Annotated in this window: 72 protein-coding genes and 1 tRNA gene (1 of these 73 running past the window's edge); 52 read left to right on the top strand and 21 right to left on the bottom strand. The window is 38.5% G+C overall.

All coding sequences use genetic code 11. The annotated features are described in order from the left end of the window. The 4 genes from ACZ5QH_RS15905 to ACZ5QH_RS15890 all read right to left on the bottom strand — a co-directional run. Window positions 1-283: the 5' portion of a tetratricopeptide repeat protein gene (locus ACZ5QH_RS15905; protein WP_303576247.1), read on the bottom strand. It extends 242 nt beyond the left edge of the window; 283 of the gene's 525 nt are visible here — the first part of the coding sequence; the start codon lies at window positions 281-283; the stop codon falls past the left edge of the window. 89 nt (window positions 284-372) lie between these two features. Beyond that, window positions 373-711: a DUF3325 domain-containing protein gene (locus ACZ5QH_RS15900; RefSeq protein ID WP_151802740.1), complete on the bottom strand. Its 339-nt coding sequence runs from the start codon at window positions 709-711 to the stop codon at window positions 373-375. Further along, window positions 708-2,426 carry a PepSY-associated TM helix domain-containing protein gene (locus ACZ5QH_RS15895; RefSeq protein WP_303576246.1) on the bottom strand — a complete coding sequence of 573 codons (1,719 nt, stop codon included), beginning with the start codon at window positions 2,424-2,426 and terminating at the stop codon, window positions 708-710. The genes ACZ5QH_RS15900 and ACZ5QH_RS15895 overlap by 4 nt, the downstream gene beginning before the upstream one ends. 1 nt (window position 2,427) lies before the next feature. Next, complete coding sequence (locus tag ACZ5QH_RS15890) at window positions 2,428-2,781, bottom strand: hypothetical protein (RefSeq protein WP_303576245.1); 354 nt, start codon at window positions 2,779-2,781, stop codon at window positions 2,428-2,430. A 304-nt stretch (window positions 2,782-3,085) separates the two neighbouring features. Between ACZ5QH_RS15890 and ACZ5QH_RS15885 the strand changes: the two genes are divergently transcribed. Beyond that, window positions 3,086-3,340 carry a hypothetical protein gene (locus ACZ5QH_RS15885; protein WP_303576244.1) on the top strand — a complete coding sequence of 85 codons (255 nt, stop codon included), beginning with the start codon at window positions 3,086-3,088 and terminating at the stop codon, window positions 3,338-3,340. 64 nt (window positions 3,341-3,404) lie between these two features. Here ACZ5QH_RS15885 and ACZ5QH_RS15880 read toward each other — a convergent pair whose 3' ends face one another. Continuing rightward, window positions 3,405-3,791 carry a carboxymuconolactone decarboxylase family protein gene (locus ACZ5QH_RS15880; protein ID WP_303576243.1) on the bottom strand — a complete coding sequence of 129 codons (387 nt, stop codon included), beginning with the start codon at window positions 3,789-3,791 and terminating at the stop codon, window positions 3,405-3,407. 157 nt (window positions 3,792-3,948) lie between these two features. Next, window positions 3,949-6,405, bottom strand: a complete 2,457-nt coding sequence (locus tag ACZ5QH_RS15875; RefSeq protein ID WP_303576242.1) for an acyl-CoA dehydrogenase — start codon at window positions 6,403-6,405, stop codon at window positions 3,949-3,951. Window positions 6,406-7,090: 685 nt separating this feature from the next. Between ACZ5QH_RS15875 and ACZ5QH_RS15870 the strand changes: the two genes are divergently transcribed. Then, a complete protein-coding gene (locus ACZ5QH_RS15870) occupies window positions 7,091-9,322 on the top strand; it encodes an NADP-dependent isocitrate dehydrogenase (protein WP_303576241.1) in 2,232 nt (743 codons plus the stop codon). A 259-nt stretch (window positions 9,323-9,581) separates the two neighbouring features. Here the strand turns inward: ACZ5QH_RS15870 and ACZ5QH_RS15865 are convergent, their stop codons facing one another. Together ACZ5QH_RS15865 and ACZ5QH_RS15860 are read right to left on the bottom strand one after the other, a co-directional pair. After that, the gene (locus ACZ5QH_RS15865; protein WP_004823066.1) at window positions 9,582-10,370 is read right to left on the bottom strand and encodes a pseudouridine synthase; all 789 of its coding nucleotides are present in this window, start codon (window positions 10,368-10,370) and stop codon (window positions 9,582-9,584) included. A 372-nt stretch (window positions 10,371-10,742) separates the two neighbouring features. Then, window positions 10,743-12,035, bottom strand: a complete 1,293-nt coding sequence (locus ACZ5QH_RS15860) for an MFS transporter (protein ID WP_004823065.1) — start codon at window positions 12,033-12,035, stop codon at window positions 10,743-10,745. A gap of 804 nt (window positions 12,036-12,839) precedes the next feature. Here ACZ5QH_RS15860 and icd point away from each other — a divergent pair. Continuing rightward, window positions 12,840-14,096, top strand: coding sequence for an NADP-dependent isocitrate dehydrogenase (gene icd / locus ACZ5QH_RS15855; RefSeq protein ID WP_034616235.1), 1,257 nt, complete (start codon window positions 12,840-12,842; stop codon window positions 14,094-14,096). A gap of 181 nt (window positions 14,097-14,277) precedes the next feature. After that, the gene (locus ACZ5QH_RS15850; protein WP_464016753.1) at window positions 14,278-15,501 is read left to right on the top strand and encodes a tyrosine-type recombinase/integrase; all 1,224 of its coding nucleotides are present in this window, start codon (window positions 14,278-14,280) and stop codon (window positions 15,499-15,501) included. Here the strand turns inward: ACZ5QH_RS15850 and ACZ5QH_RS15845 are convergent. The 13 genes from ACZ5QH_RS15845 to ACZ5QH_RS15785 all read right to left on the bottom strand — a co-directional run bounded on the left by ACZ5QH_RS15845 (window position 15,461) and on the right by ACZ5QH_RS15785 (window position 21,395). Beyond that, window positions 15,461-15,676: a helix-turn-helix transcriptional regulator gene (locus ACZ5QH_RS15845; protein WP_004716994.1), complete on the bottom strand. Its 216-nt coding sequence runs from the start codon at window positions 15,674-15,676 to the stop codon at window positions 15,461-15,463. The two genes, ACZ5QH_RS15850 and ACZ5QH_RS15845, sit on opposite strands and share 41 nt — an antisense overlap. After that, the gene (locus tag ACZ5QH_RS15840) at window positions 15,677-15,922 is read right to left on the bottom strand and encodes a hypothetical protein (protein ID WP_464016752.1); all 246 of its coding nucleotides are present in this window, start codon (window positions 15,920-15,922) and stop codon (window positions 15,677-15,679) included. It abuts the gene before it with no gap. Continuing rightward, window positions 15,922-16,092, bottom strand: coding sequence for a hypothetical protein (locus ACZ5QH_RS15835; RefSeq protein WP_464016751.1), 171 nt, complete (start codon window positions 16,090-16,092; stop codon window positions 15,922-15,924). Before ACZ5QH_RS15835 ends, ACZ5QH_RS15840 begins: the two co-directional genes overlap by 1 nt. A 5-nt stretch (window positions 16,093-16,097) precedes the next feature. Next, the gene (locus ACZ5QH_RS15830) at window positions 16,098-16,391 is read right to left on the bottom strand and encodes a hypothetical protein (RefSeq protein ID WP_464016750.1); all 294 of its coding nucleotides are present in this window, start codon (window positions 16,389-16,391) and stop codon (window positions 16,098-16,100) included. Next, complete coding sequence (locus tag ACZ5QH_RS15825; RefSeq protein ID WP_464016749.1) at window positions 16,384-16,944, bottom strand: hypothetical protein; 561 nt, start codon at window positions 16,942-16,944, stop codon at window positions 16,384-16,386. Before ACZ5QH_RS15825 ends, ACZ5QH_RS15830 begins: the two co-directional genes overlap by 8 nt. Then, window positions 16,944-17,285, bottom strand: coding sequence for a hypothetical protein (locus tag ACZ5QH_RS15820; protein ID WP_464016748.1), 342 nt, complete (start codon window positions 17,283-17,285; stop codon window positions 16,944-16,946). Before ACZ5QH_RS15820 ends, ACZ5QH_RS15825 begins: the two co-directional genes overlap by 1 nt. A 4-nt stretch (window positions 17,286-17,289) precedes the next feature. Further along, window positions 17,290-17,655: a hypothetical protein gene (locus ACZ5QH_RS15815; protein WP_464016747.1), complete on the bottom strand. Its 366-nt coding sequence runs from the start codon at window positions 17,653-17,655 to the stop codon at window positions 17,290-17,292. Further along, the gene (locus ACZ5QH_RS15810) at window positions 17,655-18,101 is read right to left on the bottom strand and encodes a hypothetical protein (protein WP_303577122.1); all 447 of its coding nucleotides are present in this window, start codon (window positions 18,099-18,101) and stop codon (window positions 17,655-17,657) included. Before ACZ5QH_RS15810 ends, ACZ5QH_RS15815 begins: the two co-directional genes overlap by 1 nt. Window positions 18,102-18,150: 49 nt before the next feature. Beyond that, entirely contained in the window at window positions 18,151-18,810 is a 660-nt protein-coding gene (locus ACZ5QH_RS15805) for a hypothetical protein (protein ID WP_303577123.1), read from the bottom strand. Next, the gene (locus ACZ5QH_RS15800) at window positions 18,807-19,736 is read right to left on the bottom strand and encodes a hypothetical protein (RefSeq protein ID WP_464016746.1); all 930 of its coding nucleotides are present in this window, start codon (window positions 19,734-19,736) and stop codon (window positions 18,807-18,809) included. Before ACZ5QH_RS15800 ends, ACZ5QH_RS15805 begins: the two co-directional genes overlap by 4 nt. 161 nt (window positions 19,737-19,897) lie before the next feature. After that, complete coding sequence (locus ACZ5QH_RS15795; RefSeq protein WP_303577125.1) at window positions 19,898-20,278, bottom strand: hypothetical protein; 381 nt, start codon at window positions 20,276-20,278, stop codon at window positions 19,898-19,900. A gap of 64 nt (window positions 20,279-20,342) precedes the next feature. Continuing rightward, complete coding sequence (locus tag ACZ5QH_RS15790; RefSeq protein ID WP_275059627.1) at window positions 20,343-20,555, bottom strand: hypothetical protein; 213 nt, start codon at window positions 20,553-20,555, stop codon at window positions 20,343-20,345. Between the two features lie 165 nt (window positions 20,556-20,720). Further along, entirely contained in the window at window positions 20,721-21,395 is a 675-nt protein-coding gene (locus tag ACZ5QH_RS15785; RefSeq protein WP_464016745.1) for a S24 family peptidase, read from the bottom strand. A 107-nt stretch (window positions 21,396-21,502) separates the two neighbouring features. On the opposite strand from ACZ5QH_RS15785, the gene ACZ5QH_RS15780 reads away from it, so the two are divergent. The 48 genes from ACZ5QH_RS15780 to ACZ5QH_RS15545 all read left to right on the top strand — a co-directional run bounded on the left by ACZ5QH_RS15780 (window position 21,503) and on the right by ACZ5QH_RS15545 (window position 54,702). Beyond that, window positions 21,503-21,703: a helix-turn-helix domain containing protein gene (locus ACZ5QH_RS15780; protein WP_262780462.1), complete on the top strand. Its 201-nt coding sequence runs from the start codon at window positions 21,503-21,505 to the stop codon at window positions 21,701-21,703. Between the two features lie 9 nt (window positions 21,704-21,712). Continuing rightward, window positions 21,713-21,988: a hypothetical protein gene (locus ACZ5QH_RS15775; RefSeq protein WP_244013274.1), complete on the top strand. Its 276-nt coding sequence runs from the start codon at window positions 21,713-21,715 to the stop codon at window positions 21,986-21,988. Window positions 21,989-22,034: 46 nt separating this feature from the next. After that, window positions 22,035-22,223 carry a hypothetical protein gene (locus tag ACZ5QH_RS15770; protein WP_010117462.1) on the top strand — a complete coding sequence of 63 codons (189 nt, stop codon included), beginning with the start codon at window positions 22,035-22,037 and terminating at the stop codon, window positions 22,221-22,223. Continuing rightward, window positions 22,220-23,080: a DNA-binding protein gene (locus tag ACZ5QH_RS15765; RefSeq protein ID WP_287839018.1), complete on the top strand. Its 861-nt coding sequence runs from the start codon at window positions 22,220-22,222 to the stop codon at window positions 23,078-23,080. Before ACZ5QH_RS15770 ends, ACZ5QH_RS15765 begins: the two co-directional genes overlap by 4 nt. After that, complete coding sequence (locus tag ACZ5QH_RS15760) at window positions 23,077-24,441, top strand: replicative DNA helicase (protein WP_464016744.1); 1,365 nt, start codon at window positions 23,077-23,079, stop codon at window positions 24,439-24,441. The genes ACZ5QH_RS15765 and ACZ5QH_RS15760 overlap by 4 nt, the downstream gene beginning before the upstream one ends. Then, window positions 24,438-24,755, top strand: a complete 318-nt coding sequence (locus ACZ5QH_RS15755; protein WP_303577130.1) for a hypothetical protein — start codon at window positions 24,438-24,440, stop codon at window positions 24,753-24,755. Before ACZ5QH_RS15760 ends, ACZ5QH_RS15755 begins: the two co-directional genes overlap by 4 nt. Beyond that, window positions 24,752-25,426 (top strand): hypothetical protein, encoded by a 675-nt coding sequence (locus ACZ5QH_RS15750; protein ID WP_464016743.1) that lies wholly within the window; start codon window positions 24,752-24,754, stop codon window positions 25,424-25,426. The genes ACZ5QH_RS15755 and ACZ5QH_RS15750 overlap by 4 nt, the downstream gene beginning before the upstream one ends. Beyond that, entirely contained in the window at window positions 25,423-25,863 is a 441-nt protein-coding gene (locus tag ACZ5QH_RS15745; RefSeq protein WP_464016742.1) for a hypothetical protein, read from the top strand. Before ACZ5QH_RS15750 ends, ACZ5QH_RS15745 begins: the two co-directional genes overlap by 4 nt. Next, complete coding sequence (locus ACZ5QH_RS15740) at window positions 25,860-26,330, top strand: hypothetical protein (protein WP_464016741.1); 471 nt, start codon at window positions 25,860-25,862, stop codon at window positions 26,328-26,330. Before ACZ5QH_RS15745 ends, ACZ5QH_RS15740 begins: the two co-directional genes overlap by 4 nt. Before the next feature lie 58 nt (window positions 26,331-26,388). Continuing rightward, window positions 26,389-26,697 (top strand): hypothetical protein, encoded by a 309-nt coding sequence (locus tag ACZ5QH_RS15735; protein WP_464016740.1) that lies wholly within the window; start codon window positions 26,389-26,391, stop codon window positions 26,695-26,697. A 2-nt stretch (window positions 26,698-26,699) separates the two neighbouring features. Next, window positions 26,700-27,092, top strand: coding sequence for a DUF1064 domain-containing protein (locus tag ACZ5QH_RS15730; RefSeq protein ID WP_464016802.1), 393 nt, complete (start codon window positions 26,700-26,702; stop codon window positions 27,090-27,092). A gap of 9 nt (window positions 27,093-27,101) precedes the next feature. Then, window positions 27,102-27,656, top strand: coding sequence for a hypothetical protein (locus ACZ5QH_RS15725; RefSeq protein WP_464016739.1), 555 nt, complete (start codon window positions 27,102-27,104; stop codon window positions 27,654-27,656). 207 nt (window positions 27,657-27,863) lie between these two features. Then, window positions 27,864-28,076 (top strand): hypothetical protein, encoded by a 213-nt coding sequence (locus tag ACZ5QH_RS15720; protein WP_105713174.1) that lies wholly within the window; start codon window positions 27,864-27,866, stop codon window positions 28,074-28,076. A 36-nt stretch (window positions 28,077-28,112) separates the two neighbouring features. Next, window positions 28,113-28,286 (top strand): hypothetical protein, encoded by a 174-nt coding sequence (locus tag ACZ5QH_RS15715; protein WP_464016738.1) that lies wholly within the window; start codon window positions 28,113-28,115, stop codon window positions 28,284-28,286. 30 nt (window positions 28,287-28,316) lie between these two features. Continuing rightward, window positions 28,317-28,393: transfer RNA gene (locus tag ACZ5QH_RS15710), tRNA-Arg, on the top strand. Window positions 28,394-28,624: 231 nt separating this feature from the next. Next, window positions 28,625-28,867, top strand: coding sequence for a hypothetical protein (locus ACZ5QH_RS15705; RefSeq protein ID WP_423854115.1), 243 nt, complete (start codon window positions 28,625-28,627; stop codon window positions 28,865-28,867). A gap of 337 nt (window positions 28,868-29,204) precedes the next feature. Then, window positions 29,205-29,387, top strand: coding sequence for a hypothetical protein (locus ACZ5QH_RS15700; RefSeq protein WP_464016737.1), 183 nt, complete (start codon window positions 29,205-29,207; stop codon window positions 29,385-29,387). 225 nt (window positions 29,388-29,612) lie between these two features. After that, window positions 29,613-29,840, top strand: coding sequence for a hypothetical protein (locus tag ACZ5QH_RS15695; protein ID WP_419820069.1), 228 nt, complete (start codon window positions 29,613-29,615; stop codon window positions 29,838-29,840). A 41-nt stretch (window positions 29,841-29,881) separates the two neighbouring features. After that, complete coding sequence (locus ACZ5QH_RS15690; protein WP_464016736.1) at window positions 29,882-30,370, top strand: terminase small subunit; 489 nt, start codon at window positions 29,882-29,884, stop codon at window positions 30,368-30,370. A 12-nt stretch (window positions 30,371-30,382) separates the two neighbouring features. Then, on the top strand, window positions 30,383-31,630 hold the full coding sequence (locus ACZ5QH_RS15685) for a PBSX family phage terminase large subunit (protein ID WP_464016735.1): 1,248 nt from the start codon (window positions 30,383-30,385) through the stop codon (window positions 31,628-31,630). 7 nt (window positions 31,631-31,637) lie between these two features. After that, the gene (locus ACZ5QH_RS15680) at window positions 31,638-33,086 is read left to right on the top strand and encodes a phage portal protein family protein (protein ID WP_464016734.1); all 1,449 of its coding nucleotides are present in this window, start codon (window positions 31,638-31,640) and stop codon (window positions 33,084-33,086) included. 5 nt (window positions 33,087-33,091) lie between these two features. Then, entirely contained in the window at window positions 33,092-34,336 is a 1,245-nt protein-coding gene (locus tag ACZ5QH_RS15675; RefSeq protein ID WP_464016733.1) for a phage head morphogenesis protein, read from the top strand. Window positions 34,337-34,396: 60 nt separating this feature from the next. Further along, window positions 34,397-34,783, top strand: a complete 387-nt coding sequence (locus tag ACZ5QH_RS15670; protein WP_315077119.1) for a hypothetical protein — start codon at window positions 34,397-34,399, stop codon at window positions 34,781-34,783. A 52-nt stretch (window positions 34,784-34,835) separates the two neighbouring features. Then, the gene (locus ACZ5QH_RS15665) at window positions 34,836-35,750 is read left to right on the top strand and encodes a hypothetical protein (RefSeq protein ID WP_464016732.1); all 915 of its coding nucleotides are present in this window, start codon (window positions 34,836-34,838) and stop codon (window positions 35,748-35,750) included. Window positions 35,751-35,762: 12 nt separating this feature from the next. After that, window positions 35,763-36,119, top strand: a complete 357-nt coding sequence (locus ACZ5QH_RS15660) for a hypothetical protein (RefSeq protein ID WP_464016731.1) — start codon at window positions 35,763-35,765, stop codon at window positions 36,117-36,119. Between the two features lie 9 nt (window positions 36,120-36,128). Continuing rightward, window positions 36,129-37,109: a major capsid protein gene (locus tag ACZ5QH_RS15655; RefSeq protein ID WP_315077111.1), complete on the top strand. Its 981-nt coding sequence runs from the start codon at window positions 36,129-36,131 to the stop codon at window positions 37,107-37,109. 8 nt (window positions 37,110-37,117) lie between these two features. Then, window positions 37,118-37,552: a gp436 family protein gene (locus ACZ5QH_RS15650; RefSeq protein WP_005030325.1), complete on the top strand. Its 435-nt coding sequence runs from the start codon at window positions 37,118-37,120 to the stop codon at window positions 37,550-37,552. 2 nt (window positions 37,553-37,554) lie between these two features. Continuing rightward, window positions 37,555-38,055 carry a phage virion morphogenesis protein gene (locus ACZ5QH_RS15645; protein ID WP_464016730.1) on the top strand — a complete coding sequence of 167 codons (501 nt, stop codon included), beginning with the start codon at window positions 37,555-37,557 and terminating at the stop codon, window positions 38,053-38,055. Then, window positions 38,042-38,497, top strand: coding sequence for a phage tail terminator protein (locus ACZ5QH_RS15640; protein WP_464016729.1), 456 nt, complete (start codon window positions 38,042-38,044; stop codon window positions 38,495-38,497). The genes ACZ5QH_RS15645 and ACZ5QH_RS15640 overlap by 14 nt, the downstream gene beginning before the upstream one ends. 2 nt (window positions 38,498-38,499) lie before the next feature. After that, window positions 38,500-38,664, top strand: coding sequence for a hypothetical protein (locus ACZ5QH_RS15635; RefSeq protein WP_464016803.1), 165 nt, complete (start codon window positions 38,500-38,502; stop codon window positions 38,662-38,664). Beyond that, entirely contained in the window at window positions 38,657-39,391 is a 735-nt protein-coding gene (locus ACZ5QH_RS15630) for a phage tail tube protein (protein ID WP_464016728.1), read from the top strand. Before ACZ5QH_RS15635 ends, ACZ5QH_RS15630 begins: the two co-directional genes overlap by 8 nt. A gap of 63 nt (window positions 39,392-39,454) precedes the next feature. Next, window positions 39,455-40,009, top strand: a complete 555-nt coding sequence (locus ACZ5QH_RS15625) for a hypothetical protein (RefSeq protein ID WP_464016727.1) — start codon at window positions 39,455-39,457, stop codon at window positions 40,007-40,009. 60 nt (window positions 40,010-40,069) lie between these two features. Next, window positions 40,070-40,354: a hypothetical protein gene (locus tag ACZ5QH_RS15620; RefSeq protein WP_314340995.1), complete on the top strand. Its 285-nt coding sequence runs from the start codon at window positions 40,070-40,072 to the stop codon at window positions 40,352-40,354. A gap of 38 nt (window positions 40,355-40,392) precedes the next feature. Further along, a complete protein-coding gene (locus ACZ5QH_RS15615; RefSeq protein WP_419310306.1) occupies window positions 40,393-40,992 on the top strand; it encodes a hypothetical protein in 600 nt (199 codons plus the stop codon). Window positions 40,993-41,270: 278 nt separating this feature from the next. Next, on the top strand, window positions 41,271-41,807 hold the full coding sequence (locus ACZ5QH_RS15610; RefSeq protein WP_314340998.1) for an antA/AntB antirepressor family protein: 537 nt from the start codon (window positions 41,271-41,273) through the stop codon (window positions 41,805-41,807). A 70-nt stretch (window positions 41,808-41,877) separates the two neighbouring features. Continuing rightward, window positions 41,878-44,991: a tape measure protein gene (locus tag ACZ5QH_RS15605; protein ID WP_464016726.1), complete on the top strand. Its 3,114-nt coding sequence runs from the start codon at window positions 41,878-41,880 to the stop codon at window positions 44,989-44,991. 3 nt (window positions 44,992-44,994) lie between these two features. After that, entirely contained in the window at window positions 44,995-45,408 is a 414-nt protein-coding gene (locus tag ACZ5QH_RS15600; RefSeq protein ID WP_464016725.1) for a hypothetical protein, read from the top strand. Beyond that, the gene (locus tag ACZ5QH_RS15595; protein WP_464016724.1) at window positions 45,398-47,356 is read left to right on the top strand and encodes a hypothetical protein; all 1,959 of its coding nucleotides are present in this window, start codon (window positions 45,398-45,400) and stop codon (window positions 47,354-47,356) included. Before ACZ5QH_RS15600 ends, ACZ5QH_RS15595 begins: the two co-directional genes overlap by 11 nt. 2 nt (window positions 47,357-47,358) lie before the next feature. After that, window positions 47,359-48,975: a hypothetical protein gene (locus ACZ5QH_RS15590; RefSeq protein ID WP_464016723.1), complete on the top strand. Its 1,617-nt coding sequence runs from the start codon at window positions 47,359-47,361 to the stop codon at window positions 48,973-48,975. Window positions 48,976-49,025: 50 nt separating this feature from the next. After that, window positions 49,026-50,264, top strand: a complete 1,239-nt coding sequence (locus ACZ5QH_RS15585; protein WP_464016722.1) for a hypothetical protein — start codon at window positions 49,026-49,028, stop codon at window positions 50,262-50,264. Continuing rightward, window positions 50,264-50,524 (top strand): hypothetical protein, encoded by a 261-nt coding sequence (locus ACZ5QH_RS15580; protein ID WP_464016721.1) that lies wholly within the window; start codon window positions 50,264-50,266, stop codon window positions 50,522-50,524. Before ACZ5QH_RS15585 ends, ACZ5QH_RS15580 begins: the two co-directional genes overlap by 1 nt. Beyond that, window positions 50,521-50,922: a hypothetical protein gene (locus tag ACZ5QH_RS15575; protein ID WP_464016720.1), complete on the top strand. Its 402-nt coding sequence runs from the start codon at window positions 50,521-50,523 to the stop codon at window positions 50,920-50,922. Before ACZ5QH_RS15580 ends, ACZ5QH_RS15575 begins: the two co-directional genes overlap by 4 nt. A gap of 228 nt (window positions 50,923-51,150) precedes the next feature. Next, a complete protein-coding gene (locus ACZ5QH_RS15570; RefSeq protein WP_464016719.1) occupies window positions 51,151-52,950 on the top strand; it encodes a hypothetical protein in 1,800 nt (599 codons plus the stop codon). Beyond that, a complete protein-coding gene (locus tag ACZ5QH_RS15565) occupies window positions 52,943-53,173 on the top strand; it encodes a hypothetical protein (protein ID WP_244015816.1) in 231 nt (76 codons plus the stop codon). Before ACZ5QH_RS15570 ends, ACZ5QH_RS15565 begins: the two co-directional genes overlap by 8 nt. A 60-nt stretch (window positions 53,174-53,233) precedes the next feature. Then, window positions 53,234-53,590 carry a hypothetical protein gene (locus ACZ5QH_RS15560; RefSeq protein ID WP_034698412.1) on the top strand — a complete coding sequence of 119 codons (357 nt, stop codon included), beginning with the start codon at window positions 53,234-53,236 and terminating at the stop codon, window positions 53,588-53,590. Further along, a complete protein-coding gene (locus ACZ5QH_RS15555; RefSeq protein ID WP_004724917.1) occupies window positions 53,587-53,805 on the top strand; it encodes a hypothetical protein in 219 nt (72 codons plus the stop codon). Before ACZ5QH_RS15560 ends, ACZ5QH_RS15555 begins: the two co-directional genes overlap by 4 nt. Next, window positions 53,792-54,232, top strand: a complete 441-nt coding sequence (locus ACZ5QH_RS15550; protein ID WP_464016718.1) for a lysozyme — start codon at window positions 53,792-53,794, stop codon at window positions 54,230-54,232. Before ACZ5QH_RS15555 ends, ACZ5QH_RS15550 begins: the two co-directional genes overlap by 14 nt. Beyond that, window positions 54,229-54,702, top strand: a complete 474-nt coding sequence (locus ACZ5QH_RS15545; protein WP_464016717.1) for a hypothetical protein — start codon at window positions 54,229-54,231, stop codon at window positions 54,700-54,702. The genes ACZ5QH_RS15550 and ACZ5QH_RS15545 overlap by 4 nt, the downstream gene beginning before the upstream one ends. The last annotated feature ends 27 nt before the right edge of the window (window positions 54,703-54,729 follow it).

The raw sequence follows: 54,729 nt of genomic DNA, 5'->3' as shown, positions 1-54,729 counted from the left end.
CCGCTTGCTCTAACCAGCGATGGGCATGTTCAAAATAAGCCTTGGCTTCTTTAGGATCTTCTTCAAGGATATCTTTTGCATAATAAGCATAGCCTTCACCTAACCAATACATGGCTTCAACATGGCCTAATTGTGCTGCTTTGAGTGCCCATTCTTCTGCAAGTTGATTGTTATCTTCATCTTCACTTTGCATATATATTTCAGCAAGTTCAAATTGTGCAGCTGGATTGCCCATTGCAGCACGATTGAGTAATTCTGAAGAGATTGAAAGTGGTTTAGACATAAAAATACCAATACAAGGCAATAAATTTGATAGAAAAAAAGCCAATCCGTAGATTGGCTTATGATTATAACTGATTTTTGTGAAACAGTTTAAATGAGTAGCATCACACTTGTGATTAAGCTGATACCCACACAAAAGCTGGCAGCCAATTTCATTTTTAAACTGTAATAGCTTAATAACACCCCAACAAATAATGCTGAAAAGGTCAGTACTCCAACCCAAATGCTGAGCATGCTGCTCAGCTGCCCTGACATGACACAAATGATCAGTGAAATCAGCAGTAAAGCCCAACCTGTAATAGAAGCAAGTTGGGTTTGTTTGGGGCTTAGTTCATGTCCATAGATCTGTTTTTGATGCTTTGACATTGCGCTGGCAAGCGCGATAAAAGCCAAGCTAGACAAAGACCAAACCAGTAAGAAGAAAATCACGCTGAAATCTCCTTATTTGAAGGTACATTTCTGGCTTTTTTGACAGGAAGCCCTTTATGTTTTTTAACTTTATAAAATGAGTAGAAAAACAAAATTGCAAGCGCCCATGTCATTAAATCAAAAGACGCAATCATCCATTGGCCATTGGCAATACTGTTCCAAAGTGCTTGACCACCCGTAATAAAATTGACAATAGGCAATAGGGCAAAAGCAACACCAGAGAACAATAGAAGTTCTAGCCAAGCTTGACGATGCGGGCGAAGCGCTGCATAAATTAACGTAGCTAACCATACAATAAAGAAGGTTCTAATTTCCCAATTTAAACGTGTTTCTATTTCAAATGGAATGAAACGATTGGCGTAGAAGTAGGCGGCACATGCAATAGGTAATCCAATCACAGCAGCAATATTCATCACTTCAACGAAACGATAACCAAATGATTTATAACCTTGTTTTTGTTGTTGCGGTGCACGTTTGACGCACCATAAGATCAGCCCCGTTGCAACCATTAAGGTGCCCATTACACCAGAGAAGAACAATAACCAGCGGAAGGTTAAATCAAGACCACGCGCTTCATGCAATACAGTCACCACATTGTAAATCCCCATTGGGATAGAGGCATTGTTTGCTTGAGCCGTTTCGCTGATGTCTTTACCAGTCACGCCATCGAATTTTAAAATGGGGTAAACACCACGCTGAACCACACTTTTCGCATATAAAGCGCGAAGTTCAATGGTGGCATTGGATGTATTTGGCGCAATCATTTGAATAGAAGCAATCGGATTTTCTTTCCACTGCGCTTGTGCGGTTGTAATAAGCGGGGTTAAGTCGGTGAGTGGTGCAGGATGACCAACATCTTGTTTATGTTTTTTGCCTCTTTCGCCTCGTGAGCGTTGTTCATTTTGGCCTTGAGTTTGATTTGTATTTGCAGATCCAGTACGGTTCTCAGCATTTCTATTGCGAGCATTATTTTGCTGAACTGCACCGCCGCGCATCTCTTGGAAAAACTCTTGTCGGTCTTTATAGACTTGGTTGATTCCCCAAGGCATAAACATAAACATCAGTAATAACAAACCGCTGAAGGTGATCATGATATGAAAGGGAAGGGCAAAAACAGCTGTGGCATTATGTGCATCTAACCAAGAGCGTTGGCCTTTACCTGAACGGAACGTAAAGAAATCTTTAAAAATTTTTTTATGGGTAATAATGCCACTGATAATTGCCACAAACATCAGCATGGTGGCTAAACCGACGATCCAGCGTGCCCAAATACGATCAAATCCATACAGTTCAAAGTGAAAGCGATATAGAAAGCCACCACCACGGGTATCTCGTGCCTCAATAACTTGTCCAGTTGCACTGTCTATGGTGATTCTTTCCCCACCACGACGCGCTTGTAGATCTTCACCTTGTTTACGAATATTTAATTCAGTTGTGGTCTGTCTAGAATTGGGTAATTGAATCGTCCAACTACCAGCATCAGGATAGTTCTTTTGTAGATAATCTAAGGCAACTTGGGTTTGCTGTACTTGAGAATCACTTGGAACGGATTGGTGTATTTCTGGTTTCATCCAAGCCGTTATTTCAGACTGAAAGAAACTCAATGTTCCTGTCAAAAAAATTGCATAGAGTAACCAACCAAGAATCAAGCTTGCCCATGTATGTAACCATGACATGGATTGGCGTGGACCTTCAACTTTTGCATCTACGCGCATCTTAATTCCCCATCATTTTATAAATGGCAAATAAAATGATACTTGGAAGAAGTATGCCTAAGCTGGCTTTTAATGTCTTATTGACCATAAAAACCCAAATGAATGCAGCACCGTGAATACAGAAAGCAAGTAGCGTTGCACTCATCGCAGCCGCGGCACGATAATCAGCAAATGTTTTTGCAATCACTATAGCGGACAAGGACGCAAGCAGATAACCACCAAGAATTGCCAGGGCAAAACGGTAGGTAATCATGACGCGATATTGTATGAGAGAGGGTGCGGATTTAGCTCGTGTTGATACAGTCGGAGTTGAAACTGATGCGTTTAGTACATCGAGTTCAGTCTGGCTATTCATAGGCAATCAAATACAGAAAGGTTAAAAATTAAGTAAATAATAACAATTATCATTTACTTTTTAAATACAAAAGTTAAATTTGATTAAAATAAAGCACTGGATTTATTTCAATTTTTATGTGCAGGCTTGGCTACAAGTTTATCCAAAATAATTGAAAAATTTTTATAATTTTAGATGGTTATACAATCTTATCGTGACTATATTTTCGAGCATGTGCCTTCGAACATAAAGCATACAGCGTATTCCGATATTTATTTATATCTTGTAGTGACATCTTGGAAAACAATAATATGGAAATTAAATAATGTTTATTCATGCTGAAGACGCGAAACGATTGGCAGCCAATTCAAACTTAAATATAGAGCTATATAAAGGTCGTTTGGCTCAAATGATTGAAGAGAATGCCAAGCAGGGAAATACTGCTGTTTTTACAGTTTTGCCTAAACATCTAGCTTTAGAGGATATTCGTGGACTTTCTTCTGAGTTAACCCAATTGGGATATCACATCCGCTTTGAAGTGGATGAGTTTTTTTATAGTTTTAATGTGTTTTGGAATTAACTCGGCAATATAGGCCATAGTTTTGAGCATGGCCTATATTGAAGAATTAGCAGGTATTGCTTGTTTATGATTCTTTTTGATATTCATTGATGACTTCGAGCGCGGCACGAAATGCTTCTTGGGTTGTCGGTGCGCCACAGTAAGGTAGGCTGTGTAATAACACTTCCTGAATTTCTTCAACTGTTGCACCATTATTCAATGCACCACGAATATGACCTTTTAGTTCGGTTGGGCTTTTTTGTGTAACTAAAAATGCAATGGTAATCAAAGAGCGGTATTTACGTGGTAAAACACCCTCACGTTGCCAAGTTGAACCCCATGCATGCTCATTGATCCAGTCTTGCAAAGGTCTTGTAAAAGCAACAGTGTTGTCTTGAGCGCGTTTTACAAAGCTTTCTCCCATCACTTCTGTACGGACTTTTAAGCCATTTTCATAATCTTGTTGAGACATCGTTTTTTCCTCAGCTGTTATATTTTTAACACTATACCGAAATAGGCAAATAACCCATTGGCAATATGTCTATGATAAAAAACAGCGATGGTGAATCGCTGTTTATGGTTAAGGTTTTATATCGCCTTATCTGTTAAATGGCATTTGCCAAATCGATTTAAGTTGAGTGAAGATGAGGATTTTCTAATACCAACACCTGCTCTAATTTTTCATCAAAAATATCTGTGAGCATACTGTCATAACGAAGTGCATTATATTGGGTTAATTTTGTGGCTAAATCATCGCTGATTAAGCCACGAGTGACTGCATCCTGTATGCGCTCTTCAAATCTTAGCCCTTTATATTCACCTTTAGATTCCGCTTTTTTAAAGCTGTTCCAATCGTCTTCAACAGTTGTGAGTAGATTGAAGGTGGCTTCCATTCGTCCAAAAGCATCATTCGGATCAACAGTATAATAAACCTGCGTTTTTAAATAATCTCGGAACGGGTTATCTTGCATGAGCAGTTCCGCAGCTTCACTCTTTTGACGATCGCTCGGTTTCTTGATTGGTCGACCAAATGGGAAACAAACAAATTTAACCAGACTTGATGCAATTTGAATCGGAAAATTATCAAATAAGCCATAAAATGCTTCTTGGGCATCATAAAGCGTTTCGTCCAATGCAAGTTTAGCATGTACCTGTTCTTGCGTGGATCTTTGACCATTTTCATAAAATTTGAGAATGGCTGTCGCAATAAACATTTTGGAGTGAATGTCAGCTAATCGCCCTGAGAGCATTTCTTTACGTTTAATATCACCGGCTAATAGTCCAAGACACATATCTGCGGTTAGGGCGAAGTCAGTACTGAATCGATTGATGATTTTATAATAAGGTTGAGTAAAAGCATCTGATGAGTCAGGTCGTTGACTACTTGCCCCAAACCATCCATAAGTGAATGCACGCGCACCACGGTTTAAGGTGTAACCTAAATGTTGATATAACATGGTGTTAAATGTATTTAAGGCAGAGGCTTTATCTTCGGCCTGTAACAGTTGTAATTCCTCAAATAAATAAGGATGGCAACGCATTGAACCTTGACCAAAGATCATTAACGAACGGCTTAAGATATTTGCCCCTTCAACTGTTATCGAGATCGGAATAGCTTGATACATATTGGCAAGAAAGTTACGCGGACCTTGTTGAATACCACGACCTCCTGTGATGTCCATACCATGATTGACGATTTTTCGCATCGTTTCAGTGGCATAGTATTTTGCCATCGCGGTCATAACAGCGGGTTTGCCACCTTGATTTAAACCACAAGTGACTAAATAGCGGAAAGCTTCCAGCATATAAGTATGGCTGACGATGTCACTGCTAACTTCTTGCACCCCTTCAAATTTACCTACCGATAATTTAAATTGTTGACGAATTTTAGCGAATGCACCTACAGATAAATACGTCATTTCACCTGCGGCTGTAGATAGTGCAGGAAGTGAAATACCACGTCCAACAGCCAGACATTCCATCAGCATACGCCAGCCATTCCCGGCATTTTTTGCGCCACCAATAATCCAGTCAATTGGAATAAAGACGTTCTTACCTTCAACTGTACCATTCATAAAAGGAGAACCACCCGGATGGTGCCTTGGTCCAACCTCTACGCCTGCATGAGAGGCGGGTATAAGTGCACAGGTAATGCCATACTCAGTTTTAGTTTTATCTCCCAATAAGCCATCTGGGTCATACAGTTTGAAAGCGAGACCGACTACTGTTGCAACGGGTGCTAGGGTAATCCAGCGTTTTGAGAAATTCATCTTTAAGCCAAGTACTTGTTGACCTTCGAACTCTCCATAACAAACCACGCCAGTGTCAGGAATCGCCCCAGCATCAGAACCCGCTTCAGGACTGGTGAGTCCAAAACAAGGAATTTCTTCACCCTTGGCCAAGCCAGGTAAATAGCGATTTTTTTGTTCGTCTGTACCATAATTCAGTAAGAGCTCACCCGGTCCTAATGAGTTAGGCACCATACAGGTCACAGCCGTTGTTAAAGAGCGTGAGGCAATTTTGCTCATAATGCGACTTTGTGCAAAAGAGCTAAATTCACGACCACCATAAGTTTTAGGGATGATGAGTCCAAAAAAGCCATTGTCTTTAATAAATTGCCATGTCTCTGCGTTAAGGTCTTTATTTTGATGAATTTCCCATTCATCTAGCAACTGACAGAGTTGTTCAACCTCATGATCTAAAAAAGATTGCTCTTCATTACTAAGCGTCGGGTAGGGATAATTGTTAAATTTTTCCCAATCTGGCGCCCCCATAAATAATTCTTTTTCCCACCAACTGGTACCCGCATCCAATGCTTCACGTTCAGTGGTACTCATGTTTGGCATTGCATTGGCTAATGTTTTATAGGCCGGTTTAGTCAAAACTTGCATTCGCAGTGGTTCAATCAGTAATACTAAACTGATGAGAATAAGCGGAAGACCAAGGATGAGAGACCATGGGCTGATCACTGCACTCAGAATTGCAATGACAATCGTAGTAATACTTCCGACTGTTCGATGAAGTGCAAAAAAGAAAACGGCCCAGAGTGAGATGATTTGAATAAGTATTGCGATGAGTAATAGCATTAACATATTACCTCTACAGTTTTAATATTAATTTTGGGATCGGAAATACATCATTGAAGCTTATTCTTTCATCAAAGATGTGGTGAAAAATTAAACATGTAATTTATTAATAACGATTTTTTCACTTACTATTCAAGGTAAAAGTATTGTTGTTTTGTGAGTATAAGTTAACCAAAGCATATTTATTGTCATATCGTGACTAGAGTATTGGGGGGTAAATAAACTTTCCATTCATTTGCTTATTCATTTTTTAGACAGACTTGAATGATTTAAAATTTAAACAGTATTTAGCTGATTTTTGTTTGTGCTGTTTGGCTTGTTTTATGTCGCTGAAGCGCGTCGATGTGTTTTCAATGGCTTTCAATTTGCTGCTCAGTTTGTAAGAATCAGCAAGATAAAATTTTTAATGATTAAAACAATAAAGCACAAGACGGCATAGATTGTTGTTGCTCTTGGTCGGAATGGCTATTTTTACAAGAAAATGCTTAATTTTTGTGCAAATGTTGATATTAATGCAATATTTGTGATGTACCATTTTTTTACGAAATGTCGTTATCACAGATCTTACGTTGACTGTAATACCAGGAAGGCTGATACTCTTGGGGTTAAATTTAAGCAAGTCGGTTCGTAAGGGCTGGGTCACAAGCTCGGTTCTCAAAACACAATTTAAAGCAAGGGGCTATATATGGCTGGTGGAAAGTCAACAATCATTTACACACTGACTGACGAGGCGCCATTGTTGGCGACTTATTCGCTACTGCCGATCATTGAGACCTTTACTAAGCCAGCTGGCGTAGAGATTGTCAAAACTGATATTTCTGTAGCTGCTCGTGTTCTTGCAGAATTCGCGGAATACTTAAGCGATGAACAGAAAGTATCTGACAACCTTGCGCATTTAGGGCGTCTTACTCAAGATCCAGACACTAACATTATCAAACTCCCAAATATCAGTGCATCTGTTGCTCAGTTGAGCGCATGTATTAAGGAACTTCAGTCAAAGGGTTATGCAATCCCAGACTATCCTGAAAATCCAACAACTGAAGAAGAAAAAGCAATTAAGGTACGTTATAGCAAGTGCCTTGGTTCAGCGGTGAATCCAGTGTTACGTGAAGGTAACTCTGACCGTCGTGCACCTGCAGCAGTGAAAAACTATGCGAAGAAACATCCACATTCAATGAGCGAATGGAAACAGTGGTCACAAACACATGTTTCGCATATGGATGAGGGCGATTTCTACCACGGTGAAAAGTCAATGACACTTGACCGTGCGCGTAACGTAAAAATGGAACTGATCACCAAAAATGGTGAGAGCATTGTGCTTAAGCCAAAAGTTGCATTACTTGATGGCGAAATCATCGATTCAATGTTTATGAGCAAGAAAGCGCTTTGCGATTTCTATGAGAAAGAACTTGATGATTGCCGTGAAGCAGGCATTTTATTTTCGTTGCATGTAAAAGCAACCATGATGAAAGTTTCACACCCGATCGTGTTCGGTCACTGTGTAAAAATTTACTATAAAGAAGCATTTGAAAAGCACGCTAAGTTATTTGATGAGTTAGGTATTAACGTCAATAACGGTATGGCTGGTCTTTACGAGAAGATTGCAACTTTACCAACATCATTACGTGAAGAGATCATTGAAGATCTTCATGCATGCCAAGAACACCGTCCTGCACTTGCAATGGTGGATTCAGCGAAAGGCATTACTAACTTCCATTCACCAAATGATGTGATTGTGGATGCATCTATGCCTGCGATGATTCGTGGCGGCGGTAAAATGTGGGGTGCTGATGGTAAGCAGTATGATTGTAAAGCTGTTATGCCAGAGTCAACATTTGCACGTATTTACCAAGAAATGATTAATTTCTGTAAGTGGAATGGTAACTTTGACCCACGTACTATGGGTACTGTGCCAAACGTTGGTTTGATGGCGCAAAAAGCTGAAGAATACGGCTCACATGACAAAACTTTTGAGATCACTGAAGCGGGTGTTGCAAACATCACAGATCTTGAAACTGGTGAAGTGTTGATGTCACAAAACGTTGAGGAAGGCGATATCTGGCGTATGTGTCAGGTGAAAGACGCACCGATTCGTGACTGGGTAAAACTTGCAGTAACGCGTGCGCGTAACTCAGGTATGCCTGCAATCTTCTGGCTTGACCCATACCGTCCACATGAAAATGAATTGATCAAGAAAGTACAAAAATACTTGAAAGATCATGATACGGCAGGTCTTGATATCCAAATCATGTCACAAGTACGTGCAATGCGTTATACGCTTGAACGTGTTGCTCGTGGTTTAGATACAATTTCAGTGACTGGTAACATTTTACGTGATTACTTAACTGACTTGTTCCCAATCATGGAATTGGGTACTTCTGCGAAAATGTTGTCTATCGTTCCGTTAATGGCGGGCGGTGGTATGTACGAAACAGGTGCGGGTGGTTCAGCGCCTAAACATGTACAACAACTTGTAGAAGAAAACCACTTGCGTTGGGATTCTCTTGGTGAATTCTTGGCCTTGGCTGTTTCTTTAGAAGAGCTAGGTATCAAAGAAGACAATCCACGTGCTAAGTTATTGGCGAAAACATTGGATCAAGCAACTGGTCAATTGTTAGATAACGACAAGTCTCCATCACGCCGTACAGGTGAGCTTGACAACCGTGGTAGCCATTTCTACCTTGCGAAGTTCTGGGCTGAAGCACTTGCTGCACAAAATGACGATGCTGAATTAAAAGCCAAGTTTGCACCACTTGCAAAAGCATTGGATGAGAACGAAGACAAAATCCTTGCTGAGCTTGCTGCTGTTCAAGGTAAGCCAGCGGATATCGGTGGTTACTATGCAGTTGATACAGCTAAGGTTGAAGCTGTAATGCGTCCAAGTGCGACGCTTAACGCTACGCTTGCTACTGTTTAAGTTTTAAAATGCTATAAACCAACGATCTTGTTGGTGAGAAAAGCCGATGCATACGCATCGGCTTTTTTTATTGATGGCATAAATCTTTGTTTAAGTTATGTATTTGCAAGGTTTTGTATGAATCAATTTAAATGATGAGGGCGAGATTGGTTTTAATTGGTCTTGAATTTTTTAGTTATAAAATAAAAATGCCCAATGAAATTCATTGGGCATTTTTGCAATATGCGGCAATCGATTAATGGCTTAGAAGGACTAAATCCTAGCGACCATTACGTCCACGACCACGTGGTGCTTTGGTATTTGGGCGGGTGGTACCATTGGTTTTACGACGTGGTTTTTCACCATCTTCCATTTGCCAGATACGTTTAGTTCCAGATTTCTTTGTTGAACCATCTTTATTCTTACGAACAATTGGTTTTCCACCTGTACCGCCAGGTTTCTTCACATAAGAGCGTGAGCGGTAAGGTTCATCTGCTGGAATATTTTGGAAGTCTGGATAAAGTAATGGTTCAATTTCTTTAGTTTCACCAGGTTGTAAACCCATTTGCACCAAATCAATTGCACCAATCTTGGTACGGATCAAACGTAAAGTCGGGAAACCAACAGCCGAAGTCATACGACGGACTTGACGGTTACGGCCTTCACAAATAGAAATTTCAATCCAAGATGTTGGAATATTGGCACGGAAACGTACTGGTGGATCACGATCCCATAACCATTCAGGTTGTTCAACTTTATTCGCTTGAGCAGGTAAAGTCATACCATCTTTTAGCTCAACACCTTTACGCAACTGTTCTAGGGCTTCTTCAGTCACATCACCATCAACTTGCACCAAATAAGTTTTAAATTTCTTATTGGCAGGATTGGTAATGTATTGATTTAAACCACCATGATCAGTTAAAAAAACTAAACCTTCAGAGTCCATATCGAGACGACCCGCCAAACGCAAAGTCGAGTCATCTACGAAGTCAGACATCGTCATATGTGCTTCGTCTTTACGAAACTGGGAGAGGACGTCATAAGGTTTATTAAGAATGACAATTTTCACTTTAGACCACTAATAAATATCAATAAAATTTTTGAGTTTGATAAAGTTACCCGTTTGAAGAGAGTTGGGTAAAGATAAAGACTACGATATGTGCGCTACTATATCAGATTACGCTTTGTATTCTTCAACTTTATTTATTTACCGAAGCTGAGTTGTAAATACATTTTTCTTAGGCGGGGGATTGGTGGTTTTATCTTGCTAGAATTTACCATTGCGTGAAATGGAGATAGGCAACTTGAAAACAGCATCTATTGAAGCTAAGCCTAATAATAAAAAAGCTGTACCACCTTTAGGTAGTACAGCTTTTTTGAATAGCGTAGATCTCAAGTTTTAATCAGTGATCACAAGCTATTAGTTGGTTGATCATGTTGTTTAGTGGTCATGTTTTAGATATTCAGGTTCTTTCGGTAATTTAAAACTACATAAGAAACAGATCACTAACATGACAATCACATAAAGGAAGAAGGTGCTTTCAATACCCGCTGCTTTGAACTGTAGTGCAACAGATGGCGCAGAACCACCAAAGATTGCATTCCCCACAGCGTAAGAGAAACCAACACCCAATGCGCGAACATGTGGAGGGAACATTTCTGCCTTAACCAATCCGCTGATAGAGGTATAGAAGCTGAGCAACATCATGAGGAAAATAAGTAACAGAGCAACCATCAATGGCGAATAACTGAAATGTGGCATCCAGATCACCATGACTGGATAGATGAAAATCGCCATAGTACCACTGAACGCAAGCATTGCAGCACGACGGCCAATACGGTCAGAAATAGCACCAAACACCGGTTGTGCAAGCATAAAAATAAAGAGTGAAGCTGTCATAATAAATCCGACAGTTTTACTATCTACACCCATATTGGTGAGGTAGGTCTTTGAATATACTGTAATCACATAGAAGGTGAGGGAACCCGCAGAGGTATAACCTACAACCAATAAGAAGGTTTTCCAGTGATTTTTAAACAGTTCACTTAAGCTTCCCGATTCTTCTTTATCACTGTCTTCGCTAGATAATGTTTCTTCCAAGCGGCTACGTGCAAGTAGGGAGATAATTGCAGCAATACCACCAATGACAAAAGGAATACGCCAGCCACCATCAAGCAATTGCTGCTCTGATAGGAATGCCAACATAATAACACCGAGCAAGCTTGCTAATAACTGACCACCTGACAAAGTGACATACTGGAAAGAAGCAAAAAAGCCTCGTTGACCTTTTAAGCCAAGCTCACTCATATAGGTTGCTACAGCACCATATTCACCACCTACAGATAAACCTTGTAGCAGGCGAACAAGTAAAAGTAGGAAAGGTGCTGCCATTCCAACTTGTTCATAGGTTGGGAGTGCGGCAAATAAGAAAGAGCTTACTGCCATAAGACAGATGGAAATGACCATTGATTTTTTACGGCCATGTTTATCGGCAATTCGTCCGAAAACCCAGCTACCAATTGGTCGCATAAAGAAGCTGGCTGCAAAGACACCCCATACATAAATTGCTTGAGTACCGGAGTCCATATCAGGTGCAGTTAATGCTTTAGTAAAATATGCCGCAAACACAGCATAAATATAAAAATCAAACCATTCTACTAAGTTTCCTGAAGCTGCGCCGACGATACCGCGTATACGACCTCGCTTCTCTTCTTTAGTGTAAGTTTTATCCATTATTTACATCCATGAGATAGGTTGAATCACAATAAATTCAAAATTCATTACGATTTAAAAAACAGGAATAATGTTAAAGATTTTAAGACTAAATAATAATTGCAAAGATGGTTAATTTGATTGGAGACGATAGGATAGGCAGAAAGAATTAAAAAATGAATTTTGATTTATTTTTTCATTAAAATTCATGTGAAAACATATAGTAAAAGTGAATTACTTTTGTAATTAATCTTAACTTGATTGTGACCTTGTGAAAATTATTTTTTTAAAATATAAAGCAATGGCAAAAAGCACCAATAATAAAAATAAAATTACCGATTTTTGTTTGTGGTCTATTGTGGTGCATAATTTAATGTAATGAAATATATGAATATATTGTGATTTTAAGGTGGCTGGTTTGGTCATCAATCTATTGTCAAAATGTTATAGATTTTTAAATTAAATGGCGAATATAAAATCAAAAAATTAGAAATCATGTTTATAGTGAAAATGTATAGTAACTCTCACTTTTAAAGATCTGACTCTTGGGAAATTTATGTGTATGGAAAAGCAAGGCTAATATTTTTATTTTGAGCATTAAGAGTGATTGAGCTTGTCGATTTATATAAAAAATGATGGTTTGAGTGATATTAAATAATGAAACATTGTGCTTTATTCAGTAGAGAAATGTTGTTATTCCTCGTATAAATCTCAAAAAATGTACGAATTAGACTAGACTGATATGCGCTAAGAAGGGTTAGAAGTATTGTCTATTTGGCAATTATTTTGGATTTGCCAACTATAATAAAAGGGAGAGCCTGAACAATGGGTTATCAGAAGATCGTAGTACCTGCCGATGGTAGCAAAATTACTGTAAATGCAGACTTGTCACTGAATGTTCCAAATCATCCAATCATTCCTTTTATTGAAGGGGATGGTATTGGTGTTGATATTACTCCAGCCATGAAAGCTGTTGTAGATGCCGCAATTCAAAAAGCATATGCTGGCAAACGTTCGATCGAATGGATGGAAGTTTACTGTGGTGAAAAGGCAGATAAAATCTACGGGACATATATGCCTGAAGAAACTTTTGAGGCACTGCGGGAATTTGTGGTTTCGATTAAGGGTCCATTAACTACGCCTGTGGGTGGTGGTATTCGTTCATTGAATGTCGCTTTACGCCAAGAACTCGACCTTTATGTTTGTGTACGTCCTGTACGTTGGTTTGAAGGGGTGCCGTCACCTGTTCAACACCCTGAACTGACTGACATGGTGATTTTTCGTGAAAATTCCGAAGATATCTATGCGGGTATCGAATGGAAAGCGGATTCTCCTGAAGCGAAAAAAGTCATTAAATTCTTAAAAGAAGAAATGGGTGTAACCAAGATTCGTTTTGAAGATAATTGTGGGATTGGTATTAAACCTGTATCGAAAGAAGGTACTCAGCGTTTAGTGCGTAAGGCGATCCAGTTTGCGATTGATAATGATAAGCCAAGTGTAACTTTAGTGCATAAAGGCAACATTATGAAATATACCGAAGGTGCGTTCAAAGAGTGGGGCTATGAACTGGCAATTGATCGTTTCGGTGGCGAGCTGATTGATGGTGGTCCTTGGGTAAAAATTAAAAATCCAAGAACGGGTAAAGAGATCATTATTAAAGATGTGATTGCAGATGCTTTTCTACAGCAAATCTTAATGCGTCCTTCTGAATACTCTGTGATTGCGACACTTAACTTAAATGGTGACTATATTTCTGATGCCTTGGCAGCTGAAGTAGGTGGTATTGGAATTGCGCCGGGTGCAAATATTGGTGGTGCAATTTCTGTATATGAAGCAACCCACGGTACGGCACCAAAATATGCAGGCCAAGATAAAGTCAATCCAGGCTCTATTATTCTTTCTGCAGAAATGATGCTTCGAGATATGGGGTGGATTGAAGCTGCTGATTTGATTATTCAGGGCGTATCGGGAGCGATTGCTGCGAAAACTGTTACCTACGACTTTGAGCGCTTGATGCCAGGTGCAACTTTGCTTCGTTGTTCTGAATTTGGTCAAGCAATTATTGATAACATGGATAATTAATCTAAAGACAACTTAATCAAAGGTCTGCCAAGTGCAGGCCTTTTTATTTATAAGCCTCTTAATTTAATAATAAAACATGCGACAAGCTAAGACACCTATCTACTAAAAATAGCCACCCTCATTATGTACAAATTTGTGTACATAAATCACAATGTACACAGGAAATTAGGATTATGTACACATGGCTATTACCGAAACATGGCTCAAAGCTAATTACAATAAGGTACGAGATAAAGTAGAAGAGTTTGCTGATAGGGATGCTATGAGTGTAAGAGTGTCTGTTAAAGGTAAAATCACATTCCAGTTAAGATTTAGAACGGAAGGTAAAGCAGCACGAATTGATATTGGTACTTATCCGAATGTCTCGCTTAAAGATGCTCGGGATAAATCACAAGAACTTCGTGCACAAATAGAAAAAGGTTTAGATCCAAGACTTGAAAGAAAAATTCAAAAGCATAAGAGTACAGCACAAAATTTAACCCTTAAAGAATTGTATGAGTCTTGGGCTGAAAAATATCTATTCAAAAATAAGAAGAGTGCTCAAGAAATTACTAGAAGTTTTGTGTTACATGTTTTCCCTAAGATTGGTGACTTGCCAGCAGATAGAATAAGCATGCAACATTGGCTTGATTTGCTCGAACCATTAGCTGAACAAGTTCCTTTTATTGCTGAGAGAATAGTATCGAATGGTAAGCAAATGATGAGTTGGGCGGTAAGGCGTCAAGTTTGCTTAAACAATCCTCTCGCAGATATTAATCCCAAAGTTGATTTGCATATTGAATATGTGCCCAATGATAGAACTTTATCTGATCCTGAACTTGCTAGCATTTGGCGATCTTTGATGAGAAGTAGGATGTTCATTCGCAACAGAATTTTTGTTCAATTATGTTTTGTATATGGGTGTCGATCAGGTGAGCTTCGAGTAGCCGAAAAGTCCCATATTGATAAAGATAAAATGATTTGGACAATTCCAGCTGAAAATCATAAAACAGGTTTAAAAAGTGGTAAGCCTTTACTAAGGCCTTTAACTAAAGAGACTTTGCAATTATTTGAATTAGCTGCCACTTTGAATGATTCAAATTATTTATTTGTTAGTGGTAAAAACAAAAATCAACCTTTAAGTCGTGGTGCGCTAATTAGTCTACCTTATGATTTAACAGAATACTTGGCAAGAGAAGAAGATATAAAGATTGATCACTGGTCACTACATGACATTCGAAGAACAATGCGAACAAACATGTCAAAACTGACTGAACCACATATAGCAGAAATTATGATTGGTCATGCACTGCCTATAATGTTTAGAGTGTATGACCATCATGATTATATTGAAGAACAAAGGGAAGCATTGCAAAAATGGATAGCTAGGCTTCAAGAGATTGTTGCGCCTTATCCTGTTTTTTAAGAGAAATCTCCCATTCTAAAACATCGGATACTGTCCATAAATTTGCACCACCCCGATAGCTGATTGTTGGGGCAGGGAAGTTTCTCTTCTCCTGCCATCTTAATAAAGTGCGCTTAGAAATATTTCCAAACTTTTCGCAAAGTTGAGCTGCACTTAAATATTGCTCGCCTGTCATTCAGTCTACCTCCGTCACTTCAGAACGAATCACATCTTTGCCAAACTTAAAATCGGCAGTTATGTTTTTCTTGCCATCATCAGTCCAATTAAAAAATTCCATCTGCCCATTTTCTAGTCCCATGAGCTCATGGTTTGCTTTTAAGAATTCCAAACCAACAGCAAACTCTTTTAAACAATCTTCAATTCGATCATTTGGGATTTTGAAGAAATCAGATAGGGTTCGGATTTCGTAAGTTTTAGTCATCAACCTTCCTCCTTTTCTTCTATCAACTCACCGCCACAGAAGCAACAAAACTTAAATTCATGTTCAGTTGGTGAAGATCTCTCAGTAAATACAAAACCATTTTCGCAATCAGTCCACCAATTTCCGTCAGGATCTTCTGTCCAGATACATTCTTTAGTTTGAATTGTCATGACTTTTATCCTCTTTTATGGCCAGCGACTGCCAAAGACCAAAGGCGAGCAGTTTCTTTTTTCAGCTCATTTGCTGCGAATTTGCATGATCCTTTTCGCCCACCACAGAAACCACCACAACTACCACATTTACGTTTAGTAGTTTTAGTTTTAACTTTTTTGTTTTCGTTAAGCTCTTCAAACATCCGCTCAACAATTTCAGTGAAAGAAGAACCTTCCATATTTCGATCAGCACCGAACTTGCAAAGCTTATGAATTGTTTTAAATCCTTTAATTTCAATTATTTCAGGGTTAGTCATGACTTTGCTCCCGTGCTTCGATCATTGCATCCAAAACATTTCTCACTGAGCCCAAAGTAAAGAAACAATCATGAGCTTCATATCCACGTTCAATCATTTTTTTAGTCGCCTTTCTCGGCACCAAAACCAAATCACCACTAGCGATTTTCAATAAATCAGCTGGGCTAACAATTGGTTTAATTTCATCTTTTGAGTGTTCATAAAGTCGTTGAGCAGATTCAATAACGGTTTTCCACTTCACACCTTCACGGAAAATTCCACCGCCAACACGAGCAGGGGCATCCAAAACAAACCCTTCAGGGAGGGCTTTGGCATCCTTCAACTGGATATTCAAATCATCAATTACTACTTGCTTTTGTCTAGACTGAATCAACCAAAGTGCAAATGCTGAATTCACTGCTCTTTCTGCAAACTCTTTAATTACATCATCAGCACTTGCCATGCTTGGGATTAATACATACATGTTGTCAATAATGGAGAAGCTTTTAAAATCCCCACCTAATTTAATCCACTCAATTTCAAACGCTTTGCGTTCTTCTTCTATATTAATCATCACGCCACCTTTTCCTTTCCCCAAGTAGCAAATGCGCCATCTTCATTGCAAAATATTGAAACTAAAAACCATTCCCCATCTATAATAGGTTCTTCTGGTTGCCAATCGCTTGCATCAGAACTCTCAACATATTTTTTCCAAGCTTCGTAGTCCTCAAGCTCCAAAGATGTTCTGAATGTTTCTATATTTAAGTCGCGCTTTAGTGCTTCATGCTGTTCAGTTGTGCAATATTCAGCACCTTCACCAATGACTTCATTCCAGTATTTTGTGAATTCAGGATGAGTCCAATATCCATATTTGTCGCGTACTACTTCAACAGGTTTTAATTGATTTATTTCCATCTCATCACCCTAATATCTGAAAATTATGATGTTTCAAGTTGATTGCTGTCATTTTGGTACAGTGTTGGCAGCGAGTTCTTGAGCGTTTCTTTAATTCGGCTTCATCTTCTTTAAGTCTTTCCCGTTGTTCCGCAATATCTTGCTGAATACGAGTGAAATAACTTACTGAATCTTTAATCCATAAAACTGGATTAACTTTTGCGCCACACTTCTTACAAGCTAATTCAAGTGCTTTGGTATCAATTTCAACCATCATGTGTTGGCATTTCTTGGTATTTTTCCTTGGAAATTCCAATACATTGTTTTCAATATCAACAACCAAGTGATCTTGAAGTGGATATCTACTATTTGGCTGGTATGTTTTTTCCATCACGCCACCTTCCATTCGCCATTGCACCAAGCGTCTTCAAATTCATCATCAAGAGTTTTTTTCTTAAGTGTGATTGCATGAATTTTTACATCTTTCCAATTCATATTATTTGCAGCCCAATCACGTATTTCAGAGTAATCATCAAACAATGGCAGAGTGTCCTGAAGAAGACTTTCTGTCACATCATTATTGAATTCATCTTTGTAATTCTCAGCACGGTTACGAGCAATGATTTCAATTGGAATACCGTATGTAAGGCCATCTGGCATATCAATCAGAAGGTGCTTTTTAAACAATTCATGCTCAACCGACTTGAAGCAGTCATGGCAACCATTTTCACCTGGATAATCTTCTTCAAATAATTCAACCGCATGATCTTCATTATTTGCTTCATAAACTATGCTTCTATAACCGCCGATACCGAAAGTAACTTTGTATTTTTCCATCACAACCACCACGCCATTTGCCAAAGTTGAAAGTAAAGTTTTAGGAGGGTCATGCTGTTAATCTCCCTCGTTTGCGTTCTGCATAAAGCTTTTCGTAATAAGCTTGGCAGAAGGGAATTTTGTTTTTGAACTTCTGAATTATTGATTCATCACGCTCAATGACTACAGTTGTTAAGCGTTCACGAATATCAATTTCAGCAACCAAATTTATTAATTGTTCTTGATCTTCATAAGGTTTCAATAATTCTTCAGGGCAAGGTAACAACCAGAAATCAATATCTGCACGCTCACACTCGTAAAGCCACATGTAGGCTTGCATCTGAATGTCATAACCAGCTTTGATTACTTTGTCTTGGGCTTCATCTTGAAAGAATGGGTGAGTACCAATATCCCACGAACATTTTGTGTCTATAATCAATTTATCCTTAATATCAAGCACATCACATTCACCAGTGATCAAGTCATTATCGACTCGACCAACATGTTTTTGATAAGCACGAAACCGCATCTTTCCTGACAACTCAATTGCCATTTCTTCAAGCCAATTGCCTTTTTCCGTGTATTGGTTGCCTGTAAACGATTTAAAAGTGAATAAATCCTCTTTAACAATCGATCGGATTTCAGTTTTAGCTGTATCAGAAAGGTTTTCACCTTTCTTTTTAGGTTCACCGATTAGCTTGTGAAGGCCTGAAGCACGGAATAGTTTCATCCTTGAGCCTCCACAGCGAATTTTTGAGCATCTGTTAAATCAAAACCATCTAAAAGGTATGATTTTTCGATCGCGTTTAAAGCTAACTGCTCTAAAGCATCGTCAAAAGCCTTGTCATCAAGTTTAGGCTTTGCTACTGACTGTTCTGATTTTTCAGCACTTGCATTCTTGAACCAGTCTTTTGGTGAGCTAATACCATCGCGCAAACTTGTGAAAATTTTACGTAAGGAAACAACGTTAGCAGGGGTGATGGCATCAACTCGACGTTGAATAAATCCCTCAATGTCTGCCTTAGTGACATTAAACTGCTCAAAAGCAACAACTAATTTTTGAACACCTTCTGGTGATGTGTCTGCTGAGGCGTGAATGGTTTTTTCGCATTGATCAACTGCTGCATCTACAACATCACCCGGTATCACCCCAAGGATGCAAGCACGTAAACGACGAGCGCCATTGTTTGCAACAAGTTCATAAATATCGCGTGGGTCTTCTAATTTTTTAGATCCATTTCGCGTATAGCGTTTATGAGGCACTTGGAAAACTTTAGTTTGTCGTGTATTTGTCTCAACATCCCAAGCAAAAGCCTCGACTGTTGATTCACCATTTTCAGAAGATAACTCACGAATGCCGTATTGAATATTTCCCCAATTTTGAGCCAACATTTCAGCAAGGCGAATTGAAGGGCCTGAAATTGAAGATCCACCACGGGCATATGAATAAACTGCTGATTGAGCTAAACCCGGTCTTTGACATGCGTTCATTACACGGTCATAAGCTTCAATTGGGTTACGTGGAAATTGTTTAGCAATTACTAATGCTGCTTGAACTTCCGCTACAGAGCGCTGAACATCTGATTGAACCGTTGATACAGAGCTGTTTTGTGGTGCTGTAGGCAGAAACGGATTTGTATTTACTGGTGCATTCATCTTCTTCTCCTAATTCCCAATTTTCTTGAAACAACCGCATGTACAAAGGAAAAACACACCATCATTTAGTAATGAATCTTTCTTCTTACTGACTGATTTTCCGCAGCCTTCACAAATGATGTAATCGACATATAGAACCATGATGCACTCCTAGTGACCGCTTAAAGGCGATCACGTAATTCTGATTCAAGTTGATTGGCTAAGATGCTTACATCCGATTGATCTAAATAATAATTTTCAGTTTGACCATCTTCGTTAAACACAGTGATTTCTTTGATTTGATTTAATTCAGCATCACGACCTGAAATGAATCCGTTGCCATCTTTGAAATAACGTGCATCAAATTCGATTTCTAAAGTGAACTCATGGTTTGCTGTATGAACAACAGCATTTGATTCTGAGATTTCATCAACAACGAAAGGGGCAGTAATGACTTGTTGTTTTGGTTGCGTTGGATCTAAAACAAAAGCTGAGACTAATAAGGCGATAGCCCCTGTGCCTACTAGCATGTTTGACTTGATCTCGTTTAGCTTTGCATTCATACTTATCTCACTCTTTGAGTAAAAGCCCTTTGATGTCGAGTCGTGAGGGCTTTTTTATTTAAAATTAAAAAGCTTTTTGAAATTGATTGATTAAGCAGATAAAGCATCCGCACTTTTCATCCACTGGATCTTCACCAACTTCCGCAGTTTTTACCGCTTCACCCATTTGCTGATTTAAGCCAGTACCTTCCAAAACGTATTTCTCCATTGCTTGAGCGTGTTCAACTTGACCGCCTGAAAGCTGAAGGAGTTGTAAGCGTAAATTTTGAATTTCCATTTTTGTCTCTGGTGAGTGGGTATGATATTTAGTTTAATGTATTAAACATTTTAGTCAATAGAAAAGTTTAAATAATTAAACAATATTTTTATTAATGTTTGATTTATCAAATTTTAAATATTAAAAAACCGCCATAAAGGCGGTAAAAGTTTAATTTAGTTTTATTTAGATTAGAGAGAATCTCTCGGCTGGCTTAAATGAGCCAACATATTTACCAATATAAGTACAATCCTCATCGATCAACATTACATTTGGTTGCCATTCTTTATTTAATGCTTTCAAATATAAGTTATTTTCACTGCGCAATAGAGCTTTAAATGTTGCTTCGTTGCCTCGCCTAACCACAATCATCTCACCAGTTTGCACATCATCAAAACAAACCTCAGGATCAACACAAATTCTCTCATCTTCTAAAAAATAAGGAGCATTACTAATACCTCTTACTTTTAAATAAAAACTCTTTGCGCTTGCACCTGGTACTAAGGGAAGCCTTTCTTCATCTCCCACTAACTCGACATTTTCCATACCTGTCCATACTCCTGCCTGTACCCATGAGATTACAGGAGCATAAATAACTGATGCAACAGGATTTAAGTCTATTGAGTCGTCAAAGCGACTATTAATGTCGCCACCTGTTAAGATCCACTTCTCAGTTGTTTTCAACTGTTCAGCTAACTTAACAAGTCTCTCTCTAGTTGGTTCCGCTCCACCCGAAAGCCACAAAGAAATCGTTCCCTTACTTGCTACACCTTTATTAATCAAATCAACTTGTTTAATGCCAAGTTCATCCATTCTACTTTTTATGCGACTAGCAACTGTCTCAACAACACTCTTATTCATCTCAAATAACCACTATGTATTGTTTAATATTTTAAACATTTTGTTTGACAAGGTCTTAAACTATATTGTTTAATAGATTAAACTTAATTTGGATAAGGTTTAACACTATGAGCCTTTTTAAATTCACCGTTGACCATCTGCTTCATCGGTATAGCTGCAAAAACGACAGTGAATTAGCAGATTTGCTTGGATTCTCAAAAGGAACAGTTTCTCTATGGAGAAAAGATGGTGTTCCAGATGGGTACCAGAAATTTTTAAATGTGGAATCCAATATTCCATCAAGTAAAAAAACAGCCTTAGTGGCATAGGAATAACTCATGACCAGACGCAAACCAAAAAAGGATGCATCTATCACTATCCACATGCCAACAGACCACAAAGAACAATTGTCGTCTTTGGCTGAAATGCTTCGAGCAGGACAGGGTGCTAGTGAATATGTGTACGAAAACTTAATCAAACCTCATCTCCAACAGTTGAAAGCTGAGACCAAGATTAAGCAACGGATCTTTGGATTGACAGAGAACCATAAAAACGATGAACAGTTCACAGATTTATCAGGTCGGAACGATCTGACAGACATTAAAAAAGCCTGACGGGTTAGGTCAGGCTTCATATATTCAAAACGAGATGGAAATGAATATGAAAACAAATTTAGCACAAGAACCACCAGAGCTGCAAGCAACCTATCAAGAAAGAATGATTGAGCAAAAAATCAGACTTCTTGAAAGTGCGCTCAAAGCAAATATGGAAAAGCCTTGTTTAGACAATGCCATGGGTGTTGCCAAAGCACGTTATGACCTTTTTGATTTTCTGCGAGGTGCTGTGTGAACACATCAATCTCAATGATTAAGCTGATTGAGGCTATGAACGATCAACCAATTGCGTTTAACAAACACTATGTTTTTATCGGGTGTGGAATTAATGGCGCACTAATGCTGTCGCAATTGGTGTACTGGACCGCACGTACCAAAAATTCTGATGGTTGGATTTACAAGACCCAACATGACTGGACTATGGAAACTGGTCTAACTCGAAAAGAGCAGGAGAATGCCCGTAAAAGACTGAAAGACCTTGGATTTTTAAAGGAAAATAAACGAGGTGTACCTTGCAAGGTTTACTTCAAAGTTGAGCGTGAAAATCTATACAAAGCATTAATAGAATACTCTGAAAGCCTTGATTTATCACAGTATGCACCAAACGGGCAATCTAGTCTGAACGAAACGGGCGAACTAGTTGGCACGAAACGTACCAACAGTGTTGCACCAAACGGGCAATCTATTACAGAGAATACAACAGAGAATACTACAGATATTTATTTAGGCGCATCCGCACCTAAAGCACAAAAATTCTCTGCTAAAAAATTCTTATCTCAAAATGGAGTTTCAGAAGAAACAGCTCAAGAGTTTATTGATCTGAAAAACAAGAAACGTAAAACCATCACAGAACGCGCTTTGAAAATCATTTTCAATCAGGCAAGCGAAGCACAACTTTCAAATGAGCGTGTGTTCCAGATCATCGTTTTGCGTGGCTGGGAATCTTTCAAGGCAACTTGGGCATGGCATGAAAGCAATGCTGAGCTTGAACAACTTGAAAAACCTAAACTGGTTCAACCTGAACAACCACAGCAAGCACCAAGCACAGAATTCAAAGGCGTACGCAAATCATTCAAGGGGATGGACCAATGATTGAATTATTTTCTATCCCTGTTGAACAAGCGATTTTGTCTACAGTGATCGGTACTGAGCAAGGCATGGACGAATACATCGAGCAAATTGATTCAAGTGATTTCTATGCAGCTCAACACCAAATTATTTGGTCTCATGTGAAATCTCAGTTTGTGAAAGGTGAAGCGTATGACCAGGTGATGCTTTGGGAATTAATTCGTGCTAATGCGGTTGAAGTTAATGCGGTTGATGAAAAATTTATTCTCAATTTGATGGGGTGTTACTGCCCTCATTCGCTTTTACCAACACACCTTAAAAAACTTAAAGATTTTGCAACACGCAGAAAAATTCAGGATGTAAGTAAGCAAATCGGCACTTTGGCGTTGGATATGGTTTCGTACACATCAGAAACCGCCTTAAATCGTGCACAGGCTCTCGTCAGTGGCTTAGAAACAGGTTCGGTGGACAATCGCCTCAAACATGCTCATGAGTTCTCTAAGGACGCAATTAAGGAGTTTTTAGAGCGACATACAGCTTTGCATAACAACACGGCATTTGATGGCGGTATTCGCACTGGATTCTGTGAGTTGGATAACAAGCTGGGTGAAGTTGGCAAAGGTGATTTAGTCATTATCGGTGCACGCCCAAGCATGGGTAAAACCACACTCGCTCAGAACTTTGCAGCTGACATGATGGTCAATCAAGGTTTACCAGTTTTGTTTGTTTCAATCGAGATGTCAGGCAAGCAGATTGCACAGCGGATGATTAGTGGAATTGGTCAGATTGAATTGCGGAAAGTTTTAAGTGGTAAGGCTCAAATTGAGGACTGTGGAAAGATTAATACTGCTGCAATGATCTTAGAAAAAGCACCTTTGATGATTGATGATAATGCTCGTTCAACGACTTCAACGATCCGTAGATCAGCACGAAAAGTACAAGCTGAATATGGGAAAGTTGGTGCGATATTTGTTGATTATATCCAGCGTGTAACTCCACTCACTAAAAATAATTATGGTCGCTCTGACAAAGATATTGGCGAGATTTCAGGGGAATTGAAAAAGATTGCTCGTGATTTTGAATGTCCAGTATTTGCTTTGGCTCAATTAAATCGAAACCTTGAAAACAGACCAAATAAACGTCCCGTAAACGCTGATTTAAAAGAGTCAGGTGATTTAGAGCAGGATGCGGACATCATCATGTTTATCTACCGAGATGAGGTTTACAACAAGGAATCTAAAGAAGTTGGAACAGCTGAAATCATCATTGGTAAAGCACGTAACGGGTCAACTGGAACGGTGAAATTAGCAACTGACTTAGCTCGCTCAACATTTGCAGATTTAAGTCCTGAATATTACGCAATGATGCAAGGGGAGTTGGTATGAATGCGGTTGAGTTTGTGAAAGATCAGGGTTGGGAAAATGCAAAACTCGTGCTTGAGTTGATTCCAACCAGCGTAGTTGAGATTCCTGATAACGAGCTTGGAAAAACTTATAATTTTGAGAAATCAGAACTTATTTTTCTTATTGAAAGCATAAGAATTGTTGAGAGTTGCGGTGGCTTAAAGGCTGCAATAAAAAAATCTAATGATATGTGTGAGGCAATCAATCAAGTTCCATGGCGCAGCTCAATGGAAAAGGAATCAGATAGATTGAAACAAGCCATTCGTGACGTGGAAAGCGTAGGGGGTGGGGTGTGAGAACAGGAACCAACAGCGAGTCACTTTACATCAAAGATCGTTCAGCTTGGGATTTGTCAGACTTCCTAAGCAGTGGTGGTCAGATAGAACATGTGCCTTATGGCTTATCAAGCGAAGTTAAGCAAGAGTTCAATAAATCAAATGCTCAATCGCACATGAAACAAATAATGGGTGCAGCAATTGCAGAGGCTAAGGCTAAGAAAGAATTAAAACCTAAGCGAACTAAAACTGAAGCTGAAATTGAAGCGAAAAGACAGAGTGATAAGGAGCGTAAACGAATCAAAGACGCTCAATCACAGGCTGTAAAAAGAAAGGCTAAAGCTGATTTAAGCGCAGAGCAAATATCAATATTCAAAGAGTTTCATTCCAAGGCATCACATGGCGATATTGCGTTGCTTGCAAGGTTGACAGGTGTTTCAGCAACAACATTGAAGTCAACCATGTATGGCGAAACTGTGATGAAGAAAGATCGATGGGAGGGAGTTAAAAAGCATTTGCTGAGTTTTGACTATTCAATCAATGAAAACGCAATCAAAGGGAGATTGAAGAAAGAAATCAATGAATTGGATCAGAAAGCATATCGAAAAGCTTATAGGGCTGAATGGCAAAAGGTACAAAGAGCAAAGCTTAAACAGATAACAGAAAAGTATTGTGGAGTGGTGGCACTATGACAACTATAAACAACTCTGAAAACTTGATTGAGAAAGTGGGTGGGATTGAGAAGGCGAGGGAAATTGTGAGCGGTGCGCCTGATTGGCCTGTGATTGGATACTGCATTGTTGGAAACAATTATATTTTTAAACAGTGTGAACATGCTCCTTGCAGTTACAGCAATCTAGATAACGCATGGTCGGAGGAATATGCAATCCATTTTGTATCACTTAACGACCTCCGCACCGCTATTGCAGAGCATGACTTAAAGCGGTGCCAACACGGTTATGACATAGCTTGTTTGATCTGTGGGTTTGGCACTGAAAATGGCGTTAGGGTTTGGCGTAATCAAATCGAATCAGATGAAGTCACAGACATTCGCAATCACGTTAGCCCGAGTACATTGGTTTGGGATTTAGCAGGTGGTGAGGATTGGACAGCGGAGGTGAAAGGATGATGGATGCTATTGCTGTTAGTTACACTCTAGCGCTTCTAGCGCCTCTAAAGGGAAATAAGGAAGGAATATCTGAAAATTCTGGGCATAAAACTATTTTAGATTTGGTTGATCTTTTAAAAGCGAAGCAGGCTGAGCTAGACCAACTCTACGAGGTTTTAGATGGGCGCACAAAGGAATGGTTAGAAGCCATTAAGTTGGGTACATATTTTCAAGACGCAGCAAAACCTTTGAAGGATAAGGTTGATCAGCTTCAATCACAGATCAATGAAATGGCGGAAGTGGGCTTGAGTCAAGAAAGTGCGATTAGGGAGAAAGACAAGCGGATTGAAGAGCTTGAGTTGGCCTTAACTCAGATTAAATCATGGGAATCACATCCGAAAAATTATGAAACTAGCTTTGGATCGTGGGGTCTAAGAGATTTTTACAGGGATTTGGCAGAGAAAGCCCTGCGAGGTGAGTATGAGTAGATTAGGGGATTATTTAGAAAGCTGTTTGATAGATGGTCATATAGATCTAAGGAAAGTAATGGAACGTTGCTCTGTTAATTTCGACAACCTAAGCCTAGATGATGTTCGCTTTGTAGAGTCTGAATGCAGGGACTTACGTCGAAAATTTGAAGATTCCGAAAAGGTTGATTGCTACAGGACTTATAGACTGCAATCTATTGGTTTTGGGGATGAGGCTTACTTTTCAATTGAAGAAATTGACATTGTTAAAGCTCTATCAAAGAAATCAATTGATGAAGGCTTTTGGGACTTCACTGTAGAGAAAGTTCGAATTTCCAAAGATGTTCTCACTGGTCATATACGTGATCGTAAAGAGTGGGAGAAGTAACAATGCAAATCCCTAAAGGGTGGCAGACGCAGTCGAAGCCTGTGGCAAGATCAATACAACCAAAATACAAGAACAAGACTGTCGAATGTGATGGTCTTAAGTTCGATTCAATCAAAGAAGCTAGACGTTATCGAGAACTTAAAATTCTTGAGCGTGCAGGGGAAATCAGAGAGCTACAGACGCAACACGCGTTTGTACTCGCTGAGTCGGTCAGATTTAGCAATGAACCACGTAAGAAGCCAGCACTTCGTTATGTAGCTGATTTTGTATATATCAAAAATGGGTGCCAAGTCGTTGAAGATGTCAAAAGTAAGATTTCGAGAAGTCTTGCTGAGTATCGAATCAAAAAGCATCTGATGATGTCAGTGCATGGGATAGAGATTTTAGAGGTTTAAGGGGCAATTATGAACGCAGTAGCAGAGAAGTTTGAACAATTCGAGTGGTTGACTCATGGCATCACTGCTAAGTCACCGCAATTCAATGATGAGACAAAAGGCACAGGAGAGAAACCTTTGGACTATCAAGATCGCTTGGGTGCTATTGCGAGCATGGAAACCCAGTTAGAAAAGTCAGTAACATCTCTAATCATCTATGGTGAAAATGCCAAGAGTGACTATGAGTTTATCCGTAATCATTTGGCTAAAATTATGATGAATGGAGCTTATGAAGATAAACGTCGTGAGCCAGAGCATATTGCGATTTATCATTTATCTTGGCTAGTTGCAGGCATGGTTATAACGTTTGCAATGGATCCTGAGCATGAGAGCAATTTCACGGCCAAGGGTAGATTACATTTAGCTGCTGGTGTTAAGTCTTATCAGATGACGCTGAAAGCTTATGATTCGACATGGAAGCGTTACGAAAATATGATGATTATAGCTTTAGAAACTTCCATTAAATGTGCTGCGGAAGCGGTTGAAAAGTACAGAAAAAATACTTACAAAGAATATAAAGTGTAAGGCTAGTAAAATTTTCCTGACTAAGGTATAGTTTTTATATACTGGTCGTATTACGGTTCATCCGAGACCAAACAGTTTTGATTTCCATACCCACCTACTCCAATACGTGGGTATTTTTTTGTCTGGACAATATTAAGCTCATTTTTAGTGGGCTTTTTGCTTTTCTGAAATTAGTCTATGCTATGGAAAAACTCAGAGTGTAGTTCAATGAATATTGATGTTCTTCTGAAGGAAATAGAAAGGCTTGAGGCTGAAAATAAAAAGCTATCAGAAATAGCAATTAATGCCACTGAAAGCCTTAGAGCTGCTAATGATTTGGCTGAAAGCTATCAAGCAATGTTTGATGATTTATTTCAATTCATTAAGACTCAGTATGATGTAGAGTTCACAATGGAAGATATACCAAAGAATTTAAGCTAATAAGTGCTAAACTCCCACCGATAAATAGGAAAACACATGAATATTTGCATCGGTGGCGAACAGAACGGACAAGTTGTAGAGAAAAGCCCGAACGATTACTTTCAACAGTCAATCATAATTGGCGACAAGACTTATAAGTTTTGGTTTTCAGATAAAGTAAGTTTTCATGATGCGTTTGTCGAAGCTGAGAAGCTGGCAAGGCAGGGTTAAAATAAAGGACGCTTAGGCGTCCTTTTTTATGCGCCATTAGCTCAACTGGATAGAGCATGGGTTTTCTATACCAATGGTTGTAGGTTCGAGCCCTACATGGCGTGCCATATTCTAAGGAGAACAACATGCTCCGAATCAAACAAATCTTTTGCAGACACGTTTGGGAGTATTCAGATTTCTTTACTGTGAAAGAGTGTCGGAAGTGTGGGAAGGTTAAGTCTAATATATATTGATATATATAAATATATATAAAACAGCAACATACATTAAAATTAAAGTTGATATGACCTTTGAATTAGTATAAATTGACTGAATATTAATTGATCAAGGTAATGGTTATGAACAACCAGCAAGTCAATACATTGGCAAATGAAATTCTAAGTCAAACTGTAAATCATCTTATTGTTAACCCCAATATGATTATTGAAGATGAAAGGATTTTACGTGATAGTCCTTTTATTATGTTGGATGCAATTGGAATTGCGAGCAAGATTATTTGTGAGCATGGATTTTCTTTTGAGGCTAAGATTGATTCCTCAAAGCAAATTCCAATAATCAAATATCGAGTTTTCAAGAAATGATATTTATTAAATAGAACCCCACACTGTTGGGGTTTTTTAATGCCTAGAGGAAAGTGGGATGATTAAAAGACTAATAAGAATGATCTTCTGCAAACATGATTATAGGTTTAAAAGAACGATTCATGGAGATGAAATAATTTATTTGGGCTATGTAAGAAGTGAATGGGTTTGTAATAAATGTGAAAAGCGTGAATACAGTAAGGCGCTGGATAAGCTGGAGTGATATTCAAATAGGCATTATGGTTCTTGTTCGTGCTGTTGGTCAGCAAACAAGCCTATAACCTTTAGCTACGTTTCCTTTGCCCCGAAAGGGGTTTTTTTTGTCTTGGAGAAAGCCATGCGCTTAGGTCGAATTGTATTAGTAGCATTGGGTATGAGCGCAGCGTTTGCCGAGCCTGCGCAGAGAAGTGTAAGTGATTGGGATTCAATCAAATGGCGAGAACCAGTAAAAGGCAAATCAAAACCCAATAAGATCAGCCAAGCCAAAAGACGTAAGTATAAACGTCAAGGTCGGTTGTGATGGACAGAACCGAAGCACTAAGCAATCTTAAGCGGTACGAATCAGAGATCAGTAAATATCAAAGCCTATCTCGTGGTCTGATGACTCGTGATGAAATGATTGTTATTGATCGAAAGATTAGTCAGTTAAAAGATAGATCAAAAGCTATTAGAGGTATGTTGAGTGATTGATCTTACTTGGATAAGTTGATAATTTATTGTTTCTAAATTAATTATAGAGATAATAATGGCACACAGAGAAACGAAACTAACAAATGCCGAATCAGAAACAGGTAAGCAGAACAAATATTTAGTCACCTACTTGGTTGATAAGTCAGAAGACCTAGAGGATCGAGTGAGGGATGTAACTTATAACCCTTTATTTGTGGAAATTAACGGTGAAGATATTAGGGTTTTTGAAAATAGCTTTGTAGATCCTAGAGATAATCTAAAATATAAGCTTCTTATTTGGTAAAACAAGCCTCCTCCAGGAGGTTTTTTATTGGAGATTCCTTTATGGGAGATATAGAGCTTCCGAAAGGGAGTGAGCCACTAGCAAATCAGCAACATGAAAATTTAGCTCAAGCCTATGTTGAGACTGCAAACAAGAAAAAAGCAGGGGAAAAGGCAGGCTACACAGATAAATCAAATGCATTTCGAGCCATTTTAAGACCTGATGTTCAAGAGCGTATTAAGTTTCTACAAGAAGAACGGGCGGAAGAGCTTGGGATTGATGCTTATTATGTTTTAAAAAGCCTCAAGTCTGTTGCTGAGCGTTGCATGCAATCGGAAGAAGTATTGGATCGTGATGGTTTCCCAGTTTTGGTAGAAGGTCCCGATGGCAATGTGGCTCCACAATACAAGTTTGACCAAAGTGGTGCTAACAAATCACTTGAATTGATGATGAAGCATCTAGGCATGTTGAGCGAGAAAGTGAAGCATGAGCATACGGGCGCTGATGGTAAGGATTTAGAAATCAAAGTAATTCGTGAGTTTATTGATTAGCAGGGGTATAACGTGGAGCTAAAAATTAAAACTCCACGTTGGGCTAAACCTTGGTTCAAAGTAGCTCGTTACAAAGGTGTGCATGGTGGACGTGGTTCGGGAAAGTCTCATTTTGTTGCTGAGCAATTAGTTGAAGAATGTGTAATTGATAAAAATTTACGTGCAGTTTGCATTCGTGAAATTCAAAAATCTATCAAATATTCCAGCAAACAATTAATCGAAGACAAAATCAAAGCACTTGGTGTTGAGCATTTATTTGATTGCCAAAGGGACTTGATTAAAAGAATTGGCGGTGACGGTGTAATTCTATTTCAGGGTATGCAAGATCACACTGCAGACTCAATTAAGTCTTTAGAGGGATTTAAAGTAGCGTGGATTGAGGAAGCTAATCGCTTATCAGCAAAGTCCTTGCGATTATTGCGACCAACAATGCGTGCTGAAGGGGCTCAAATCTGGGCTTCTTGGAATCCAGAATCAAAAGATGATCCTGTAGATGATTTTCTAAGGGGTGAATTTGCACCTGAAAGCGCTATTGTTATTGAAGTTAACATTACAGATAACCCATTTGCTCCACAAACATTACTTGATGAATATAACGAGGATCGCAAAAGAGCGATTCGTATGCAGAAGTCGGGTGATGATAATGCTTGGGCTATGTTTGAGCATATCTGGCATGGTTCATATCTTGAGTTTAGCCAGGCAATTGTATTCTCTGGGCGTTATGTGGTTGATGAATTTGAACCAGACCCAAGCTGGACTGAAATCTATTACGGATCGGATTGGGGATTTGCACAGGATCCAACTACCTTAAATAGATTCTTTATCAGCAACAGAAAATTATACATTCGAAATGAAGCGCATCAAATTGGATGTGAGATTGATCACTTGCCAAAACTTTTTGATGAGGTTCCCGATTCAAGAAAACACAAAATCCGAGCAGATTGTTCCAGACCAGAAACGATCAGTTATATGAAGCGCCAAGGCTTCAAGATTGAAGCTGCTTCGAAATGGGCTGGTTCGATTGAAGATGGTGTGACATTCATTAAAGGCTTTGATCAAATCATTATTCATCCTGACTGCCCTGAAACAGCTAAAGAGTTCAAATTGTATTCATACAAGATGAATAAAGCAGGGGATATTCTTCCTGAAATCTTAGACATGAACAACCATCATATTGATGGTATTCGTTATGGTTTAGAGCCTCTAATCAAGGGCAGAAGACGAGCAAAACCAAAGGGCGCAGGCTCAAGAACATATTGAGGAAATTATGGCAAAGTCAAAAAAAGACAAGGTAAAGAATAAGGCTTTGTCTGGCGGTTCTCTAAATACTCATGAGGCTGTTACTCAATTCTTTAATAATATAGGGCGTCTACCTGATATTGATAAAACACTTCGTAAGGCTGGCATTCAACGTCACAACCTTGATGTATTGCTTGATGATGATGAGATTGGGCAGGCAACTGAGACAAGATTAGATGCCTTGCTTGCTACTCCATTTCGCATTGAGCCAAGCGATACTCCTGAAGCTGTGTATCTAATGCAAGAGATGCAAGAGTGGTTTAGCGAGATTGCTACAAGCTCATTGAACGCCTTGTTTTTTGGTTATTCAGTTCAAGAAGCCAATTGGGATTATAAAGATGGCTACATTGGTCTAACTTGGATTGGCGAAAAGCCTATGGAGTGGTTTGAGCCAAAGAATGATGGACGATTAATATATCGACCTGATTCAACAGGTGTAGAACGAGAAATAGACCAAACTATTAAATTCTTTTTAACCCGAAGAAAGGCAACGTATAAGCAGCCGTATGGCAAAGCGTTATTATCAACTTTGTATTGGTTATTCTTCTTTAAACAAAATGGGTTTAAGTTTTGGGCGAAGTTCCTTGAGCGTTTTGGTACACCAATATTGCTTGGTAAGGTTGCTGATGGCGAGGATGGTGATATTGATGCAATGAACAATGCGTTGCTATCAGCACACGCACAATCAGTAATTTCTATTGATGCTGGTGATGATGTTCAAATTCTAAGTAATGCTCAAGGTAATGCCGGTGCTGCTTTCGATACTTTTCACACTGTAATTTTGCGTCAAATTCAAAAGTTAATTTTAGGGCAAACACTTACAAGTGGTACGGATGGTAATGGTTCAAGGGCTTTAGGTTTGGTCCATGAGAATGTCAGAAAAGATAAACTTAAATCTGATATTCGACTTGTAACACCAACACTTCAAATGATTATCAATGCAATGTGCACCCTGAATGAGTGGTCACACCATAAAATCATTATTGGTGATGACAAGGCGCTCAATGAAGCACAAGCAAAACGAGATGTTGATCTTAAAAACTCAGGTGCTGAATTCACAAATCAATATTTCACGCGTGAATATGGCTTGCAAGATGGTGATTTGAAAGATTCACAGCAATTACCAAGTCAATTTACAGCGATTCCGAAAACAGCCTTTAGTTTCGCAGCTACAGTCAATAAGACTAATCAAGGCCAGCAAGAAATTGATAGTTTGATTAAAGTGCAAAGCTCTACGCTATTGAGTGATTCAGATATCGAAAAGATTGTTGAAAATTCAAACTCCCAAGATGAGTTGATGCAAAATCTCTACTCAGCAAGCAAAGGCGCAACTTTAGATGAGTTTGAAATCAATCTTGCAAAGGCTTTGTTTAAAGCTGATGTAATAGGGTATGTGCAGGCAAACAAAGGGGGGTAACTGTGGTGGATTATAGTTCTTCTCTTGAGTATGCCAGAAATCGCAAAGTGGTTTTGCCTGATGAGTTTTACACCATGGATCTTCACGCAAGGTCCAATGCCTCCACAATCAGTCGATTAGCTTCACTTGAGCAGATTAAAACAGTACTTAACTTAGCAACCAAATCCATTGAAAGTGGCAGTACATTCAATGATTTTAAAAAGCAAGTTGAAGAAAAGGGTATTGAGCTTTCTGATCATCATTTAGCAAATGTGTATAGAACCAATATTCAGAATGCTTATGCCTATGGTCGGTGGTTAGAACAGCAAGGAAACAAGGAGTCACGTCCTTATTTGCGTTATTCAGCGATCATTGATAAACGCACTAGACCTACTCATTTAGCATTGAACGACATAATTCGTCATATTGATGATGATTTTTGGAATAAACACTATCCGCCGAATGGTTTTCAGTGTCGTTGCACAGTTGAATCATTGACTGAAAAAATGGCTGATCGAATTGGTATTACACCAGATGATCAATTGGTTGATTTGCCCAAAAACAAATATGATTGGGATTATCATCCATTTAAGCAAAATACTTACTTAAATGAAGTGATTGATCAGAAATTAGGTGATCCATTTATCAATCATACAGAGGCGCAAGAGCTCTTAAAGATCAAAGATGACGCGATCATTGAGCAGTCTGCTAATAAATCTGTAATTGATGCCTTAAAGCCACTTGATGCTTCAAATAAAAAGACTTTGGATGAAGCTATTTCTAAACTTGATGTGAGCCCGAGTGATGCTCGTATTACATTTGAGTTTGCACAGGATGAGGAGTCATTATCTGAGCTAGCTAGTGAAGCTTTAATTCGAAAAACACATGACAAGAAATCAAACTCAATTTGGAACAAGATTTCTAAGGCCTTTGATTCTATTTTAAGTAAGGCTAAAAACTTAAAGAATAAGCTTACAGGTAACTCTATCAAAGGTTTTGATTCATTCAATTTGCAGAAGGGTAATGTGATTGGTATTCAAACGCCCACATTATTTAAAAACGCAGAGAGCGCAGGCAAAACGATCACTATCTTAGATATGAAAGGCCATGCAATTGATCTATCTAAAATTCAAGGTTTAGATGGTGCATTATTGGCACCTGATTTGAATTTGCAAGTCGTTGATGTGACAAGTGAATCTATCATTCTCAAGCGTACTGAAGAGAAAGCGACTCGGTTATTTATAGCCCGAAATACAATATACAGTGTTTAAATTATTGAAAATTCAAGACCACCTTAACAGGTGGTTTTTTATTAACAAAGGAGTTCAGATATGCGAGTTTCAGGAAATGGTGACGCAGGTAGTGTCAAAGTGAAAGAAGGCGCTAAATTACCCAAATTTATCCGTACCATTACAGTGGAAACAGTTAAGGAAGAGCAAGAAATTCGCTTGTTTCTAACAGGGGCTTTAAAGGCTGATAACGAAGGTTGTTATGCACTTGCACGTAGCTTAGAAGATTTTGAGTCTGATTTAATTAATCATCATTTAATACAAAGTTCTAATACTTGTAATGGTTCAAATAGTGTTAGTCAAAACTTAGATGATAAATTAAAAATTGTGGAGTCTTTAACAACAGCATTGAACTATGGTGAAAATATTGGCGATACCAACAGAAAATTATTATCTGAAAAACTGAAATCTGTAGTTGAGAGCCTTTAAAGCTAAGCAAACAAACAACCACCTTCGGGTGGTTTTTTTTGGAGCATGAAAAATGCAACAGGAAGAAAACGAAAGCATCAAGTTTCAATTTACGGCCTTAAATACCGCCATATCTGTAAGTGGTGAAGATGAAAAAAGCCGACGCAAGTTTGATGCTGAAGTGTATAGCGGTGGTCGGATAGATAACCACTATTACTGGGGGCGCAGCGGTGTTGTTATTGATCTTCAGAACATTCAACTAAAACCAAAAATTGGTTTGGTAGAAGAGCATTTTGGTGGTCTACGCATTGGTGTTGCGACCTCATTTGATATTTCTAATAAGTTTCAGGCTCAAGGTTATTTTCTAAAAAATAAGAAAGCCCAAGAAATTGTTGCAGATATTGATGATGAATACCCATTCCAAATGTCTTGGTGGGCTGACCCTGAAAGCATTGAAGAAATTTCAGCAGGTAAGACTGTATTCGTGAATGGGCAAGAGTTTACTGGTCCATTGCATGTTTTCAGAAATGTACGCGTGCATGAAATCACTATCTGTGGAATTGGCGCAGATACTCAAACATCAATCCAAGCCTTTTCAGCTAAATCAAATTTAATTCAACAAGAGGACACAAATGTGGACTTAGAACAAGCCAAAGCTCGCATTGCTGAGCAAGATATTGAACTTGCAGCTCTAAAGCAGCAGTTAACTCAGTTTGCGGCAGATAAGCGCAATGACGCGATTGCAGCACTTGCCAAAGATGTTGGTAAAGAATTTACAGATGACGAAGTTAAGGAAATGAAGGAGCTTGATGAAAAAGCTTTTGCATTCTCTGCAACTCAGCTGCGTAAATTTTCAACAAAAACTGAACCACAAAAACAACCACTTCCATCTTGGATGAAAGAACATCAAGCGGATGGTGGTAATCAAAATCAATTCAATGCAGGTCAGCCTAAATCTCTAGCTGATATGGCAGCATCTCGAAAATAAGGTGAATACAAAATGGTTAAAACAGTAGAAAAAGCTGGTGTGACATCTGACTGGTTGGCTTGGGAGCTTGAGGGGAATCATCGTCCAAGTCGTGAAAATGTAAGCGTAGCAGCTAGCCAAGACATTAAAGATGGTCAGCCAGTATCTTTCAATGCTTCGGGTGATGCAATTGCCTTTACAGGTGAAGGTGCTGTGGTTGGTATTTGCATTGGTGGGGTTAAGACTGCTGCAGGAAAGGGCAAAGGCGTAATCCTTGCGCATCAATCTCGAATTGTGCCTGAAAAACTCACAAATGTTGAAGCGGATGATTTAGCAACAGTTGTTGCAGGTCTTAAAACACTTGGTATTACAGCTGTTCGTTCAGCATAAGGTGAAGAAATGGATGAAATGATTTTTACAACAGAAGAATTAAGCGCAGCAATTACTAATTTGCCAACACGAATTGGTAATCCGAATGACATTAATTTGTTCCGCAGCATTCCAGGTACTACAAACAATTTCTCTGTGGAATTCTATGCAGAAAGTTCGATTTTAGTACCGACAACTGAATGGGGTGGTGTTGCACCTAAAAACTCAAGCGGAAAGCGTACTGCTAAGTCGTGGGTTATTCCTCACATGCCACTTGAAGACACAGTGCTTGCATCTGATGTGATTGGTGTACGTGCATTCGGTTCAACTGCTGCAGAAACAGTTCAAGGTAAAGTGCTTGATAAACTGCAAATGATGAAAAACAAAATCGACACAACCCTTGCTTATCGTCGCACCAAAGCAAAACAAGGTATTGTCTTGGATGCCGATGGTACAGTGATTGTTGATTACTACACCGACTTCGGTGTGACCGGTCAAACTGTAGATTTCGAACTTGGCACAGCAACCACAAACGTTTTGGCGAAGTGCCAAGATGTAATTGACCTCATCGAAGATGGTTTAGGCCAAGAACTCTATTCAACAGTTGAAGCTGAAGTGGATCGTCAATTTTATGATGCATTAACTTCACATAAAAACGTGAAAGAAGTCTTCTTAAACTGGTCTGCAGCTGAACAGCGTTTAGGTAAATCAAACACTTCTGGCTTTGAATTTGGCGGTATCAAATTCATTGTGAATCGCCAGAAAGTAGGTGATGTGCCTTTAATTGGCGTGAAAGAAGGTCACGCTTATCCGACTGGTACACAAGATGTATTCTTAAATGCTTTGGCACCTGCTGATTTCAATGAAACAGTAAATACTTCTGCTTTACCTTATTACGCAAAACAAGACACGAAAAAGTTTGATCGTGGTTTTGATTTGCATGTCCAGTCAAACCAATTGCCTGTGGTTGCTAAACCGAAAGCTTTGGTGAAATTAACCTCAACCAAATAAGGTGTGTTATGTACGCAAGCCGTGATGACATGGTGTTGCGTTACGGCTTGAATCACATCACTCAATTAGAAAGAAACCTCACTGAAAATGAATCAGTAGAATCCTATATACAAGATGCAACCGATATTGCCGATGGCTTCATTGGTGTGATGTATAAGGTTCCGCTAGAGTCACCGCCTAAAAATATAACAATTTATATCTGTGATATTGCTCGTTATCTTCTTCATCGACAAAACACAAATGAAGAAATAAGAAAGCGATATGAGGATGCTATTAGTTTTTTAAAGCGGGTTTCAGAAGGCAAAGCGACACTTCTAATTAAGAGTGAAGTGACACAAGAAGTAACACGACCCAAAAAGGTCAAAGCATCTGCGCCAATAGGTACTACTTATCGTGGTGGTGTATTTGGTGACGATGTTTTGAATAACATGCCGAGTATTTAACTATGGCTGACTCAATCCAAATGCATGGTCAGGAGAAGTTGCAAGAGTTTATGCGACGAGTCCTTGATCGTGTAGAAGACCCATCAAAGCTATGGCATGACATCTCAGACCTACTTGTTTTTAATGTTCAGCAACGAATAAAAACAGGCATTGGTACTGATGACAAACCTTGGAAAAAGTCATGGCGGGCGAAGATTCAGGGTGGACAGACTTTAAGAGACACCGGGCGATTGCATAATTCAATTTTCGCAAAAGTTCAGGGTAATAAAATATCTGTTGGTACAAATGTTAAATATGCACCTATCTTACATTTTGGTGGAACCATTAAGCCAAAATCAGGAAAGTATTTAGTATTTAGAACACCTATGGGTGGTTGGAGAAAGATCAAAGCTGTTTATATTCCACCTCGTCCGTATATGGGAATTTCTGTTGATGATTCACAAGAAATCCTCTTTGAAATTGAAGAATACTTATACAAGGTTTTAACAGATGCAAAACATTGATAATTATTTTGCGCTTGAAGACGATATTTTGAAGCGTATCAAAGCGGAAATACCAGAGGTTGAGGAAATCGTTACGCCATTCAGCGTGGATGATCTCTTTGAATCTATTGTAGGTGATGTGGGAATTGGCATTATTTATGTGGGTGATCGCATCTCTGATACATCGGGAGATGGCAAGGCAAATGCAATCTATCAACAATGGTTAATTGCGCTTGGTGTTTCGGATGCATCTGCTCAGCAAAGCGAGACATTGTCTATTCGTCAATTAGCTGATCCGTATATAAGGAAAATCCTCAGAGCTATGCAAGGCTATCAACCAGATATTGTGGGCTATAAACGCTTTCTACGTGTTGATGCTGGTGTACCTGTTGGAAAATCTACAACGTCAGGTCGTGCATTCTTCCCATTCTTATTTGAAGCACAAATGATTAAATCATGGTGACTATGAAAACATATAAAGCATTACAGCCTATAGGTCGTTTTGAAAAAGGCGATATTGTGGGTGGTCTTTCAGATGACCAAATTAAACGATTAGAAGCAGATAAGATCATTGAAGAAGTGAAGCCATCTGCGCAACCAAAACCAAAAGAGGTCAAAACAGATGGCTAAAAAATATATTTCGCTTCAAGGTAAGTTTTACTTATCTGAAATTGCGAATGGTGTTGCCGGCGGTATGCGTTATCTTGGTAACGTACCTGAATTCGAACTTGAAATCACTACAGACCAAGTTGAGCATCAAGAAAGCACATCAGGACAACGTACCACAGATTTTGTATTAACCAAGACAACAGGTGTGAATTTCAAAGGGCAGCTTGAAGAAGTGGATGAAGCAAATTTGCAATACATCTTGTCGGGTATGAAATCGGAAGTTGCCAGTGTTACAGTTGCGGATCAGGTACTTGGAACAATTAAAGCTGGTCAAGAAATCAAACTTGATGGCTACAACTTAACTCAAGTTTCTTTTAAAACTGGCTCAAGTACAATCGCAGCTGACAAATACACGCTTGATGCCGTGTTTGGTACGGTTACGTTCAATGAGTTAATTGCAGATCCAGTAACAGCCAGCTTTACCACAGGTGCTGTGAGTCATACAACGATCGCAAGTGAATTCAATAAAGAATACGAGTTGTTCTTTAAGGGAATTAATACTGCAACAGGTGAAAATATTGCTGTGCGACTATGGCGTACTAAAAAGTCGCCTGAAACCACTTTCCCATTGATTCATGAAGAACTAGGTCAATATGAAATCTCTGGTCAATCACTTTCTGACACTGAAAAAGGCTTAGATCCTACACTTGGTTTATATGGCCATGTTGTGACAATTCCAGCAGCATAATTAAGACAACAGGCACAGGGGCGCATAAGCGTCTTTTTTTGTGCCTGTTTTTGAGTAATTAAAATGAATGAATTCTTTTTAGCGTCTAATCGATCTGTATTTAAAGATGAAATTGAAATCCAACAAGTTCTGATGAAAGATTTTGATCAGTGGTCCGAATTTGCTGAACCAATTAGAATTATGTTCAATAATAATTTTAGTGATGAAGTATTTGTTCGTGTTTTTAAAAAACTTAAATTTCAAGTGATCATGGTTGCGTCTTTAGTAACAAATGTCTCAGACTTAGATCCTAAATTATTAGAAAATGAAGGTGAATTACTTGATTTATTTAAGAATCTGGTCGAAGTAAATCAAGCATATTTTAATCAAGAAAATAATAACAAAAATGATTCTAAAGAGAAGTACACCTGGTTTGATTCATTTCAGTACTTAATAAGTAAAGGGCATAGACATTTAGATATTTTAAATTATAGCTTTGGAGCATTTAAAGAGTATCTTAATGCAGCACAACGAAATGAAAGAAATACATTGTTAAGCATGGGGAATAGCTTGCGCGTTGCATATCATGCTGACAAAAATGGATATAACAAATATATCGATAGTATGAATAAAGGGTAATTTTCACATTGCACAACCTCAAAGCAATATATATTCTGTTCAAATAATGAGGGGAATATCATGAAAAAATTACTTTTAGCTTTTTTATTTTTAGCTTCTACCAATATATATGCTGCTACTGAAGCACAAAGTGTTAGATCATCAAATAGTTTTGTGAGTAAAGGTGATTCTCAGGGCAATATGATTCAAACACTAGGTAATCCTGAATCTTCTTATGAATATAAAACAAGGGATGCAAACGGGCGTTTAGCTTTTGCTACAGATTACCGCTATACGATTGATGGCGTAAGGTACACACTAACAGTTATTGGTGGGGTAATAACTAGAATTGTTTGGGAGCGTTGATTGTGGGTGTGAAGATTTGCAAATCTTGCAAAAAACCGATGAAGTCGACAGATACCAATTGTAGAACATGCGGAGCTGAATACAAAAACAATCCTATTATCCTGATCATAATATTAATTATTATCGTCACTGCAATCATATGGGCGGTATGGTCGAATTGGTCTCAGAAAAAGATTGAAAAAGAGAAAGCTCATAAAGCGGAGGTATCCGCTTATATCGATGTCTTGAAAAAATTAGATTTTTCTACTGATGAGGCAGATAAGATTGCTAACTTAAAGTACTCGAGTGATACTCATATTGGGAAGCTTGGTTTTTCAGAGTTAAAAGAGTATGTAGCATCATTTAATGATCAAAGAAAACTTTCAAATAATGTGATGAGGGTGGCTTTGGCGCAACCACTTTCGGAGTTGCAAAAAATAAAACGTGAAACGGAGTCTAAAAAATACACAGGATGTTTGGAGGCAAGCAAACTACTATATGTCAGCTCCATGGGTGCAACTAATGAGGCTTTACTAGCTTTTTTGGCTGATGGTAATAAAAGTGAAGATGAAATAACTTCTTTTTTTACCAAAAGTATACTTCAGGAAAAAGAGGCTGAAAAAGTACTTACCGAATGTGAAACTAAGAATTTGAACTAAATAGATAAAATCCAATAAAAGCACCCTAGGGTGCTTTTTTATTCTCTAAAACTTAAAAGTTGTAAACCGCACTATTACAACTAAAACAATTATAAAAACCCATTAACAAGATTTAAGATTTAACCAAGCGAAGCCGACCCAAAAAGTCGGCTTTTTTAATGCCTGAAATATGGCATCCAAGCCGACTAGGGTAGCTCCTGAAAGGAAGATGGTCGTTTCGACTACTCATTGCATCTTCTTGTTGGCTTTTTTTCTTTATGAGTAGTCGGAGCATATCAATGAATGCAATTGTAAAAATCGAAAATCAAACTCCATTTATAGAAGTTAAGTTAAATGGGAAAAATCAATTTGGTGTTAATGCGCGAGATATGCATCACTGGCTTGGTAGTAAGCAGGATTTCTCGACATGGATAAAACGTCGAATTGCAAAGTATAAATTTCAAGAAAATATTGATTATCTGATCCACCAAGTGGTGGAACAGGGTGCTAGTGGTGCAAAACACAAAACAGATTACATATTGTCAGTTGATATGGCAAAAGAACTCTCAATGGTTGAATGTACAGATCGTGGTCGTGAAGTTCGTCTGTATTACATTGAGCAAGAAGACATTGCCCGAAATCTTAAAGATGGAATGCAAGTGCGGATCGGTAAGCTTTCAGCACAGCTTGAATTAATTACACAAGGTTTATCTGAGGCAGGTCGTTTTCTTGTTGTTCATGGGAAACAAACTAAGCCAGCAATGATTAAAGAGCTAGATGACCTAATAAACGAAACACAGCAATCATTAGATTTAGAAAATAAAGATGATGTTTGAATAAACAGTTTACAAACCAACACCTCCTTAACGGAGGTTTTTTATTGCCTGCTAAAAAGTTGAGGAATGTATGGCTTCAGGATCATTGGATTTTCGCTTAAACCTGTTAGCCAATACTACTGGCTTACAACAAGGTGTGAATGGCGCTAAATTTGCAGTAAATGCATTGGTTGCCGCAATGGCAGCTGTTGGTGTTGGTTTAAGTGTTCAAGGTTTGGCACAAGCAGCGGACTCATATACAAATCTTTCGGCACGAATTAATATAGCCACCAAAGATGGTGGCAACTTCAATCAGGCAATGGCAGGTGTTCACCAAGTTGCGCTTGCTACAAACTCCAATCTAACCACTACTGCTGATTTATTCACACGTTTAAACACTGTGGGTAAAGATATGGGGATGACGCAACAACAAGCGTTAGAACTAACAAAGACGGTTACCCAGGCGATTAAGATTGGTGGTGGCACAGCAGAAGCTGCAGATGGAGCAGTTACCCAATTTATTCAAGCCATGCAAGGTGGAGTTCTTCGCGGAGAAGAATTTAATAGCATCATGGAAGGTGGTTACGGTTTAGCCGAAGCTTTGGCAAGAGGTTTAGGAGTTACCACTGGCGAACTTCGTAAAATGGCTGAGGCTGGTGAGCTTTCTTCTGAACGTGTGGTCAAAGCCCTTCAAAGTCAATCTGCATCAGTGCAAGCGACTTACGATAAGTTCCCTACAACAATTAGTAATGCTTTACAACGTATATCGACAAGCTGGGAAATATTGATTGGTAAGATGGACCAGTCAAATGGTGCATCTGCAACTGTAGCTCAATGGCTTGTGCTTCTTGCTGATAATATTTCGGAACTTGATTTTGTTTTAAAAGATATTGGTGATGGATTTATTTGGGTTGGGGATCAGCTTAAAAAGATTGATCCAGCAACAATTGAGGCATTAAAGACTGCCTTAATGAGTGCTTATGACGCACTTAAATCCATGGCAAGCACCCTTGGGAATAGTCTCGAAATTGCAGGCGATCAATTAAACTCCCTATTAAGCCATATATTTAATTTTAATAGTGGGGTAGATCAAGCGTCCGATAAAACCAATGGTTTAACAAAGTTTTTGCAAGCGTTAAACGTGGCAATTGGTTTCATCAATGATGGTTTTAATGGTTTGAAAATTGGGGCAAGCCTACTTGCTGGTGTTATTTATGATGTTGCAGCAGCATTTACATATTGGAAGTCAAAGCTTTTATTTGGTGAATATAAAGATGCCGCACTAAAAGAATATGAGGAGCTTTCGTTAAAAGCGAAAAGTTATTATGAGCAATCATCAAATCAGGCAATGGAATTTAAATCCAAAGGCATTGAAGCCATTCAGGAGATATCAAAAACACAAAAAGAAAAAGATGCTGAAGCTGTTGCTTCTTCAAAAGCTAAACTTGATCAGATAATTGCAGATCAAAACTCGGAAGTCGCAGGGAAAAAATCAAGTGAGGAGGAAAAGTTAAAAGCTGTTCAATCCTATGCCGAAGCTGCCATTACCGCCAATAAGGGTCTGATGGATGGAAAGATTCAAGCTGATCTGATTGAAAAAGGCTACATGGTAACGCTTGACCAATCCGGCAAGGTAGCGGTTGCATCACTCAATGAAGCCAAAGTTGCTACCGAGGAAAAAACCAAAGCCACTGAACTTGCAAAAGAGCGCGAGAAGAAAGCCGAGGCAGATTTTCAAGCTTATTTAAAAACGAGTGCAGTTGAGAAAATTACCCTTACCAAGCAGATTGAAGAAGCTAGAAAAACTGGTGATTTGAATGCCTTAAAATCTGCGCAAGATGCATTGGTAGCTATAAACACAAAGGAAGAAGAATTAAATATAGCTCGAAAATCGCGATCAGCCGAGGTTGCATCAGGTTTGAAATCTTCCGCTGATGTTGCAAGGAAAGCAGCAACTGCTTTAGATCTAGACTTAGATATTCTATTAAGTAGAATTTCAGAAAAGTTCAAAGCTGGGGGAGTAAATGTTGTTAACTTCTCAAAAAATCTCACAGCCTTGGGAGTTCAGGGCAAACAAGCTGGTGAAGTCACATATCAAGCGTGGGTAAAATGGTTAGAAACAGCAAAGTCACAAACTGAAATTGATTATGCAAAATCAAAACTTCAAGAATTTGGTGTACAAGGAAAGCTATCTACTGAACAGGTCGCAATGGGAATGCAAGCCATCCGACAAGTTGTTCAGAAATTACCAGGTGATCTTAATCCTGTTGAGCAAGCATTTGAACGTCTTGGGATTAAAACTAAAGAGCAGTTAAAGCTTGCAGCCCAATCAGCTTTGGCAGATTTTAATACCATTCAAAGTAGTGGCCAAGCCACTGCTGAAAGCTTAAGACAAGCTTATGAAAGAACCATTCAAGCAGCGATTGCTTCAGGTGATCAAGCTGTAATTGCTCATACTCAAGCAAAAGCTGCATCACTTGGTTTATCTGTTCAAATTGATGATACAGGCAAGGCAGTTGTACAGTCTTATGATGAAATGAATAAAGCTGCTTCATCTCATGCTTCAACTGTTTCAAGCGGTGTAACAAGTGCCTATCGTGAAATGGGTGCGGTTGCAAGAGAAGAGGCTCAAAATTCAATTGATGCATGGAATGAGGCTTTAAGTGCAAAATCTGAGGCAGAGGCTAAAACGAAAGAAGAAAAATCCAAAAAATCAAATGCTGTTTCAAGTACATCCTATACGAAGAGTTATGTCCGGGATGAGCTTAAAAAAATGGGTTATGACGATGCTCAAGCTGAGTCAATTGCTCAAAATATTTTTGGTACCGCACTCGCAAAAGATCAAGACGTTTTGCAAAAAAATCGAAGTCTTGGCGGGCTTACGGATATTTCAGGTATGTTGTATCAAGAGTTAAGAAAGAAAGGATTAGCAGGCTATGATGGCTCAAGATACATTGAACAGGCATTACAGCGTTACTCGGACGGAAAAGGGCAATCTACAATGCAAGCATTGGCGCCAAATGTTTACGGAGATACTCAAAAGAATACCTCAGCTGCGCTTTCAAGCAATTCTGATCCAAGTAAGACAGTTAAATACAGTTTTAATTTTAATGGACAGGATGTTTCCTTGATGGGGAATGCGAGTCAAGAAAGCACCTTAAATGAACTGTTTAGACAGCTTGAAACACTTAAAAAGAGTGGTTAAAACATGAAATTAAAACGAATATCAACAAAAGAAACCGTCACCTTATCAGACGGTTTTTTATGGTCTGATGAATTTGATTGGAATCAGATTGAGCAGAAACAAGATCACGCAGTAGATGGAGCTTTGATTATTCAGGAAGGTAAAAAGAAATCGGGTCGTCTGATTACTTTGACAGCTGATAAAAACATGGCATGGGTAAAAAGGCATATTGTTAGCAAGTTAAAAGATTGGTCAATTCTTCAAGAAAAATTTGAACTTCAATTTAACTATTATCATGACAAGCGCACGTTTAACGTAGTTTTTAATCATCAAGATAAAGCAATAGAAGCAAATCCTGTGCTTGAGCATCCGACTGTTTCTGAAGATGACGAATATAACGTGACACTAAGATTTTTGGAGATAAACGATGCCAATTGAAACTAAAGATTTAGTTTTATATGAATCTGAGCGCTTAAGTGATAATGATGACGGGGGCGGTAAATACAATGGGCAAGTCATCATTGATGGACAGAGTAACAACTTGTTCAATGACATTTCAGAATTAGATCGAAGCCTTGGCGATGTATCAATGCGAAAGATATTTCCTGCGGTAACAACAATTGATACTGATTTATTAATGGGATCAACCGTATTTATATCTGAGAACCCCAAAGATCCTGCTGTTTCAGCACTTTTATTTAGCACTGGAAATTATACAGATCAACGTAAATCTGCACAAAATCGAGTTGAGTCATATCTTGCCAAAGGTGGGCAAATTGCTGGTACACCACTCGACACGCTTTGGCAGGGTATGAAACAGATTCAAGTCTGTATGTTTACCAGTGAAATCGAAAGTAATGTCGGTGATGCGATTGTATTAGTTTCTAATGAAGGGAAGGTAAATACGCATGAGCAATATGTACGAATCCTTAAAGTTGAAACACGGATATCCAAGATTGTGGTTGATCAAAAAGAAATTGAATACAAGATTGCCACATATAGTATCAGTGATCCATTAGAAATTGACTTTGTAGGCTTGTCAGCAAAAAGTTGGTATGCAGGAGAAAAGCCAACAACTATCATTCGTGAAACTTTGGTTGCAGATACAGGGAAATATTATTCATCAACTCAAGCTACTGAAGATGCTCAACTGGGCGAGTTTACAGTCAATGTAAAAGATGTTTTTACTCAGATTATCCCTAGCGCTCAAAGTGAAACAGCGATCATTGATGTAAATGCTGCAGGTGAGAAGACGACTCTAGTTCCAGGTAATGATGGTGTTGTAACGACAAGTTATCAAGTTGTTATTTCAACATCTCAAAATTTTTACTTAGGCTCAAGTGTCATGCCTTCTAGTCTCAGTTTCGCTTTGTTTAATCAACAAGTAAATGATAGTGGAGGATTGTTGAAAACCAATGCTGGCAGTCAAGTGGGAACGATCGATTATCAAAAAGGCTTGATTCAATGGACTACAGCTGCAGGTTCAGGGAATACGACTTTAAACATTGCATTTAAACCAGCTTCGACACCTTTACAAAACACCCAAAGCCAATCGATTCAAGTGACACAAAATAATCAAGGATCAAATTGGACGGGAGTTTTAATTCCTCCACCTGCATCAGGCAGTGTTTCTGTGTCATTCATGGTGAAAGGTAAGTTTTATGAACTTAAAGATGATGGTTCAGGCCAACTCAAAGCAGGTTCAACATCTATCGGCTCAGGTTCAATAAATTACGAAACTGGATCTTGGCTTTTGACAACAGGTGAATTAGCCGATGTTGGAAGCAACATTCTCGTTTTGTGGTGTACGCCAATCTCAACTTTTGTACGTTCAAATCTAACTCTTGAAAGCCCTTCATTCGAGTTACAGTTGGGAGAGGCTGTTGCAGCAAATAGTGTTGTCGTGAAGTGGAATGTCGGTGACATTGAGAAAACTGCTACAAGCAATGCTCAAGGAAAGTTTAATGGAGATGCAACAGGATCAATAAACTATGCAACTGGTGTTGGTAAGTTTATACCAAAAATTTTACCCCAAAAAGGCACAGTCTTTACGATTAACTACAACACGGGTTTTCCATTAAATCAAAACGCAATAATCACACCTACAGTTGAGCAAGAGTTAAGTTTTAATGTGGGAACGGGTAATGCACTTCAACCAGGTAGTATTGAATTAAAAATGGAATTACAAGATCAGCTTAACCAGAATTTAACTGAATTGGTCCTGACAGATTCTAAGGTTGACAACACCGTTGGTAACTTATACGACAAGTTAGGCAATATTCACGGAACAATTAATTACAGCTCAGGTGCTGTCGTGATAAAGCCATATTTAGAAGTTATGGTGTATCAAAAAAATTATACACCTCAAGTATTTGTGAGTAATTAATCATGAGTTTTTATTCACCGCAGACTGAATCAATAGCTTCTGAAAAGAAGAAATTAAGACCTTATTTCCCAACTAACATTAATATTAAATATCGTGATTCTCCCGATATAAGTCCGAATGTCAAACAGGTGACTGCGGATAAACTTAAAATTGACTTAACACCTCAGTTTAGCGAACTAGTACTGACTAATTCAGTGCGATTTAAGCTAGGAAGTGATGTTTATCTTGATCGAAATGGAATAATCTATAGAAATATCAATAACTCTACAAATACTGGCATTACTGCAGGTTCTGTGAATTATGGAACGGGTATGGTTGAGATTGATTCTTGGACACCTTCAACTGAAAGTACGATTTCTCTACAGTCTTTAGCAACAACTACAGATGCAATTGAAATTAATCACATCAGCTTTAGAATTCCGGTTATCCCTGTTCGACCGTCTTCGGTTACAGTAGTTTTGAGTACTGTTGAATTTGGTGCTTTAAATTTGCAGTTTGATGAGCAAGGAAAAGTTGAAACATCAAAAGCCCATGGTTCTGTGAATTATGAAACTGGATTTGTAGATATATACTTTTATACAAAAACAGAAATCACTGAGACAAATAGGCCCGAAATTGAAGCAAAAGAGTGGTATGACGTTCTTTTAGAATATGATGAGTCAAATAAAAAATATATCAACATACCCGTGTGGGTTGTTCCCGATACTGTTAAATATAATGCCATCTCCTATACCTACATTCCGCTTGATGCTTCGATTTTAGGATTGTCTGCAACACGCTTACCGCCGAATGGTCGTGTGCCTATTTTCCGCGTTGGTGATATTGGAATTGTCAGTGCAGCCAAATCTATAGTGATGCCTGATCATATTGCGGGCAAAACCTATATTTTAGATGACAAGCGTATTTCTTGGTGTGAACTTCAAGATAGTAAAGGCGTGAAGGTTCCTTTTGATATGTATGTGGTGAATTACGACTATGGTGAGGTCACTTTAAGCGGTGATTTCGCCCTAAACTCGCTAATACCACCTTTAAATATTAAATATCGCTATCAAGACATGGGGTTAATTAGAGATGTACAGATCAGTGGACAAGTAACTTTCACCAAGCCATTAACTCACAATTACAGCGCTGAAAATACAATCGTTGGTTCTGCATTGGTTATTGGTGACATGCAAGCACGTTATTCAAATATGTTTTCGCAGGGAACGTGGGGTAATGTGTGGGTAGAAGAGCCTACAGGTGCGCCGATTTCAGCTCGTTATAACGATGCGCTTTACCCTATTGCCATAACCAATAAGGGAGCTATACAAGAGCGTTGGGCATTGGTATTTACAGACAATACGAATTTCCGAATTATTGGACAATATTCTGGACAAATTGGCACAGCAAATATTAATACAGATTGTGAGCCAATGAACCCAGTAACAGGTATTCCTTACTTCAAAATTAAAAAAGAAGGATGGGGCTCAGGCTGGGTTAATAACAATGTGGTGTTTTTTGATACCCATGCTGCAATGTTTCCAGTTTGGGTGATACGTACAGTGAAGCAATCAGAACCTACTGAATTAACAGATCAGTTTCAGATCATGTTACGTGGTGATATTGATCGAGTGATCTAAGCATATTTTACAAAGACCGCAAAAGCGGTCTTTTTTATGGACTCAATATAATGGCAAATACAGATATTAAATGGTTTAGTTTTGATAATACAAACGCCCCGCAATTAACAAATACCTGGGGCTGTTTAATTGATGTACTTGATGCCTGTCTTGTAAATGGCTTTGGCTCACAAATAGTCTCAAGTTTAGTTATTCAAGATGGAGTAGGAACTGCAACATTTGGTTCAAATCATAATTTTAAGCAATTCCAGGTTGTCGAATTTAGCCAATCATCAATCCCTGAGTTAAATAAAGAGTTCAAAATTCTTGGAATAACTTCTAACAAAATTGAATTTATTGTTAATTTGCCAAATCAGACAGTCACAGGAACGATTTCAGCAAGATTAGCATCATTGGGTTGGACTAAAGCATTTTCTGGAACACAGAAGGGTGTATATCAAGCAAAAGACAAAACTGTAAATCCGTATTTCTTGCGTGTGGATAATAGTCGAGATCCAGTTTATACAGATTCTTATGCCAAGTTTGCAAAAGTTGGCATACTTGATTCATGTAGTGGGATAGATGATTTTAGCGGGAACCAAGCGCCATTTAACTCTGCAAATCCGACAAAAAACTGGGTTGGAACAGGAAGCGGATCAAGTGCAAGTGTTGGTTGGTTTAAATGGCATTATGCGCGCGGCACGAGTGCCTCTAGCTTTAGCGCTGAATTGACCACACCCATTGACGGCAATAGATCTTGGGTACTTGTAGGGGATAAGACATCATTCTTTATATTGCCTGCACTAACTCCGACATCAACTGCTAGTTTTAATAAAATACCGTACGGATTTGCTCTGTTTCGTAAAAAAGATATATGCATACCTGTACTTGTAGCTAACAATAATGGCGGTGGCGTATCTACAGGGCAATATCATGACAATCCATTATTAAACTCAACATACGCAGGATTTGCGTTTCTAAAAAATATTAAAAACACTATTTCCAACACAGTTCTAACCACTCAAATAGGAGGATTTGCCACATTTAGTGGTTATTCTGGAGCTGTCACGCAAGACACTCAAGACGGGGATGTTTTTATGGATATATTTGCTAAGGACGGTTCAGGATATTTATGTGGCGTTGTTGATTTGGCAAAGTCAGTTTTACATGATTCAAGCAATGATCAAGAAATAAAAATAGTAACTGACACAAACATACCCTATCTTTTTGTTAGAACTGCAACAAATGTAGGCGGGGGTTCTCCAGCAATCCTTAAAACCGCGCTTGCATTCAATCTAGGGGATTATTAATGATAATTAATAGGGCAATCAAATATTGCACCTCAAAAGGTGGTGACTTATTAATTAAAGGGATAGTGACCAAAAAAGGGGTGCCAATCATCTGTACTGTTAGAGCATATTCAAGAAAATATGGAGATATGCTAAGTCAATCAACCTCTAAAAATGATGGTTCATATATTCTTTTTGGATCAATTAATTCTGCAAATTATGTAGTAGCTATTGATCCTGAAGATGAATTCAACTTAGCAGCAGAGGATAATATTCAATGAATTTTACATCGATTGAAGTTGGGTTAATTCAGCTTAAAGCAATTACTGAATATTTAGATCAAGGTAGCGCATTTGCTACCTTTGTTTTTTATAGTGACGCTAAACCAGTAAATGTTTCAATAGCTGCTGATGAAAGCAAAAGGCTCGTTACTCTGTCACTTCCAAAACCATGCTTTAAAAAGATAAATGCAGATAGCATAGAGTTAAATCAGACCGATGCGGCACTTGTGGTAAAAAATGGAACAGCAATATGGGCTAGACTTTATAACGGTGCTGGTGTTGCAGTTACGGACTTTTCAGTGGGAGCTGATATAACGATAGCGGAACCGAATTTAATCGAGGGATCAACACTGATGTTAAATTCTATAATTTTAAAGCCAACGCCATTACCTGCATAAAGAGGTGGACATGTGTCTAAGTACCAACCGCCGAGAAAAACCAATGTCGCACTGAATTTCTCAAAGCAAAATACTGGGACAAATAATTTAGAATTTGGAGAAAATGAACTTAATAATGCTGAATTGAATGCAGTTATTAATACATCATTCTCATCAATTCTATTCACCCATGTAGATAATTTAAATCAATTAAAATCTGTTTTAAGTACCAGCTTAGTTGCTGAAATATTGGCTCAAAATGGTCAGTTCGCTCAACTGAATTCATTAATTTTTACTTCATTTTCTTCGAATGTTGAAGCTGTAAAAATAAGTCAGTTTTGCAGTATAAATTCAGAAATCAATACTCATTTTAATGCAAATGTTTCAGCTCGCTTTGATATTAATTTTAATGTTGGTGTCTTTAGAGAGCTTAAAACCGATTATTTTGCTGCTTCAGCGATCTTACTTAATGAAAAGGTTAGGTTCTCAAAACCAGTATTAAAGGCATTAAGTTCAGCATTTTCTTATGATTCAAGTATTGAGATAAGTTCTTCAAGAAATTTTAATTTTGAGCGTGGTATTTCGATAAATACTGCACTTAAGACCAAATTTAACGAAACCTATAAAATACTTAATTCATTAAATACAGCTTGGGATGAAACAGAAAAAAGACATCACAATCTTAGTTTTTTCCAAGAACAAGCTATTAGTTTAAAAGTAAATATTGATGAGCAATGGGTAGATCTTGTTAGAAAGCGTAAAAATCTAACATTCTCTCATGAGGTTGCACAAAAAATTGCTTCTGTATATCGCTTTCATTGGGATGATGGCTTAGAGATTATTTCTCAATACGCATTGAATTGGGAGATTGCAAGTTCTATTTACTATCGAAAATCTAAAATTGATCCTTGGCCAAAACCTGAAAATCCTGATACGAAGAGCAAAAAGTTTAATCTAAACTTTTGTTGCAAAAGATCAAATGTGAGGCGAAGCAATCTACTACTCAATTTTGATGTTGATCATTGCAAACTCAAACCTTCACTTCCTCAAGTTGAAAATAAAAAATGGTGGTACATCGTGAACAATATATCTGTATTCAATCTTCGAACTGGGGAAGAAATCAAAGTTATTAGTGGCAGTTATAGTACTGATCGAAGCCAATGGTGTTGGTCCTATAGCTTGTCCGTTCCTCAAACTGAAATCTCGAAAATTGAAAAATTTGATATCTTAGAGATTAAGGTCAATGGTTCGGTGCATCACATGATGTATGAGGAATATTCTCGCAGTCGCCAATTTCCAACGATTACATTTACCTTGACTGGTCGAAGTCAGACCGCATTGCTTGAATCAAAATATTCACCTGTTCGATCTTATCTACAAGAAAATGAGCGATCTTCAGTTCAACTTGTTCAAGCGGAATTAGATCGAGTAAACAGTGATGCTGTTTTAGATTGGCAGCTTATCGATGATCTTGGTTGGATTGTGGAAACTGAGAGTCTGAGCTATACAAATCTTCCTCCAATAGAGGCAATTAAGCTAATTGCTGAAGCTGGCGGTGGATTTATTTATAGTGAAAAGAAAGACAATAGACTTTCAATTCGCCCACTTTATAAAAAAGCATTCTGGGAGCAATTACATACCCTAGATTATGACCGATTAATACCTGAAAGTTTGGTTTTGAAACATTCAGAAAGTTATGACGAGTTTCTTAATTTTAATGCGATCACATTAACCAATCCTAGAAATGGCAATGTTGGACAAGTTAAAAGAAGAGATACTGCAGGAGACGTTTTATTAGAACCCGTTAGTAATCCTCTTTTTAATGCTGTCAGTATGGGTGGTTTTGGTAAAGCAAAATTATCAAAGTCTGCTCGAGTAGAACTTCATGATTTTGATTTGCCAATATTTGAAACAATAGGCGAATGTGTGCCAGGTGAAGTTGTTGCTTTTAATGGTCTGTGGTGGGGAATTGTTGATTCAGTAAGTGTTTCTTTTACCTATTCAACAGTGAATCAATCAATAAGTGTTGAAAGGACAGTGAATGAGTAATATTTACACAAGATTTTTAGCTTTGTTGCCACAGAATCCTGAATTCGTTGGTGTAATCACTTCATCAAATCACCCCAATTACAAAGTCTTGGTTTCTGATAATTCAGGGTTAGTGATGTGCACCAGTTCAGTTGAATACAAAACTGGTGATCGAGTATTTATCTCGAATAATGAAATCAAAAGATCTGCACCAGAGGGCACTGTGGTTCAGATAGAAGTATGAAATTAACCAAATACAGGCACCCAACCGGGTGCTTTTTTATTGCCAAAAATAGGGGGTTACATGTCTGAAAACGAATCCTATGGGATTAGATTTGAAAAGAAAATTGATTCAATTCAAAGTGATATTCGCATGTTGTCAGATCACGTTACACGACTGACGTTCATTAATGAAGCGCACAAAGAAACTAGCGAACAAAACAAAAAGGATATCGATACATTGGATATCAAGGTTGCCAATTTAGAAAATCGGACAGCCTCTCAAGATGGTGGGCTTTCTGTGCTGCGTGTATTACTCGGGATTTTTGCTGGTGTCGTGTTTTCTCTATGCGCTTGGGTGGGATCTTCAATTATTCAGATGAGCCAAGATCAATCCTTGATAAAAGAGAAGGTTTCTCGGCTAGAGGAAGCAGGACGATGAATAATGACAACACAAGAGCCTATCTAGCTTTCTCATTGGTTGCGTTGATGTTTGTTCTGATCATTGCTTTGTTTTTTGTGGATATGCCACGGGAAAATAGCAATTTGATTAACACAGCACTGGGTTTTATTGCAGGTGCGATGACAACAGCGTGCGGATTTTATTTTGGTAGTTCTGAACAAGAAAAGAAAGGTGATAGCAATGAAAACAAGTAACTCAGGAATCAATCTAATCAAAGGCTTTGAAGGTAAACGTTTGAAAGCCTATGACGACGGTGTGGGAGTTTGGACCATTGGATTTGGCACAATTAAATATCCGAATGGTGTTCGTGTAAAAAAAGGCGATACATGCACTGAATCTCAAGCGGAAGAATATCTTCGCAATGACTTAGTTGTATTTGAAAATGCTATCAATCGCTTGGTGAAAGTACCGCTTAATCAAAACCAATTCGATGCTTTAGCCTCATTCACTTATAACTTAGGCGAAGGCAATCTTAGCAAATCTACTTTGCTAAAAAAGTTAAATGCAAAGGACTATAAAGGCGCAGCGGCTGAATTTCCTAAATGGAACAAGGCTGGTGGTCGTGTCTTGGCTGGACTCGTAAAACGTCGCAAAGCTGAAATGGAGTTATTTTTAAAATGACACTATTCCTAATCATCTCAAAATGGCGAGAAATCTTAATCGGTCTTCTCGCTTTTTTATTACTAATTTGCCTTGCCTTGTTGAACCATAAAGCAGGGCAGATAGAAAAATACAAACAGGCTGAAATTGTTCTGCAAGCTCAAAATGCAAAGGCCCAAGCAGCCTCAGCACTCAAAGAGAAACAATGGTCTGAACAACAGTTAAAAGCGGAGCAAAACTATAATGCCAAAATTAAACAGATTAAGTCTGATGCTGATATTGCTCAGTCCAGCGCTAACAGCTTGTCAAAACAACTCAAAGTTGCAAACAGTCGCTTGCCCCGTGCTACCAAAGAAACCATCGTTGAGTACACCATTGCCAACAGTGACATACTCGAAAACTGCATTACTGAATATCGAACAGTGGCAGAAAAAGCTGATGGACACGCAGCTGATGCAGAAAGATTGATTGAAGCATGGCCCTCTGAGTGAGGGCTTATTTTCTCAGGAATAATTTTG

This window comes from Acinetobacter sp. Ac8, assembly GCF_055392545.1.
This window is presented reverse-complemented; position numbering and strand designations above follow the sequence as displayed.

Excerpts from the sequence above, each read along its gene's own strand:
- ACZ5QH_RS15555 (WP_004724917.1), top strand. The coding sequence starts at position 53,587 with ATGAATAATGACAACACAAGAGCCTATCTAGCTTTCTCATTGGTTGCG.
- ACZ5QH_RS15565 (WP_244015816.1), top strand. The coding sequence starts at position 52,943 with ATGAGTAATATTTACACAAGATTTTTAGCTTTGTTGCCACAGAATCCT.
- ACZ5QH_RS15715 (WP_464016738.1), top strand. The coding sequence starts at position 28,113 with ATGAATATTTGCATCGGTGGCGAACAGAACGGACAAGTTGTAGAGAAA.
- ACZ5QH_RS15670 (WP_315077119.1), top strand. The coding sequence starts at position 34,397 with ATGCGAGTTTCAGGAAATGGTGACGCAGGTAGTGTCAAAGTGAAAGAA.
- ACZ5QH_RS15720 (WP_105713174.1), top strand. The coding sequence starts at position 27,864 with ATGAATATTGATGTTCTTCTGAAGGAAATAGAAAGGCTTGAGGCTGAA.
- ACZ5QH_RS15725 (WP_464016739.1), top strand. The coding sequence starts at position 27,102 with ATGAACGCAGTAGCAGAGAAGTTTGAACAATTCGAGTGGTTGACTCAT.
- icd (WP_034616235.1), top strand. The coding sequence starts at position 12,840 with ATGGGTTATCAGAAGATCGTAGTACCTGCCGATGGTAGCAAAATTACT.
- ACZ5QH_RS15850 (WP_464016753.1), top strand. The coding sequence starts at position 14,278 with ATGGCTATTACCGAAACATGGCTCAAAGCTAATTACAATAAGGTACGA.
- ACZ5QH_RS15790 (WP_275059627.1), bottom strand. The coding sequence starts at position 20,555 with ATGGAAATTCAAAATTTACGCTTACAACTCCTTCAGCTTTCAGGCGGT.
- ACZ5QH_RS15755 (WP_303577130.1), top strand. The coding sequence starts at position 24,438 with ATGAATGCGGTTGAGTTTGTGAAAGATCAGGGTTGGGAAAATGCAAAA.
- ACZ5QH_RS15655 (WP_315077111.1), top strand. The coding sequence starts at position 36,129 with ATGGATGAAATGATTTTTACAACAGAAGAATTAAGCGCAGCAATTACT.
- ACZ5QH_RS15830 (WP_464016750.1), bottom strand. The coding sequence starts at position 16,391 with ATGACTAACCCTGAAATAATTGAAATTAAAGGATTTAAAACAATTCAT.
- ACZ5QH_RS15645 (WP_464016730.1), top strand. The coding sequence starts at position 37,555 with ATGGCTGACTCAATCCAAATGCATGGTCAGGAGAAGTTGCAAGAGTTT.
- ACZ5QH_RS15585 (WP_464016722.1), top strand. The coding sequence starts at position 49,026 with ATGGCAAATACAGATATTAAATGGTTTAGTTTTGATAATACAAACGCC.
- ACZ5QH_RS15795 (WP_303577125.1), bottom strand. The coding sequence starts at position 20,278 with ATGAATGCAAAGCTAAACGAGATCAAGTCAAACATGCTAGTAGGCACA.
- ACZ5QH_RS15880 (WP_303576243.1), bottom strand. The coding sequence starts at position 3,791 with ATGTCTCAACAAGATTATGAAAATGGCTTAAAAGTCCGTACAGAAGTG.
- ACZ5QH_RS15775 (WP_244013274.1), top strand. The coding sequence starts at position 21,713 with ATGACCAGACGCAAACCAAAAAAGGATGCATCTATCACTATCCACATG.
- ACZ5QH_RS15875 (WP_303576242.1), bottom strand. The coding sequence starts at position 6,405 with ATGCTATTACTCATCGCAATACTTATTCAAATCATCTCACTCTGGGCC.
- ACZ5QH_RS15560 (WP_034698412.1), top strand. The coding sequence starts at position 53,234 with ATGTCTGAAAACGAATCCTATGGGATTAGATTTGAAAAGAAAATTGAT.
- ACZ5QH_RS15785 (WP_464016745.1), bottom strand. The coding sequence starts at position 21,395 with ATGAATAAGAGTGTTGTTGAGACAGTTGCTAGTCGCATAAAAAGTAGA.
- ACZ5QH_RS15800 (WP_464016746.1), bottom strand. The coding sequence starts at position 19,736 with ATGAATGCACCAGTAAATACAAATCCGTTTCTGCCTACAGCACCACAA.
- ACZ5QH_RS15615 (WP_419310306.1), top strand. The coding sequence starts at position 40,393 with ATGAAGTCGACAGATACCAATTGTAGAACATGCGGAGCTGAATACAAA.
- ACZ5QH_RS15845 (WP_004716994.1), bottom strand. The coding sequence starts at position 15,676 with ATGACAGGCGAGCAATATTTAAGTGCAGCTCAACTTTGCGAAAAGTTT.
- ACZ5QH_RS15650 (WP_005030325.1), top strand. The coding sequence starts at position 37,118 with ATGTACGCAAGCCGTGATGACATGGTGTTGCGTTACGGCTTGAATCAC.
- ACZ5QH_RS15820 (WP_464016748.1), bottom strand. The coding sequence starts at position 17,285 with ATGGAAATAAATCAATTAAAACCTGTTGAAGTAGTACGCGACAAATAT.
- ACZ5QH_RS15605 (WP_464016726.1), top strand. The coding sequence starts at position 41,878 with ATGGCTTCAGGATCATTGGATTTTCGCTTAAACCTGTTAGCCAATACT.
- ACZ5QH_RS15590 (WP_464016723.1), top strand. The coding sequence starts at position 47,359 with ATGAGTTTTTATTCACCGCAGACTGAATCAATAGCTTCTGAAAAGAAG.
- ACZ5QH_RS15870 (WP_303576241.1), top strand. The coding sequence starts at position 7,091 with ATGGCTGGTGGAAAGTCAACAATCATTTACACACTGACTGACGAGGCG.
- ACZ5QH_RS15550 (WP_464016718.1), top strand. The coding sequence starts at position 53,792 with ATGAAAACAAGTAACTCAGGAATCAATCTAATCAAAGGCTTTGAAGGT.
- ACZ5QH_RS15575 (WP_464016720.1), top strand. The coding sequence starts at position 50,521 with ATGAATTTTACATCGATTGAAGTTGGGTTAATTCAGCTTAAAGCAATT.
- ACZ5QH_RS15690 (WP_464016736.1), top strand. The coding sequence starts at position 29,882 with ATGGGAGATATAGAGCTTCCGAAAGGGAGTGAGCCACTAGCAAATCAG.
- ACZ5QH_RS15620 (WP_314340995.1), top strand. The coding sequence starts at position 40,070 with ATGAAAAAATTACTTTTAGCTTTTTTATTTTTAGCTTCTACCAATATA.
- ACZ5QH_RS15610 (WP_314340998.1), top strand. The coding sequence starts at position 41,271 with ATGAATGCAATTGTAAAAATCGAAAATCAAACTCCATTTATAGAAGTT.
- ACZ5QH_RS15665 (WP_464016732.1), top strand. The coding sequence starts at position 34,836 with ATGCAACAGGAAGAAAACGAAAGCATCAAGTTTCAATTTACGGCCTTA.
- ACZ5QH_RS15595 (WP_464016724.1), top strand. The coding sequence starts at position 45,398 with ATGCCAATTGAAACTAAAGATTTAGTTTTATATGAATCTGAGCGCTTA.
- ACZ5QH_RS15810 (WP_303577122.1), bottom strand. The coding sequence starts at position 18,101 with ATGGAAAAATACAAAGTTACTTTCGGTATCGGCGGTTATAGAAGCATA.
- ACZ5QH_RS15885 (WP_303576244.1), top strand. The coding sequence starts at position 3,086 with ATGTTTATTCATGCTGAAGACGCGAAACGATTGGCAGCCAATTCAAAC.
- ACZ5QH_RS15580 (WP_464016721.1), top strand. The coding sequence starts at position 50,264 with ATGATAATTAATAGGGCAATCAAATATTGCACCTCAAAAGGTGGTGAC.
- ACZ5QH_RS15705 (WP_423854115.1), top strand. The coding sequence starts at position 28,625 with ATGAACAACCAGCAAGTCAATACATTGGCAAATGAAATTCTAAGTCAA.
- ACZ5QH_RS15700 (WP_464016737.1), top strand. The coding sequence starts at position 29,205 with ATGCGCTTAGGTCGAATTGTATTAGTAGCATTGGGTATGAGCGCAGCG.
- ACZ5QH_RS15825 (WP_464016749.1), bottom strand. The coding sequence starts at position 16,944 with ATGATTAATATAGAAGAAGAACGCAAAGCGTTTGAAATTGAGTGGATT.
- ACZ5QH_RS15860 (WP_004823065.1), bottom strand. The coding sequence starts at position 12,035 with ATGGATAAAACTTACACTAAAGAAGAGAAGCGAGGTCGTATACGCGGT.
- ACZ5QH_RS15660 (WP_464016731.1), top strand. The coding sequence starts at position 35,763 with ATGGTTAAAACAGTAGAAAAAGCTGGTGTGACATCTGACTGGTTGGCT.
- ACZ5QH_RS15640 (WP_464016729.1), top strand. The coding sequence starts at position 38,042 with ATGCAAAACATTGATAATTATTTTGCGCTTGAAGACGATATTTTGAAG.
- ACZ5QH_RS15730 (WP_464016802.1), top strand. The coding sequence starts at position 26,700 with ATGCAAATCCCTAAAGGGTGGCAGACGCAGTCGAAGCCTGTGGCAAGA.
- ACZ5QH_RS15745 (WP_464016742.1), top strand. The coding sequence starts at position 25,423 with ATGACAACTATAAACAACTCTGAAAACTTGATTGAGAAAGTGGGTGGG.
- ACZ5QH_RS15840 (WP_464016752.1), bottom strand. The coding sequence starts at position 15,922 with ATGACTAAAACTTACGAAATCCGAACCCTATCTGATTTCTTCAAAATC.
- ACZ5QH_RS15760 (WP_464016744.1), top strand. The coding sequence starts at position 23,077 with ATGATTGAATTATTTTCTATCCCTGTTGAACAAGCGATTTTGTCTACA.
- ACZ5QH_RS15625 (WP_464016727.1), top strand. The coding sequence starts at position 39,455 with ATGAATGAATTCTTTTTAGCGTCTAATCGATCTGTATTTAAAGATGAA.
- ACZ5QH_RS15545 (WP_464016717.1), top strand. The coding sequence starts at position 54,229 with ATGACACTATTCCTAATCATCTCAAAATGGCGAGAAATCTTAATCGGT.
- ACZ5QH_RS15805 (WP_303577123.1), bottom strand. The coding sequence starts at position 18,810 with ATGAAACTATTCCGTGCTTCAGGCCTTCACAAGCTAATCGGTGAACCT.
- ACZ5QH_RS15600 (WP_464016725.1), top strand. The coding sequence starts at position 44,995 with ATGAAATTAAAACGAATATCAACAAAAGAAACCGTCACCTTATCAGAC.
- ACZ5QH_RS15740 (WP_464016741.1), top strand. The coding sequence starts at position 25,860 with ATGATGGATGCTATTGCTGTTAGTTACACTCTAGCGCTTCTAGCGCCT.
- ACZ5QH_RS15695 (WP_419820069.1), top strand. The coding sequence starts at position 29,613 with ATGGCACACAGAGAAACGAAACTAACAAATGCCGAATCAGAAACAGGT.
- ACZ5QH_RS15635 (WP_464016803.1), top strand. The coding sequence starts at position 38,500 with ATGAAAACATATAAAGCATTACAGCCTATAGGTCGTTTTGAAAAAGGC.
- ACZ5QH_RS15895 (WP_303576246.1), bottom strand. The coding sequence starts at position 2,426 with ATGCGCGTAGATGCAAAAGTTGAAGGTCCACGCCAATCCATGTCATGG.
- ACZ5QH_RS15815 (WP_464016747.1), bottom strand. The coding sequence starts at position 17,655 with ATGGAAAAAACATACCAGCCAAATAGTAGATATCCACTTCAAGATCAC.
- ACZ5QH_RS15680 (WP_464016734.1), top strand. The coding sequence starts at position 31,638 with ATGGCAAAGTCAAAAAAAGACAAGGTAAAGAATAAGGCTTTGTCTGGC.
- ACZ5QH_RS15630 (WP_464016728.1), top strand. The coding sequence starts at position 38,657 with ATGGCTAAAAAATATATTTCGCTTCAAGGTAAGTTTTACTTATCTGAA.
- ACZ5QH_RS15780 (WP_262780462.1), top strand. The coding sequence starts at position 21,503 with ATGAGCCTTTTTAAATTCACCGTTGACCATCTGCTTCATCGGTATAGC.
- ACZ5QH_RS15890 (WP_303576245.1), bottom strand. The coding sequence starts at position 2,781 with ATGAATAGCCAGACTGAACTCGATGTACTAAACGCATCAGTTTCAACT.
- ACZ5QH_RS15835 (WP_464016751.1), bottom strand. The coding sequence starts at position 16,092 with ATGACAATTCAAACTAAAGAATGTATCTGGACAGAAGATCCTGACGGA.
- ACZ5QH_RS15735 (WP_464016740.1), top strand. The coding sequence starts at position 26,389 with ATGGAACGTTGCTCTGTTAATTTCGACAACCTAAGCCTAGATGATGTT.
- ACZ5QH_RS15770 (WP_010117462.1), top strand. The coding sequence starts at position 22,035 with ATGAAAACAAATTTAGCACAAGAACCACCAGAGCTGCAAGCAACCTAT.